The sequence below is a fragment of the Desulfatibacillum alkenivorans DSM 16219 genome, from assembly GCF_900142135.1.
GTDB classification, from domain to species: Bacteria; Desulfobacterota; Desulfobacteria; order Desulfobacterales; family Desulfatibacillaceae; genus Desulfatibacillum; species Desulfatibacillum alkenivorans.
Genome location: NZ_FQZU01000005.1, coordinates 1 through 57,671 on the forward strand (window position 1 = coordinate 1; position 57,671 = coordinate 57,671).

The 57,671-nt window shown below is 55.0% G+C and carries 43 protein-coding genes (1 of these 43 running past the window's edge); 24 read left to right on the top strand and 19 right to left on the bottom strand.

Annotated features, from left to right (window positions below; translation table 11 throughout):
• The first annotated feature begins 347 nt into the window (after window positions 1-347).
• The 4 genes from BUE18_RS05885 (at window position 348) to BUE18_RS05900 (ending at window position 4,129) form a co-directional block, all read left to right on the top strand.
• Window positions 348-1,610, top strand: coding sequence for a phosphatidylserine decarboxylase family protein (locus tag BUE18_RS05885; RefSeq protein ID WP_073473885.1), 1,263 nt, complete (start codon window positions 348-350; stop codon window positions 1,608-1,610).
• Between the two features lie 84 nt (window positions 1,611-1,694).
• Window positions 1,695-2,591, top strand: a complete 897-nt coding sequence (locus BUE18_RS05890; protein ID WP_244549289.1) for a helix-turn-helix domain-containing protein — start codon at window positions 1,695-1,697, stop codon at window positions 2,589-2,591.
• Between the two features lie 110 nt (window positions 2,592-2,701).
• Complete coding sequence (locus tag BUE18_RS05895; RefSeq protein ID WP_073473887.1) at window positions 2,702-2,896, top strand: hypothetical protein; 195 nt, start codon at window positions 2,702-2,704, stop codon at window positions 2,894-2,896.
• A gap of 342 nt (window positions 2,897-3,238) precedes the next feature.
• Window positions 3,239-4,129: a hypothetical protein gene (locus BUE18_RS05900; protein ID WP_073473889.1), complete on the top strand. Its 891-nt coding sequence runs from the start codon at window positions 3,239-3,241 to the stop codon at window positions 4,127-4,129.
• Window positions 4,130-4,302: 173 nt separating this feature from the next.
• On the opposite strand, the gene BUE18_RS05905 is transcribed toward BUE18_RS05900, so the two are convergent.
• The 8 genes from BUE18_RS05905 to trxA all read right to left on the bottom strand — a co-directional run bounded on the left by BUE18_RS05905 (window position 4,303) and on the right by trxA (window position 11,082).
• Window positions 4,303-4,932, bottom strand: coding sequence for a cytochrome b/b6 domain-containing protein (locus BUE18_RS05905; protein ID WP_073473891.1), 630 nt, complete (start codon window positions 4,930-4,932; stop codon window positions 4,303-4,305).
• A 1-nt stretch (window position 4,933) separates the two neighbouring features.
• The gene (locus BUE18_RS05910) at window positions 4,934-6,559 is read right to left on the bottom strand and encodes a tetrathionate reductase family octaheme c-type cytochrome (RefSeq protein ID WP_073473893.1); all 1,626 of its coding nucleotides are present in this window, start codon (window positions 6,557-6,559) and stop codon (window positions 4,934-4,936) included.
• Between the two features lie 21 nt (window positions 6,560-6,580).
• On the bottom strand, window positions 6,581-7,066 hold the full coding sequence (locus BUE18_RS05915; protein ID WP_073473895.1) for a FeS-binding protein: 486 nt from the start codon (window positions 7,064-7,066) through the stop codon (window positions 6,581-6,583).
• Between the two features lie 2 nt (window positions 7,067-7,068).
• Window positions 7,069-8,046: a 4Fe-4S dicluster domain-containing protein gene (locus BUE18_RS05920; protein ID WP_073473896.1), complete on the bottom strand. Its 978-nt coding sequence runs from the start codon at window positions 8,044-8,046 to the stop codon at window positions 7,069-7,071.
• Between the two features lie 21 nt (window positions 8,047-8,067).
• Complete coding sequence (locus BUE18_RS05925; RefSeq protein ID WP_073473898.1) at window positions 8,068-9,408, bottom strand: FAD-dependent oxidoreductase; 1,341 nt, start codon at window positions 9,406-9,408, stop codon at window positions 8,068-8,070.
• A 113-nt stretch (window positions 9,409-9,521) separates the two neighbouring features.
• The gene (locus BUE18_RS05930; RefSeq protein ID WP_073473900.1) at window positions 9,522-10,547 is read right to left on the bottom strand and encodes an arsenic resistance protein; all 1,026 of its coding nucleotides are present in this window, start codon (window positions 10,545-10,547) and stop codon (window positions 9,522-9,524) included.
• Between the two features lie 14 nt (window positions 10,548-10,561).
• A complete protein-coding gene (locus BUE18_RS05935; protein ID WP_073473902.1) occupies window positions 10,562-10,747 on the bottom strand; it encodes a hypothetical protein in 186 nt (61 codons plus the stop codon).
• A gap of 26 nt (window positions 10,748-10,773) precedes the next feature.
• Window positions 10,774-11,082, bottom strand: coding sequence for a thioredoxin (trxA, locus tag BUE18_RS05940; RefSeq protein WP_073473904.1), 309 nt, complete (start codon window positions 11,080-11,082; stop codon window positions 10,774-10,776).
• A 233-nt stretch (window positions 11,083-11,315) separates the two neighbouring features.
• Here trxA and BUE18_RS05945 point away from each other — a divergent pair, with 233 nt between their 5' ends.
• Both BUE18_RS05945 and BUE18_RS05950 read left to right on the top strand, forming a co-directional pair.
• Entirely contained in the window at window positions 11,316-12,713 is a 1,398-nt protein-coding gene (locus BUE18_RS05945; protein WP_083610807.1) for a sigma-54 interaction domain-containing protein, read from the top strand.
• Window positions 12,714-13,112: 399 nt separating this feature from the next.
• On the top strand, window positions 13,113-14,795 hold the full coding sequence (locus BUE18_RS05950; protein ID WP_073473906.1) for a methyl-accepting chemotaxis protein: 1,683 nt from the start codon (window positions 13,113-13,115) through the stop codon (window positions 14,793-14,795).
• A gap of 14 nt (window positions 14,796-14,809) precedes the next feature.
• Here the strand turns inward: BUE18_RS05950 and BUE18_RS27440 are convergent, their stop codons facing one another.
• Window positions 14,810-15,070, bottom strand: a complete 261-nt coding sequence (locus BUE18_RS27440) for a hypothetical protein (protein ID WP_139264627.1) — start codon at window positions 15,068-15,070, stop codon at window positions 14,810-14,812.
• 160 nt (window positions 15,071-15,230) lie between these two features.
• Between BUE18_RS27440 and BUE18_RS05955 the strand changes: the two genes are divergently transcribed.
• Window positions 15,231-16,913 carry a methyl-accepting chemotaxis protein gene (locus tag BUE18_RS05955; protein WP_073473908.1) on the top strand — a complete coding sequence of 561 codons (1,683 nt, stop codon included), beginning with the start codon at window positions 15,231-15,233 and terminating at the stop codon, window positions 16,911-16,913.
• Window positions 16,914-17,211: 298 nt separating this feature from the next.
• A complete protein-coding gene (locus tag BUE18_RS05960) occupies window positions 17,212-17,955 on the top strand; it encodes a lysophospholipid acyltransferase family protein (protein ID WP_073473910.1) in 744 nt (247 codons plus the stop codon).
• 22 nt (window positions 17,956-17,977) lie between these two features.
• On the opposite strand, the gene BUE18_RS05965 is transcribed toward BUE18_RS05960, so the two are convergent.
• Window positions 17,978-19,036, bottom strand: a complete 1,059-nt coding sequence (locus BUE18_RS05965) for a DUF6515 family protein (protein WP_073473912.1) — start codon at window positions 19,034-19,036, stop codon at window positions 17,978-17,980.
• 508 nt (window positions 19,037-19,544) lie between these two features.
• On the opposite strand from BUE18_RS05965, the gene BUE18_RS05970 reads away from it, so the two are divergent.
• The gene (locus tag BUE18_RS05970; RefSeq protein ID WP_139264628.1) at window positions 19,545-20,783 is read left to right on the top strand and encodes an NADH:flavin oxidoreductase/NADH oxidase family protein; all 1,239 of its coding nucleotides are present in this window, start codon (window positions 19,545-19,547) and stop codon (window positions 20,781-20,783) included.
• A 77-nt stretch (window positions 20,784-20,860) separates the two neighbouring features.
• Here the strand turns inward: BUE18_RS05970 and BUE18_RS05975 are convergent, their stop codons facing one another.
• From BUE18_RS05975 to BUE18_RS05985, 3 genes are read right to left on the bottom strand one after another with little or no spacing between them, the layout of a single operon-like run.
• Window positions 20,861-23,359: a response regulator gene (locus BUE18_RS05975; RefSeq protein WP_073473914.1), complete on the bottom strand. Its 2,499-nt coding sequence runs from the start codon at window positions 23,357-23,359 to the stop codon at window positions 20,861-20,863.
• Window positions 23,356-23,742, bottom strand: a complete 387-nt coding sequence (locus BUE18_RS05980) for a response regulator (RefSeq protein WP_073473916.1) — start codon at window positions 23,740-23,742, stop codon at window positions 23,356-23,358. Before BUE18_RS05980 ends, BUE18_RS05975 begins: the two co-directional genes overlap by 4 nt.
• Before the next feature lie 3 nt (window positions 23,743-23,745).
• Window positions 23,746-26,394 (bottom strand): ATP-binding protein, encoded by a 2,649-nt coding sequence (locus tag BUE18_RS05985; protein ID WP_170868282.1) that lies wholly within the window; start codon window positions 26,392-26,394, stop codon window positions 23,746-23,748.
• A 293-nt stretch (window positions 26,395-26,687) separates the two neighbouring features.
• Here BUE18_RS05985 and BUE18_RS05990 point away from each other — a divergent pair, with 293 nt between their 5' ends.
• From BUE18_RS05990 to BUE18_RS06020, 7 genes are all read left to right on the top strand, one after another.
• Window positions 26,688-27,311, top strand: a complete 624-nt coding sequence (locus tag BUE18_RS05990) for a TetR/AcrR family transcriptional regulator (RefSeq protein WP_073473920.1) — start codon at window positions 26,688-26,690, stop codon at window positions 27,309-27,311.
• Complete coding sequence (ald, locus tag BUE18_RS05995; RefSeq protein WP_073473922.1) at window positions 27,308-28,429, top strand: alanine dehydrogenase; 1,122 nt, start codon at window positions 27,308-27,310, stop codon at window positions 28,427-28,429. Before BUE18_RS05990 ends, ald begins: the two co-directional genes overlap by 4 nt.
• Window positions 28,430-28,458: 29 nt before the next feature.
• Window positions 28,459-29,223 carry a hypothetical protein gene (locus BUE18_RS06000; RefSeq protein WP_073473924.1) on the top strand — a complete coding sequence of 255 codons (765 nt, stop codon included), beginning with the start codon at window positions 28,459-28,461 and terminating at the stop codon, window positions 29,221-29,223.
• Between the two features lie 100 nt (window positions 29,224-29,323).
• Window positions 29,324-30,565 carry an aminotransferase class III-fold pyridoxal phosphate-dependent enzyme gene (locus BUE18_RS06005; RefSeq protein ID WP_073473926.1) on the top strand — a complete coding sequence of 414 codons (1,242 nt, stop codon included), beginning with the start codon at window positions 29,324-29,326 and terminating at the stop codon, window positions 30,563-30,565.
• 14 nt (window positions 30,566-30,579) lie between these two features.
• Window positions 30,580-31,422, top strand: a complete 843-nt coding sequence (locus BUE18_RS06010; protein WP_083610809.1) for a transketolase — start codon at window positions 30,580-30,582, stop codon at window positions 31,420-31,422.
• A 71-nt stretch (window positions 31,423-31,493) separates the two neighbouring features.
• Window positions 31,494-32,504 (top strand): transketolase family protein, encoded by a 1,011-nt coding sequence (locus BUE18_RS06015; RefSeq protein ID WP_073473927.1) that lies wholly within the window; start codon window positions 31,494-31,496, stop codon window positions 32,502-32,504.
• A 1-nt stretch (window position 32,505) separates the two neighbouring features.
• Window positions 32,506-33,279, top strand: a complete 774-nt coding sequence (locus BUE18_RS06020) for a hypothetical protein (protein ID WP_073473928.1) — start codon at window positions 32,506-32,508, stop codon at window positions 33,277-33,279.
• Between the two features lie 148 nt (window positions 33,280-33,427).
• Here the strand turns inward: BUE18_RS06020 and BUE18_RS06025 are convergent, their stop codons facing one another.
• The 4 genes from BUE18_RS06025 to BUE18_RS06040 form a co-directional block, all read right to left on the bottom strand.
• Window positions 33,428-34,381, bottom strand: coding sequence for an alpha/beta fold hydrolase (locus tag BUE18_RS06025; protein WP_083610810.1), 954 nt, complete (start codon window positions 34,379-34,381; stop codon window positions 33,428-33,430).
• Complete coding sequence (locus BUE18_RS06030; protein ID WP_073473931.1) at window positions 34,317-34,619, bottom strand: hypothetical protein; 303 nt, start codon at window positions 34,617-34,619, stop codon at window positions 34,317-34,319. Before BUE18_RS06030 ends, BUE18_RS06025 begins: the two co-directional genes overlap by 65 nt.
• Window positions 34,620-34,664: 45 nt before the next feature.
• Window positions 34,665-35,588: a tetratricopeptide repeat protein gene (locus tag BUE18_RS06035; protein WP_139264629.1), complete on the bottom strand. Its 924-nt coding sequence runs from the start codon at window positions 35,586-35,588 to the stop codon at window positions 34,665-34,667.
• Window positions 35,589-35,781: 193 nt separating this feature from the next.
• A complete protein-coding gene (locus tag BUE18_RS06040) occupies window positions 35,782-36,948 on the bottom strand; it encodes a TRAP transporter substrate-binding protein (protein WP_073473935.1) in 1,167 nt (388 codons plus the stop codon).
• A 626-nt stretch (window positions 36,949-37,574) separates the two neighbouring features.
• Between BUE18_RS06040 and BUE18_RS06045 the strand changes: the two genes are divergently transcribed.
• The 8 genes from BUE18_RS06045 to BUE18_RS06080 all read left to right on the top strand — a co-directional run bounded on the left by BUE18_RS06045 (window position 37,575) and on the right by BUE18_RS06080 (window position 57,099).
• A complete protein-coding gene (locus BUE18_RS06045; protein WP_073473937.1) occupies window positions 37,575-38,228 on the top strand; it encodes a TetR/AcrR family transcriptional regulator in 654 nt (217 codons plus the stop codon).
• 89 nt (window positions 38,229-38,317) lie between these two features.
• Window positions 38,318-45,292 carry a type I polyketide synthase gene (locus BUE18_RS06050; RefSeq protein WP_073473939.1) on the top strand — a complete coding sequence of 2,325 codons (6,975 nt, stop codon included), beginning with the start codon at window positions 38,318-38,320 and terminating at the stop codon, window positions 45,290-45,292.
• Between the two features lie 11 nt (window positions 45,293-45,303).
• Entirely contained in the window at window positions 45,304-52,305 is a 7,002-nt protein-coding gene (locus tag BUE18_RS06055; RefSeq protein ID WP_170868283.1) for a beta-ketoacyl synthase N-terminal-like domain-containing protein, read from the top strand.
• 21 nt (window positions 52,306-52,326) lie between these two features.
• Window positions 52,327-53,940: a PfaD family polyunsaturated fatty acid/polyketide biosynthesis protein gene (locus tag BUE18_RS06060; RefSeq protein ID WP_073473943.1), complete on the top strand. Its 1,614-nt coding sequence runs from the start codon at window positions 52,327-52,329 to the stop codon at window positions 53,938-53,940.
• Between the two features lie 30 nt (window positions 53,941-53,970).
• The gene (locus BUE18_RS06065; RefSeq protein ID WP_073473944.1) at window positions 53,971-54,735 is read left to right on the top strand and encodes a 4'-phosphopantetheinyl transferase family protein; all 765 of its coding nucleotides are present in this window, start codon (window positions 53,971-53,973) and stop codon (window positions 54,733-54,735) included.
• A 486-nt stretch (window positions 54,736-55,221) separates the two neighbouring features.
• A complete protein-coding gene (locus BUE18_RS06070) occupies window positions 55,222-55,824 on the top strand; it encodes a hypothetical protein (protein WP_073473946.1) in 603 nt (200 codons plus the stop codon).
• A gap of 50 nt (window positions 55,825-55,874) precedes the next feature.
• The gene (locus tag BUE18_RS06075; protein ID WP_139264630.1) at window positions 55,875-56,702 is read left to right on the top strand and encodes a hypothetical protein; all 828 of its coding nucleotides are present in this window, start codon (window positions 55,875-55,877) and stop codon (window positions 56,700-56,702) included.
• Complete coding sequence (locus BUE18_RS06080) at window positions 56,689-57,099, top strand: PqqD family protein (RefSeq protein WP_083610812.1); 411 nt, start codon at window positions 56,689-56,691, stop codon at window positions 57,097-57,099. The genes BUE18_RS06075 and BUE18_RS06080 overlap by 14 nt, the downstream gene beginning before the upstream one ends.
• Here BUE18_RS06080 and BUE18_RS06085 read toward each other — a convergent pair.
• Both BUE18_RS06085 and BUE18_RS06090 read right to left on the bottom strand, forming a co-directional pair.
• A complete protein-coding gene (locus BUE18_RS06085) occupies window positions 57,092-57,427 on the bottom strand; it encodes an STAS domain-containing protein (protein WP_012610190.1) in 336 nt (111 codons plus the stop codon). The genes BUE18_RS06080 and BUE18_RS06085 overlap by 8 nt on opposite strands.
• A gap of 14 nt (window positions 57,428-57,441) precedes the next feature.
• Window positions 57,442-57,671, bottom strand: the 3' portion of a protein-coding gene (locus BUE18_RS06090) for an ATP-binding protein (RefSeq protein WP_073473950.1). 226 nt of this gene lie beyond the right edge of the window; only the last 230 of its 456 coding nucleotides appear in the window; its start codon lies beyond the right edge, outside the window; it ends in the stop codon at window positions 57,442-57,444.

The window sequence follows — 57,671 nt, forward strand, 5'->3', positions numbered from 1 at the left end:
TGAGGATTCTTCCCTGGCCATCCTGGAGGGGGCGATGAGTCCGCCGGACTCCTAAAAAAAGGGCTGAAACGCCCTGAAATGTTCAAACCACCCCTCCGGCAAATCCAATCGCGGATTTTGGGTATTTATGCCGCATTGACTGCTGAGATTAATCTGTGCTACCAATGATTGTATATTGAAAAATCGTTGCGCCTTTTTTTGTCCCATGGCAGGTCAGCGTCCATTCTCAGGCCTTGGCGCTTTCTAAGAGGAATCGTCGGGGGTCATGAAGAAATGCACCTTGCCCATAGACGATCGCCGCAGCGCTTGCTGCATAAAAATCAATACAAAACAGGGAGGGCGTCAGGATGAGAAAGCATCGATTGTCAGGCTTGGTTGTTGCGGCTTGTTTGATATTTCTGGCGGGCGCGGTTTCGACGTCCTGTTCGGCCCATGGGGATAATGCCCCTCAAAGCGGATTGTCTCCGGTCGTCCAGGAATTGAAGGACCTGATTGATAACGACCCCAATTTGTATCGGCTCTTTACGGAGATGTTCGATCAGGTTCCGATGAAGCCCTACCTGAAGGACCCTACGGGTCAGCCCCAACTGACGGATTACAACCAGATGTTAAAACAGCTGGACGGCATCCTGACGCAAGCGCCGGAGTTCAATCAGTCAGGGCTTGTGGGCTTCCCTATCAACGCGATTCTGGATTGGCCCATGGGCACGCCGGCCGGCGCCGAGGCGTTTATGGACCCCAGGGTGAACAGGCAGTTGAAAAAAATTCTGGCGCAATGGTCGGTGTTCTTGGAGTCGCCCGAATCATGCTACGTGCTGAGCGACGATCCTGAGCACGGATGGTTCGGCCGGGACGCCCAAAAAGCCATGCCCGACTTTGTGGAGGATTTCAAATGCGACCCCTCCAAGCCCTATTACGGATTTACTTCCTGGGACGATTTTTTCACCCGGACATTCCGGGAGGGCAGGCGTCCCGTGGCCTCCCCCAAGGATGATTCGGTCATCGCCAACGCCTGTGAATCCGCCCCCTACAGACTGGCCCGCAATGTTCAACTGCGCGACAAGTTTTGGATCAAGGAGCAGCCGTACTCTCTGCTGCATATGATGGATGGAGATCCCCTGGCCGGGGAGTTCGTGGGGGGTACCTTGTATCAGGCCTTTTTAAGCGCCCTTAGCTACCATCGCTGGCACAGCCCGGTAAGCGGGACCATCGTCAAAACCCGGTTGATTGACGGCTCCTATTACGCCGCAGCGCCCGCCATGGGATTCGATCCCGCCAGCCCCAACGAATCCCAAGGCTACATCACCCAAACAGCGGCTCGGGCTTTGGTGTTCATCCAGGCGGACAATCCCGACATCGGGCTGATGGCGATCATGTTCGTGGGTATGGCGGAAGTCTCCTCCAACGAGGTTACGGTCAAAAAGGGGCAGCATGTAAACAAGGGCGACCCCCTTGGCATGTTCCATTTTGGAGGCTCCACACACGTCCTGTTTTTCCGACCCGGGGTGAGTTTAGCGTTTGATCTTCACGGGCAGACTCCCGGCCTGCATTCCGCCAACATCCCGGTCCGCTCCAAAATTGCTGCGGTGACGGGAGCATCCGGGCAGTAACTGTATGGGGCGACGCCCAAAAACATTGCCGTAAATATCCCGCGAATGGTATAGTTTTTGTTCAACTTCAATCCGGGGCAGGCAATGAAAATGGACGCCAGGCAGGCCGAGACCATCATCAAAGAGACGCAGCAGTACGCCAAAACCATCCTGAATTCGCTATCGGCGCACGTGGCCATCATTGACGAAAACGGAATGATCCTGGAAACCAACCGGGCATGGGAGCGGTTTGCGCAATCCAACCAGATAAGCATACGGCCTGACACCCTGAACGTGAACTACCTGGACGTTTGCGACTCCGCCCAGGGGGAGTCGGCTGAAAAATCCAAGGAGGTTGCGGACGGGATCCGCAAAGTCATAAAAGGAGAGGTCGAAGAGTTTGTCCTGGATTACCCCTGCCACTCGCCCGAAGAGAAAAGATGGTTTTATATGCGGGCCGCCAGGGCTGTGGGGTCTGACTCCTTGCGGGTTGTGGTCAGCCACGAAAACATCACCGCCCTGAAAGAAGCCGAAAGCCGGCTTCGACAGCGGGAAGAAGAGCTTAAGCAAAAAACCCTGCATTTGGAAGAAGCCAACGCGGCCCTGCGCGCCGTGCTGCGCCAGCGGGACGAAGATATTCAAGAGATGGAGCAAACCATTCTGCAGAATCTCAAGGATTCGGTCCTGCCGAACGTCCAAAGGCTGCAGGAGATTTTGGTGAGGCCCGAGGCTCGGCAGTTGGTCCAGTTGATTTCTTCCGGGCTGAATGAAATCGCCTCGCCTTTCTTACGCCGGCTTTCCAACCTGGAAGCCGTGCTCACGCCCCGGGAGATGGAAATCGCCTCCCTGGTCAAAGCGGGAAAATCCACCAAGGAAATTGCAGGCCTGCTCTATCTGTCCATAACCACGGTCAATTTTCACCGCCGCAATCTGCGCGACAAACTTGGCCTGACCAACTCCTCCACAAACCTCCGGTCTCACCTCCTGTCACTGGAAAAATGACGGGTTTTACCTATCATTAGACCGTCAGACTTCCAGCGTTGCCCTCCCGCAGTTGGGGCTGTATCATTTAGTCAGCATCATTTGATAAACCTTAAACAAGGAGGCGTCCTATGCTGTGCAGTCTTTCCAAACTCGAAGAAAAAGATCTTAAGGAAATCCAGGCCCTGGAGTCCGAACTGGGAAAAACGGTTCTGGCTTTCTCATGCCACAAAACCGCCCCGGCCGCGCTGGATGATGACAAACTCAAGAAAATTCAGGCTCTGGAGAGCCGTCTGGGACTGTCCCTGGTGGCGGTTGACGGATAGCGCCTGCATTCGAAAACAGGCTTAACTGGCTTCCAGCCCGCGGATTTGAATCCTTGCCTTAATCCGCGGGCTGTTTTTTTGCCGGATCAAAGGAGTTATACAAGCCGTCCGGTCCCAATCGTCCATTCCCGGAAAGCATCTTTGCGGATCCTGCCTGCTTTTCCAATTAGTTGACATAAAGGAAAGAATAATACATTCTTTCATTATTGTAAGAATCTAAATATTTAATGCCGGATATCTGCAATAGACGGCGGAGACGGGAATAGCGCCTCCAACGGCGCTTTGGGGTTTTCAATCGCTTGGCTCTTGTCAATAGAGAGAAGGAGTATCGGCAAAACATTTATGCAGGCTTTTTTTCATATACAAACGCTATCCATGGCAGCCGGCCTCATCAGCATCACTTGCGCGGCCATCATGGCCTATTTTTCCTTGTCCCGGCTCACGTATCCGGGTTTTAAAAGCTGGACTGCCGGGTTCGTCCTTGCCGGTCTGGGGATGATCCTTATGAGTCTTCGCCAGCAGGCGCCGGACTGGATTTCCATCATAGCCGCCAATTCCTGCATCATGGCTTTCCCAGTGTTGATTTTTTACGGGTTGGGTGAATTTAAGCAGTTCCCCAAAAGGCTCTGGGCGCCAGGCCTTATACTGGCCGCGGGTGCAGGGATTTTGACCTATTACACCTATTGGCATCCGAACGTGCTCATGCGCATTGTGGCTGTCTCTCTCATTCTCTGCCTGCTGCTTCTTTTGTGCCTGGCGTTGCTGCTGAGACGGGGCGGACTTGAGTATGAGTGCAGCAACAACCTGCTTAAGGCCGTTTTCGCCTTTCAAATAGTCTGGAACTTTTTTCGCGCAATAATCACTCCGCTTTGGGAGCCCGATATCACCTCCTTTTTTTCCGCAGGCGCCATACAAGGGATGAGCTTTATGATTTACATCCTTTATTGCGTGCTTACCATGAGCGGACTCATCGCTCTGAACGCTCAACGCATGGAATTGGATCTGGCGTCCGCGGGTGAGAATATTAAGGAATTGACTCGATTGATCCCCATCTGCGCCCGTTGCAAAAAAATCCGGGATGACCAGGGGTACTGGGAGGTGGTGGAAAGCTATATTGAAAAGATGACCAACAAGGGGCTCACCCATAGCATCTGCCCGGAATGCGCCAAGAAGCTGTACCCGGACCTAAAGATTTACGACGATGATGAAGATGAGGAGAAACCTAAGTCCTAATGGCGGAAAGCAGCATAGGCGGGCGCCTTGTTCCCTTGATTCGTTTTTCGGTTTGAGTGCTCATTGCGGCAGGTGCGGGGCAGGGGCGCTTGCGGTTGGATCCAAGGGGGCAGCAATTTGGTTGTTATAGGAAATGAAACAGCCGGAGGCTTTCGCCCCCGGCTGCTTCGGGTCTATGCTTCCTTTTCTTCCGGCGTGTCGGGAACTTCCTCCCAGCCGGAGATCATGGCCTTGATGTGGGCCATGATGGTGTGGCCCGTGGTGGTCATATACACATGGACGATGACGAAGGCCAAAAGCATCAAAGCCCCGAACATGTGCACGGCCGCCAGGGTTCCCAGCTTCATGTGGATGCCCAGGACGGCCCAGTCGTTATAGAAATAATACAGAATCCCCGTGACGATTTGCAGCGGCACCAGAACCAGGGCGATGCCCAGGTAGGTAAGGCGCTGCAGAGGATTGTGCTTGACCCGTTCCGTCTTGGGCACGGGATGGGGATCTCCCCGGAAGATGCCGATGCTGTAATACATGGCCACGGTCACCAGCTTTCTGGTGGTGGGGATGTATTGCTTCCACTCGCCGGTGGTGGCCTCCCAGAATATAATGAAGATATACAGGATCAGCCAGGTCCAGGCGGCCAGGTTGTGGAGCTCCACGGCTTCTTCGTATCCGAAGATGGCGTATACCCCGTGCACTTCCAGGCCCGTGAAAAGCAGGAACAGAATCAGCACGGCCTGAGCCCAATGCCAGAAGCGTTCAAAACGCGTATACAGATAGATTTTTTTCATAGGCGTTTGACTCATCTTATTCCTCCTTTCCATTGCCCGAGGAGGCAATGCGAATCAGTCCGTGGAACAGGACTCCGAGTAAAGAGGCGACGACGATGAGCCATCCGGCGTAATCCACGAAGCCATTGGCGTCCCTGCCCGGCAGGTAAAAGCCGGTGAGCTTGGCCAAACGCCCCTGGGGAGCGTGGCAGGCGTCGCAGGAAAGGGCTTTTTCCTTGGGCGCGACCATGTGGGTGGTCTGGTACATGTACTCCGTGCTGATAAAGTCGAACTCTCCGGAGTAGGGCAGTCCTACGTAGTCCATGCCTGTTTGAATGGCGTTGGCCCAGCTGTATCCCTTCCAGTAGGCGTTTTTATCCTTGCCGAAAAGATGAGGAACCACAAAGGTGTTGTTCACCTTGTCGAAAGGCTGTTTTCCTTTGTGCACCTTGAACGGAAAGATGCGGGCGTCCGGGTCGTCGTAAGAGCCGTGAGCCTTGTTGATCTCTATGGGCTGCTTGGCCGGATCGATTTTGTCCGTCAGGGTCAGGTAGGTCAGTTTTCCGTTATACCATTTGTATTCCGGGACCACGTTCTTCTTCCAGACAAAATCCCCCTTCATGCCATTGTAGGAATGGCGTCCGTCCTTTTCGATGACCAGCGGCTTGCCCTTGGCGTTCTTTTTGCCGGCTGTGGACCAGTCCCAGGACATTTTGGTGGAGTGCTCCCTGGCGAATTCCGGAATGTGGCAGGCCTGGCAAGACACCTTGTCTGTGTGGTCGTTCAGCTTGGCGTCGGTCTTGTGCGGTTTGTCCGAATGGCAGGAATAACAGGTAATCCGGTGGATGAGGTCGGAATCCAGCAGGCTCCTGCGGTCGGTGAGCGGGGTGGACTTGTAGCACCGTCCGGCAACGGCGTGCTGCACCGTGGTGTGGCAGCGGGTGCAGGTGAAGTTTTCCCCGTCAACGTTCATGTGAACGTCCAGGTCCCATTTTGGTTTATACAGGCTGGCGTCCAGGTCTCCGTGCTTGACCCCTTCGCCGCCGCCGCCGTAAAAATGACAGGTTCCGCAATTCTTACGGGTGGGCAGGGCCACGGATTGAGCCACCTTGGCAAAATCAGGCGGCAGCCATTCCTTTCCTCCAAACATGGTGGGCTCTTTAACCACATAGCCCGCGCCCGGGGGAAATTTTTTGTAAGTTCCGGTTTGCTCGTGGCAGACCAGACAGTCCACGTTTTCCTGCACGGAAAAGTCGAAGTTTTTGTCCTTGTAGCCGTAGCCCGCATGGCAGGACGTACAGCGCGGTTCATTGGAATTGATGTTGATGCAGAAATTGTTCACCACGTACCCTGCCTTGCCGAGCTTGGCTTCGGGCTTGGCGGCCGGGCACAGCCATTTCCAATGGATGGTTTTTTGAAACTGCTCCGCAGCTTCGTTGTGGCAGCTTAGGCAGGCCTTGGTGACTTCCGGGCCCGACTTGAAATCCTGCTGCAGTTCCTCAAATTTAGAGTGATCCGCCGTGTTGTTTGCGGAATGAGGGTTTCCGAACGGCGGTTTGGGACCCTCTCCTCCATCCCCGGTGGCCGCGCTGGCCGAAAGGGCTAGTCCAAGCCCGATCGCCAAACAGGCGGCCAGTGCGAAAAAGCCTAGTTTTCTGTACATAGAGCCTCCCCTGAATAAAGATTAGTTGTGAGTTACCTCCTTAAGCCATCCTGTCCGAAATATAAGAAAACCCAAGCATGAAAATAAAAAGAGCATGGCAAAGCCCAGGTGGGCGAAGTCGATGAACATGGTGAAGTTGGGGGAAAACACAATATCCGGCATATTCTTCAGAACACGAAAGATCCCCGTGACGGTCAGGCCCGCCAGGAAAATCACCCTGGCCCAACCCGACTTGGTCAGGGAGTAGGAATGCCTTCCGGCCAGAAAATAGCCCGTGATATGGTACGCCATCAGGAAGAACAACAGGCTGGCGCCCAGGTAGTGGATGGCGTGGGTGGCGTAAAAATTCGCGCTCCATCCCAGCCCGGGAATGTCCGCCAGGTAGTACCGTTTGAAAATGGGCATCTGGCCGAAGCCGGTGAAAGCCAAAACCGCGGTGACGGCTATATAGAGCCTGACCATGGCTTTGGACGGCGCAGCGCTGCTTCTTGCAACTGTCTTTTCCATGATTAAGACTCCTTTTTGTTCGATGGGTTGGAAGGTTTGCCGCCCCCGGTGAATTTGATGAATCCGGCCGCCAATCCGGCAATCGGGGCCAAAATCATGGCTTTCGCCAGGGTATCCGCATTGGCCATGGAATCAGGCACAGGCGCCATATGGGGCATGCCGGGGCCTTTATCCAGGGCTTCGTTCAAAACGTCAAAAGGAACGGGAGACACATAAATGGTGTTGGTTCCTCCGTTCTCTTTGTCGCCGTACACGTATCCGTTGATTTCCTTGGCCCGGGCGTAGGCCGCGGCGATGATCTCGTCCCTGGGGCCTATTGTCTGGACGTCCTCGGGGCAGGCCTCGATGCAGGCCGGCAGATTCCCCTGTTCGATCAGGTCGTAACAGCGGTCGCATTTGAACATGACGCCGTTTCCCGCAAAGTTGGGCAGCACCTGCAAATAGGGCCCAACGCCTGTCTGGCGTTCGGGGATATCCCACGGACAGACCATCTTGCATTTGGCGCCGCCCAGGCAGATGTCCGGGTGAATCCGGGTGATGCCGTTTTTCAGCTTTCTGGCGGCGCCAAAAGGGCAAAGGTCGGCGCAGGGCGGGTTGGTGCAGTGCATACATCGGCGCGGCACGGTGAGGGTGGTTTGCTCTCCGTCGATCTCCACGTCCGCGTATTGGATGAACAGCCAGTTGTAGGGGGTCAGGCGGTCGTCCACGTCCCTCTGTTCCGACCAGTCGGCGGTCTTCACCCTGGGAGGATACATTTTGGGAAAGGGTTTGTCCGGCTCGGGAAATTTGTGCTCGTTGCTATCCCGGCAGGCTTCCACGCAGGCGCCGCATCCAATGCATTTGCCGATGTCCAGCATGGTGGCCAGTTCCCCGGGGCCTATTCCTTTTGCGGAAGCGGGCAGGGGGGCGGCGGAGACGCTCAGGGCGCCGGCCGCCGCCAGGCTTCCTTTAATGAACGATCTTCGGGAAATTTTTCCCATCTCGTTTTATCTCCTTGAGAATTAGAGTTTTTTCACTAATTGGTTTGCAGCCGTCAGCAGGGGGTCCCAAACCGGGCCGAAGGGCGGGGCGTAAGCCAGGTCCATTTGGCTGAACTCCGCCGCGGTCATGCGGCTATGCAAGGCGGCAGCTCCCGTGTTGATGCGATGGGCGCAGCCGTCCCTGCCCACCATCTGTATGCCGAGAAGCCGGCCCGTTTTTTTATCGCCCACCATATGCACCCGGAGGGTGGAATTGCCCGGGTGGCCGTGGGCGCGGGACCTGGTTTTTATGGTGACGCTCACGGGCTCGAAACCGGCTTTTTCCGCCTCGCGCATGTTGAGGCCCGTGCGGGCCGCCTCAAAGTCAAAGACCTTGAACACGGCGGAGCCCGCAACGCCCGGCACTTCCACGCCTTTGCCGTTCACGTTGTCGGCCACGGCCCAGCCGCCCCGGTTGGCGTACAAGGCCAGGGGGATCCAGGTTTTTTGGCCGGAAACCACGTGGTAGGCGTCGGCGCAGTCGCCGGCGGAGTAAATGTTGTCGTCCGAGGTTTTAAGTCCCTTGTCCACGGCGATGGAATTGCCCACGCTGGTTTTCAGACCGGCCTTGGAGGCCATTTCGCTGTTGGGCGTAATCCCTATGGCGGGAATGAGCAGGTCCGCATCCAGGGTTAAATCGTTGCATACGATCTTAAGGCCTGAGCCGGTGTTTTCGACTTTTTGCAATTCATGGCCCAGATACAGTTTGGCGCCGCGGGATTCCACCTCCTGCTGGAGACGGTCTGCAAGCTCCCGGTCCATCCAGGGCAGAAACATGGGATTGGGCTTGACCATGGAGACTTCCACGCCTCTTTCGGTCAGGGCCTCGCACATTTCCAGGCCGATGTATCCCATGCCGAGAATGACGGCTTTTTTAACCTTGGAATTCGTAATGAGGGACTTGATTCTGCGGGCGTGCTCCAGGCTTTTCAAAGGCAGGACGCCGGGGCTGTCCATGCCTTCCAGCGGAGGGATGACGGCCGATCCGCCCGTGGCGATCAGAAGTTTGTCGTAATAGTACTCAAAATCCTCTCCTTGGGAAGTCCTGCCTCTCACGGCTTTGCTGCCGGGATCCAACTCCAGGGCTTCATGCCCGGTGAGCAGGTTGATTCCCTGTTTGTCTCTGAACGCCTGGGCCTTGCGGACCACCAGGTCCTCCAGGTCCCGCGATTCGTCTCCAATGTTGTAAGGCATACCGCAGGCGCTGTAGGATACGTCCTCGGTCTTTTCCAACACAATGACTTCCATGTCCGGGGAGAGCCTTTTGGCCCTGCTGGCGGCGCTCATGCCCGCCGCGTCCCCTCCAATTACCAAAAATCTCATATCACTACTTCCCTCCTGACAGCCCGGTCCCTCCGTGGGCGGTCTTTAAACGCACCGCTGCCGCTGCTCCCGTAAAGGGAGCGCGGCCTGCGGAAAAAATAAGGCATTTCTAATCAACCCGTAGAGACTCCTTTTCGGGGCTTGACCGGCGCGACGGCCGGCTTTTCAGGATTTTCCCCGCCTGAGGAAAATATGTTCTCGGAAAATTTAACGTACCAGGCGGCGGACTGCACCTGAATAATGTACGCCACAGCAATCACCAAAGCGGCTGTGGAGCCCTGGGGGCCGAAGGCGTTGATGGAAATGGCCAGGGCGATGGAAAGGTTTCGCATCACCGACCCGTAAACCATGGCTTTTGCGTCTTTTTCATGCAAGAGCCACTTCCCTAACAATGTGCTCAGTAAATAATTTATAGCATAAAGTATGCCAAGCGGCAACAAAATGTATGCTAACATTTGAGGCGAAGCGGCGATGGCTTTGGCTTTCAGCGCCATGGCCACAAAAACGATGCCCAAGACCCCGGCGGTGGACAGGCCGGGAAAACGCGGCGCCAAATGCTGCTGGAACTGCTCCTGGCCGTACTTTCTGATCAATGCCTGCTGGGTGATAAAGCCGGCGGCCATGGGTAAAAACACGATGAACAGGATTTGCTTCATCACCGCCATGATGTTCACTTCCAGTTCCGCGCCCATCAAGGCCTTGACGTAAAAAGGCGTGGCTATGGATCCCAGCGTCAGGCCGATGACCGTCATTTTCACGGCGGCCGCCACGTTGCCGTTGGCGAATCCGGTCCACGAAATGGTCATGCCGCTCGTGGGGACCAGACCCGCAAGGAGCAGTCCCAGAGCCATATAAGGCTGGTCCGGAAAGAACCATTGCCCCAGGCCGAAGGCTGCGAAGGGAATCACGCCGAAGTTGACCACCTGGGTCATGACCTGGGCCTTGACGTCTCCGCCTTCAAAGACTTTCTTGATTTTCAGGTTCACCATCATGGGGTAGACCATGAGGAAGGTCAACGGAATGATGGCGGCTTTTAAAAACGAGGCCTGGACGAATATTCCAAATACAAAGCCCAGGACCATCATGATTGGGATGGCAAAGATTAAGTTTTTATTGATTTTAGCCAGGATTTTCCACATGGCGCTCCTCCTGTTCAGGCTGCGTCCGTATCAATGTCTTTTCCGCCCTTTTTATCCATAAACCAAATGGGGCAGGACGGTCTGAATTTACAGTGGACATTGGGGCTCATGCACTTCAGGCAGTCCTCACACAGGTAGGTCCCGTTCTTCATGCACATGTAGCTTGTTTCCCGGTCAGGATGATTCGCGCATTTTCCCATAACTGTCCTCCTTCAGGTCCTGAACTTTAAAGCAACGCGCTTTCCAGGGCCGCACTCAATGTCTGCCGGTTCTGGAGGCCGATGAAGCGCTCCACTTCCTTGCCGTCCTTGAACACCACCACGGTGGGGATGCTGGAAATTCCCAGCTTGGCCGCCGTATCCCGATTCTGGTCCACGTCCATTTTGGTCACCACCGCCCTGCCGGTGAAATTCTTCTCCAGTTCCTTGATAATGGGTTCCTGGGCCTTGCACGGGCCGCACCATGTGGCGTAAAAATCCACAAGGGATACGCCTTTGCCTGTCACTTTTCCAAAGCTCGTTTCATTGATTTCCATGGATTTATTCTCCTGAAAAAAGGTTCTTTGTCTCCCGGCCTGATGATAGAGCAAGAGGGGCGCCAAGGGGGCTGGAAATACCAAGTCTTTTGTAATATTCTGAAATTTCAGTTAAATAATAATTTGTGAAGGAAATATTCCCGGATTTTGGATCCGGACTTGACGGAACGAGTAACGTTGCCTATGTTAACAGGTAACGTTACCTTGCGTTAATTTAACAGGGAGTGAACGCTTTGAACGCGGATAATCATCAGATTTGGGATCTGCGCTTTGTCAATATGATCATGGACTCCATGGCGGAGGGGGTTTTCACCATGGACTCCCAGGGGCGCGTCACCTCGTGGAACCGGGCCATGGAGAAGATTTCCGGGTACAAGGCCGCGGAGGCGCTGGGCATGACTTGTCAGATGCTTCAGTTCGACCAATGCGTGCAAAAGGGGTGCCCCACCAATTTTATGGATTGCGGGGTCAGGAAATACAAAAAGGGCGTGAGCAAGGAGTGCGCCCTCCGGCATAAAAACGGCCATGATGTGGCCGTGATCAAAAACGCCCGCCCCGTGTTCAATGAGCAGGGGGAGATGGAAGGCATTGTGGAAACCATCACGGACCTGACCGAAATCAAACGGGCCAGGGAGGAGGCGGAGGAGGCCGCCCGCCGTCTGGGCGAGATGCATGAGTTCGGCAATATTGTGGGCAAGAGCCAGGGCATGATGGAGGTTTTTACCGCCATCAAGGCGGCCGCGGCCAGCGACGTCACGGTTTTGGTCACCGGCGAGTCGGGGACGGGCAAGGAGCTTGTGGCCGGCGCCATTCATTATCACAGCAGCCGCTCCACTGGCCCCATGGTAACGGTCAACTGCTCCGCTCTTTCGGAAACCCTCTTGGAAAGCGAGTTGTTCGGGCATGTAAAAGGCGCTTTCACCGGGGCCATCCGGGACAGGGTGGGGCGGTTTGAGCAGGCCATGGATGGTACGATTTTTCTGGACGAAATTGCCGAGCTCACCCCGGCGGTGCAGGTTCGCCTCTTGAGGGTGCTTCAGGAAAGGGAGATTGAGCGCGTGGGCGAGTCCATCTCCCGCAAAATCAATATCCGGGTGATTGCAGCCACTCACAAAAACCTGCTTTCCCTGGTGGAGGAAGGCGCTTTTCGTCAGGATCTTTATTATAGGCTAAAGGTTTTCCCCATCCATATTCCTCCTCTGCGGGAGCGCAGGAGGGACATTCCTTTACTCGTGGATCATTTTCGAATGGAGGAAAACGCCAAGACGGGAAAAAACCTGGAAGGGGTTGGGGACAAGGCCATGCGAAAGCTCTTGGAATATGGCTGGCCAGGCAATGTGCGGGAATTGGAAAACGCCGTGGAGCATGCTTTTGTCCTGCGGTCTTCAGGGATGATCGACGTGGATGACCTGCCTTATGAAATCAGGCGGGAGGCCGCCCCCGAGCCCCTTCCATGTTCGGACGACGGACCCGGGTTTCGTGGGAAAATCACCCAGGAAAGGCTGCTGGAAGCCCTGGAGCAAAGCGGCTGGAACAAGGCCGAAGCGGGCCGCCGCTTGGGCAAAAGCCGCACCTCTATCTGGAAATACATGAAAAAGTGGGATATTCCTCTTAGACCGGAAGAGGGCTAATTAGGCTTTTTCCTCAATTTTGAAATAAAAAATGAATAAAAGGCGCGGAGCTTCTAATTGGAGTATATTACAAAAAAACACGTAAAAGATATATATTTAATATAGTGAACTGTTTTATTATATCAAATAAAACCATTTTAAATAATGATCATATAGATATATTTGGAGTTCGTGATCGTCCGGAATTGAAAATTTGCCTCTTGAGCTAATAGGGTTTTGGTGGTTTTATAGAACGGTGTAATACCTTGTACAGGGCGGGGGGGACCAGAGAAATGTAGTGCGTTTTGAATTTGTTCAATCTCCATTTTATGATCTCCAGGAAATTCCAAGCCTGCTTTAAACAAAGAGCCACAGGTATATTTGGGCGCCTTTTCCGGACTCCAGAGGAGTGTTTGCCGTATGCGTTTGTCCTTGAATGATTCCATTAGAAAAAAAACGGTTGTGCTGGCCTTGACCGGGGTGATGGCTTCCGTATTCATCCTGGGCGCGGGCCTGGTTGTCTTGCAGGTGATGGAGCAAATGATGGGCCTGCAGGAAGGCCTCCATCAGCATACCACCATGCATTTCGAATCCCTGGATTACTTGCAGCGTTACATGTACGAGGGGAACCCGGAGGATTACGAAAAGTTTAAGGAAATCCGCACCAGGGTCAGGGGAGTCGCCTTTCAGTTCAGCATGGCGGACGGCAGTTATTCCGTTGAGGAGATTCGGGAAAAAATTGATGGTATGGGGCGGCTGCTCGACAACATGAGTACGGAGGAAGGCAAGGAAACGGTGGAGTTGGGAATGAAGCTCCGGTCCAACCCCATGATGGCCGCCATGATACAGGCGGCCAAAGACACCGTGGCCCAGGAAGACCGGTTTATGGCGATCATGGAGGAGTATCGCACCCATCCTGATCCGGAATACCGGGCCGGCCTGAAGCCGAAAATTGACGAGTCCCTCAAGAGCCTTGTGAAGGCTAAAGAGAATTTCACCACAGCGATCAGCGATTTTAAGAAATGGGTCGTCAAGACGGTGCGCCGGGTTTTTGTGGGAACCTTTGTCCTGTTTCTGGCCTTGAGCGTGACGGCCTCCTATTTCATGGGACGTTCCATTGTAAAACCCATCGTCAAGGCCATCCGGTTTTCCCAGAGGGTGTCAAAAGGCGGGTTCGACCGGCGCCTTGAAGTGGAAACCAAGGACGAAACCCGCGACCTGGCCATTGCCATCAACGCCATTTGCGAGGCTTTGCGGGATTTGGCCGTGAAAATCATGAATGGAGCGGAAACCCTGACGGAATCCGCCCAGGATCTTTCCTCCACGGCTAATCAGTTCGCCACGACAGCCACCGAGACATCCGCGTCGGTTTCCGAGATCAACGTGACGGCTCAGGAACTCAAGCAGGCTGTTCAGACTTCTTCGGAAAACGCCGATTCCGTGGCCTCCTACGCCGAGCATTCCGCCGCCATTTATGAAATAGGCAAGAAAGCCACCGAAGAAATGGGGCACGGCATGGCTTTGATCAACCTGGAAGTGGTGGAAGTGGGGGAACGCATCGCCAGGCTCAGCGCCCAGGCTGTACGCATTGCCGAAATCATCGACATGGTGGACGAAGTGGCCCATCAGTCTGAATTGTTGTCCGTCAACGCCTCCATTGAAGCGGCCAAGGCCGGGGAGTTCGGCAAGGGCTTCCAGGTGGTTGCCGCGGAAGTCAAGACCTTGTCCGAGCAGTCCAAAGGCGCCACGCGGCAGGTGCGCTCCATTTTAAAGGAAATTCAAAAAGCCGCGGAAGCCGCCGCCAAAGCCGCCGAACAAAGCGCCTCCGCAGTCCAGCACGGCCTGAATCTCAATGAACAGGCTTCGGATTCCATGTCCAGACTGGCGGACAGCTTTGACGGCGCCGTGGCCTTTACCAAAAAAATCGCCTCCACCTCCCGCCAGGAGCTTCAAGGGGTGTCCCAGGTGACGGATGCTCTGGCCGACATCAAAGACGCCACGCAGCAGAACACGGCCGGCGCCAAACTCATGGAGTCGCGCTCCCGCGAGTTGGTGCAGCTTGCGGAAACCCTGAAAAAACTGGTGGACAACATCAAGGTGTAAATTCTTTTAAGGTTTCAGGCCAAGGCGCCTCGACTCGCCGCTTTTCGGCGGGAAGGAATGCGGCATGAAGGCCTTTCCGCCGGTTGTTGTTGTATAGATCGCCTGCTTTTTCCCTGGCCGCCTTGGAGATATGAAAAAGATCTCCAGTCAAAAAAGTCATTTTTGCTAGGGTAAAACTCGCGTTTTTTATTAAATCCCGGAGTTTTTTTCTCTGGTTGTATATTTCCCTTTTTTGTTTCCTTAAGATTTGATAATTTAACTTCCGAAGTTTTCATTATGCCTGCAATTCCAACTATCTGCAACAATCTTAATCCGCAATGACTGTGCTCCCGGCCTTTATTGCAACGGGTTTTTCAAGTGGTTTGCGGTTCGGAATAGGCTGAGCATCTATTCGATCTGGCTAATTTTTGTCAGCGGCACAGGAGCGTCTTTTTAATGCGTTTTTCCCTCACGGATTCCATCAATAAAAAAATGTTTGTCCTGTACGCCATCGGCGTCCTGGCCAGTGCGTCCGTTATGCTCATGGGCATGGCGTCCCTTTCCGTGATGGAACGGGTGGTGGCTTTGGAAAAGGGGCTGCACGATCACACGGTTATGCACTACGAATCCTTTGTAAAGTTGGAGCGCTATCTCAATTTAGGCGGCGAGGAAGATTACAAGGAATTTGTACGGTTAAGGAAAAGCTGTATGGCGGTCTCCCTGGTTTGCGCAAAAGCCGAGCAAGCGTTCGACGAGGGGACGGAAGACGACCTGGTTAGCAGCGTTGTCGGATTGACAAGCACGGTGGACCCGGATGAGGCCCGTGAACTCATGGACCTGTTTCGATATTTAAAGGGAAACAGGAGTGTGCAGGAAATGGTCAAGTGGGCTCAAAGGTCCTCGGATTTGGATGAAGAGATTATTGATCTGGCCTGGCAGTATTATTACACCGATGACTATGACATCCGCATGGAGCTTACCGGCGAAATCAGAAAGACCATTGACGAGCTTAACATCGCCAAGGAAAATTTCGGCGCCGGTTTGGCAGGGCTGGCAAAATGGGCGACTTCCCTGACAAAAAGGATCTTCATCATATCCTTTATCCTCTTTTCTTTGATGGGTGTAAGTATAGCTTACGCCATAGGACGCTCCATCGTCAATCCCATGATGAAAATCGTGGCCTTTTCGGACCGGGTTTCCCGCGGAGGCATGGACAGGCGGTTGGAGTTAAAGACCAAAGACGAAACACGGCAAATGGCGGACGCCGTCAATGCGATTTGCGACGCTTTGGCGCGGGTGGTCATTCGGGTGAGGGAAGGCGCCGACTCCCTGACGGATTCGTCCCGGGAGCTTTCCACCATGGCGACCCAGTTCTCCTCCACCGCGTCCGAGACGTCCGCCTCCGTGACCCAGATTAACGTTACCTCCACCGAACTGAGGCAGGCCGTGCAATCCTCTTCCGAGAACGCCGATCAGGTGGTCGCCTCCGCCGAATCCACGGCCCAGGCCTATGAAGAGGGAAAAAGCGCCACCAACGCCATGGGGGACGGAGTGGACGTCATAACCAAACAGGTGGTGGAAGTAGGCGAGAGCGTGGCCAATCTCAGCGCCCAGGCCGTACGCATTTCCGAAATCATCGACATGGTGGACGAGGTGGCCCATCAATCCGAGCTGCTGTCGGTCAACGCCTCCATTGAGGCGGCCAAGGCCGGAGAGTTCGGCAAGGGCTTTCAGGTGGTTGCGGCCGAAGTCAAAACCCTGTCCGAGCAATCCAAGGGCGCCACGCGGCAGGTGCGGTCTATCTTAAAGGAAATCCAGGTCGCAGCTGACAGGGCCATTAAAGCGGCGGAAAAATGCTCCCTTTCGGCTCAGGAAGGGGATAGCCTGAACAATCGCACCCTCCAGGCCATCAACAAGCTGGCCCAAAACATCGACGCCGCCGTGGGCTCCTCCCGGAAAATCGCCGCAACCAGCCGCCAGGAGCTTCAGGGCGTGGAGCAGGTTACGGACGCCCTGTCCGGCATTCAGGACGCCATGGAGTCCAATACCAAGGGGGCTCATGCCATGGAGGACCGCATCAAGGAGCTTGTCTCTTTGGCCGAAGCTCTGAAAGGCATGCTGGCCGCCATCAAGGTCTAACCATCCTTAATTAAAGATTTTTTTTGATTTAAAAATACATCGGGCGAGCTTCGGCTCGCCCGTTTTGTTATTCCCGGGGAGCCTCCAATCCCGGCCCTCGCCGTTCTGATGACGCGCCGCGCCTTGCCTGTCAATGCGGTTAGTGATATGCAAAAAAATATGCGAACGAATTTTTAATATTTCGTTTAAAAATGAGCCGTTTGTTAGTCCGTTCGATACATAAATTGGGCCGTTCCTTGCGTTCCGTTTTTCCGGCGGATGGAACCCATGACCCTTTACCGGCGACCAAGGAGGATCAATGTTTAACAGGTTAATTTCAATAGCACTTTTGATCTTTATCGCTGTAACCTCCATTTTTTTCTTCTGCGGGGCTCTCTTGCTGTGGCTCCTGACCGTTCTCTTTGATAAAAGGCTGGTCATCCTCCATCTGTACACGTGCGCCTGGGCCTATTTGTACGTCCTGGTCATGCCGGCGTGGAAAGTCCATTTTTTGGGCAAGGAAAAAATCAACCCCAAAAAAACCTATGTGGTGACCTCCAACCATCAGTCCCAACTGGACATCCTGGTTTGCTTCGGCCTGTTTTTCCACTTCAAGTGGGTGTCCAAGGCCGAAATTTTTAAAGTGCCTTTGATTGGCTGGAACATGGTTCTAAACCGGTACGTCAAGCTCATACGCGGGGACCGGGAAAGCATCCGGCAAATGATGGAGGCCTGCGAACAAAGACTTTCCGAGGGAAGTTCGGTGTTTTTCTTTCCGGAGGGAACCCGCTCGGCCACGGGCAAGGTCAAGACCTTCAAGCCGGGGGCCTTTGTCCTGGCCAAAAAGATGAAGCTGCCCATCCTGCCCATCGCCGTGCGCGGCACCACCCACGCCCTGCCTAAAAACAGCATGAATTTTCACGGCTCTCACGAAATATTCGTTACGGTCCTGGATGAAATTCCCTATGAGGAGTTCAAGGATATGGAAGACGGGGAGCTGGCGGAAATGGTCAGGCGGCGCATCATCCCCCACGTGGAAGTGGAGGAGGAAAAGGCCGCCTGACGGGAAAAACTGGAACAAAAATTTAGCCTAAGGGCTGCGTGTTTACCAATTCCACGTAGGCGGTGGACACCCAACCGAAATTTTCCCCCGAAATCCTCACATACACCCAGCCGCCGGTGGATCCGCCCATGACTTCCAACTGGCAGTATTGGGGCGCCACTTCCTTGATGGGGAAGTCGTAGCCCGGGCCGGTCCGCACGTTCAGATTGGGGGCGGTGACCTGCACCCAGTCCCCCCGGTCAAAAGCCGGCGCTGCAACGGCGACGGGCGTTATCGGCGAGTCCACCACCTGGTATCCTGAGGGAACCTTGCGGTAATACACGTCGTCATAGCAGTAGTAGTACGTGTTGCTGTAAACCACTCTGGTATAGCCCACGGGCAGGGAGTGCACAACGGCCCCGATGGGCGCGCCCACCAGGAAAAATCCGCTGGAGCCCCGTTGGTAAAACACGCCGCTGTAGTAAAAATAGGGGATCCCGCCAAAGGAGATGCTAAAGTATCCCCGGGGCATGGTCCTGTAATGCCTTGGATGCCGGGAATGGTGCACCGGATAATGCCTGTGCCTCGGCTTTCCGTAATATCGGGGCGCAGGACGATGGGTTACCGGCTTGTGATGCACCAGGGGCTTGGGCCTGTGATATTGGGGCTTGGGCTTATGGTGCACCCGGGGCGGCCGGTTATGATGATTGTTTGCGTAATGATGATTTACGCCCGGACGGGGCTTATGCGCCTGGGGCCTGTTGACATGAGGCCTGTGGGGAGCGGAATGTCCGCTGCCGGGACGGTTGTTGGCGACATGTTGGCCGCCGCCTCTGGGGCGATTGTTGGCGACGTGCTGGCTTCCGCCGCCCGGGCGATTGTGATTCGGCTTTTGAACCGCCTGAGCCCGGGGCGGCCTTCCGCCGCCGCGTCCTCCGCCGGAGCCTTTTCCCTGCCTGGCGCTTTGCTCTTTTACGGTTTGGTAGATGAAAGAGCCGGAGCCCGCCCAAGCATTCCGGCCCGCCAGAAAAATCAATCCAAAGGCCAGGATGGAGAATACCAGGCCCACTTTTTTTCCGTTTTTTTTCTTTATGTCAGTCATAATGTCTCTCCCGTCTTTTTTCTTGGGACAAGCCGTTTGCATGTTCAAGCGCTTTATACATTCCGGTTCCACGCGCATGCCCTTTAAACAAAGACTTTGACTATACTGACGAAGGGGCGGAAAAATTTGTCTACATGAATTTTGGTTTTATTGGATGACGGAACAAATGGAGAGGAAGCACGGTTAGTTTTCTTTTTGGACTGCTTTTTTGCCTTTTGGATCTACTGCCCATAAATAGCTCCTGATTCAATTCCAAATTCGGGTTTCACCCATAGACGCCGCGTGAGTTTACCGACCCGCCGGCGTCCGGAAGATCCCTTGTTTTGGTAGTATGGTCGTTTCGGAGGAGGAGGGTATACAAAAAAAATTCCAAGCCGTCATTTTTTGCACAATCCACCTCTCCGATTTTGAAAATTTGTCATTCCGCTATTAAGGATTATATTTGTTCATTAGTCCTTATGGTTTTGGATTATGAAAAGAACCTTGCATTCAAACGAAAGGACGCATTATGGAAAACACAAAAAATAATATCGATATTTCCTCTCCCATGGATTTAGGGGGCAAGGCGGCCGTTAAAAACAGGCTATACAAAAGCGCCATGAGCGAGCAGTTGGGCGACGCCTCCAACGCTCCCACCAAGGCTTTGCCCGTGTTATACGAAACCTGGGCCAGGGGAGGGACCGGTCTTTTGATCACCGGCAACGTTATGATCGACCGGCGGGCCTTGGGCGAGCCTTTTAATGTGGCTTTGGAGGACGACCGGGACATGGAGGCTTTCAAGGAATGGGCCCGGGCCGGAACCCTTAACGGGACCCAGCTTTGGATGCAGCTTAACCATCCGGGCAAGCAGATTCCCAAGTTTTTGTCCGCCCGGCCTGTGGCGCCTTCGGCCATTCCCTTGGGATACGGGCTGGAAAAATCGTTCAATCCTCCCCGGGCGCTTACCTTGGGAGAGATCCGGGACATTATTGAGCGATTCGCCGTGTCCGCGGCTTTGGCCAAGGAAGCGGGATTCACCGGGGTGCAGATTCACGGCGCCCACGGCTACCTTGTCAGCCAGTTTTTGTCCCCCCGGCACAACCAGCGCACGGACGACTGGGGCGGATCCCCGGAAAACCGCCTGCGCTTTGTGGTGGAGGTGTACCGGGCCATCCGGGCCAGGGTGGGGCAGGATTTCCCGGTGGGCATCAAGCTGAACTCCGCGGATTTTCAAAAGGACGGGTTTTCCGAGGAAGAATCCATGAACGTGGTCCGGGTGCTTGAGAAGGAAGGCATCGACATGGTGGAGATTTCCGGCGGAACCTACGAACGCCCGGCCATGATGGGCGCGGCCAGGGCCAGCACCATCGCCAGGGAGGCCTACTTTTTGGATTACGCCCAAAAGGTGCGGGAAACCGTAAACCTGCCCCTTGGCGTAACCGGCGGGTTCCGGTCCGCCCCGGCCATGAACGGCGCCCTGAAAGAGGGCCATACCGATATGATCGGCCTAGCCAGGCCTTTGGCCCTGTACCCGGACATGCCCAACAAGCTCATGGCCGACCCCGGCTTCGGCGTGGAATTGAAACGGCCGGACACGGGCGTTAAAGCCGTCAATCGCATGGCCATGCTGGACCTTACCTGGTACGAAAGCCAGTTGGCGCTCATGGGCAAAGGCAAGGCGCCCGATCCTGATTACAACCCCTGGCTGACCATTTTGCATATGGCCGGGCAGTTAGGCCGAAACGCCTTTAAAAAGCGCCGGGCCTAAAGGGCATCGATAAAAAAAGCGGAAAGCCGTGGGGCTTTCCGCTTTATTTATGAATTTGTCAACCCTCCGGCGACTTTTTACAAACCGTCCAGCACCTTGCGAACCGTGTTGGCGATTTCGCTCATGACCATGGGCTTCATGATGTATTCGGAAATTCCCATGGCTTGGGCGTTCTCCTGGGTAACGACTTCCGAGAAGCCCGTGCACAGGACAATGGGCATGTTGGGCCGGGTTTCCAATATTTTACGGGCGAAGACGTCGCCTGTCATGAGCGGCATGCTCATATCGGTGACCACAAGGTCGAAATTATCGGGCTGAGCCTTGAAAATCTCCAGGGCTGCGATGCTGGAAGTCTCCACGGTGACATGGTAACCCAGCCTTTCAAGCATTTGCTTGCCCATCAGGGCTACCGGGCCTTCGTCATCCACGAACAAGATCCTTTCATCGCCGCGGGGCAACGAGGCGTTTGTGCGGGGCGCCGCGTTTTGCACAATGGATTCAACCTGAGGCAGATAGATGATAAACGAGGTGCCTCGTCCCGGCTTGCTGTCCACCTGGATGTCCCCCTCCATGCTTTTAACGATTCCGTGAACCACGGCAAGCCCCAGGCCGGTGCCTTTTCCCTGGGCCTTGGTCGTAAAGTAGGGGTCGAAAATCTTTTCCTGCACAGCCTGGGTCATGCCGTGCCCGGTGTCTGAGATGGTCAGACGCACATATTTCCCCGGCTTGAGGTTGATTGTGGCGGGATTGCCGTCGCTTAAAACAGCGGCTTCGTCAAATTCCACGGTCAGCACGCCCCCCGACTCGCCCATGGCGTGGTAGGCGTTGGTGCACAAGTTCATGAGCAGTTGATGGATTTGAGTCGGGTCCGCCAGGACGGGGCCGCATTCTTTATTGATTTTCTTTTCAAATTGAATGGAGGCGGGAATGGATGACCTGAGAAGCTTCAAGGCCTCCCGAATGACTAACTGGGCCTGGACCGGCTTCTTTTCTATTTCCGTCTGGCGGCTGAAGGTCAAAATCTGAAAGACCAGTTCCTTGGCGCGTTCAGCCGCCTTCATGACCTCGTTGAGGTTTCGCTCCATGGTGCTGTTTTCCACAGCTTCCACCATGGCCATTTCGGTATAGCCGATGATGGGCGACAGAATATTGTTGAAGTCATGGGCGATGCCCCCGGCCAGAGTGCCGATGGCCTCCATCTTCTGGGCCTGCCTGAGTTGGATCTCCAACTTGTTGCGGTCGTTTTCCGCGCGTTTTCGGTCCGTGATGTCATTCATCACGATCAGATTGCTTTCACCGATGGGGATGATTTTGCTTTCCACGGTTCTGGCGGTTCCGTCTTTACAGATCACCTTGCGGTCCTGCAGGATGGGGTCGTCTTCAGGAACAGGAACTCCGTTAATAGTCATTTGCCAGTGTCTTTCCACGGCCGCCCTGAGTTCCGGGTCCGGGTAGGCCTTCTCCCTCCAGGCATCCATGGTGGGAACTTCCTCCATGGTATACCCGAAAAGCTCCGTGAACTTGGCGTTAAGCAGCGTGTGCTTTCTATCCGGTCCGACAATGGCGATGGGGTAAGGGGAAAGCTCCACAACTTCCCGGAATCGCTTTTCGCTTTCCCGAAGCATCATGTTGGAATTGATGTTGCGGATGGCCTCCATGCTGTGGGAGGCGATGATATCCCCCAATTCCAAATCCTGTTCCGTAAAAGGGGGCTTGAGCTTGTTGTGCAGGGTGACCACGCCCTGGATTTCCCCCTCCGAATCCTGAAGGGGCAGGGCCATCAATGATCCGTTTTTGTAACCGCTCCACCCGGAAGAGGCGAAGCGGTTGTCCGAATGGATGTCCGGAACGATGAACGCTTCCTTTTGTTCAAACAAATGGGCGGTGACGGAGCGGGGCGGAGGCGGCAGGGGGATGACCCGTTTTTGGTGCCCGGGGTCCAGGGCGTAGATCAACTCAAGCCCTTGTCCGTTGCGCAAGAACAAGGAGCCTCCCGCAACTCCAATGTTTTCCGACAGGGTTTTTAAGATAGTGGGGGCCAGGTCTCCGATGCTTTGCTTGATGGTGAACTGGCGGGTTCTGTCGGCAATGTGTTTAAGACGATTGCTGTATTCCAGGATTTTTTTTGAGCGGCTGTCCACCAGAAATTCCAGGTGCTCCTGGTATTCCCGGTTTTCCTTAATCAGCCGCGCCCGCTCCAGGGCTTTTTCTATGGAGTGGAGCAGGATGCTGAGATTTTTAATGGGTTTTAAAATATAGTCCCAGGCGCCAAGGTGCAGAGCCTCCACGGCGTCGGCTATTACGCCGGTGCCGGAGACCACAATAATGGGAGTTTCCGGCGACGCCCGGGTTACGGAGGACAGGACTTCCAAGCCGTCCACCTCGGGCATTCTTAAGTCAACAAGAATTAGATGCGGTTTTTCCTCCTTGAAGATTTCCAGCCCGACTCTTCCGTTGGGCGCACTGAGAACCTCATACCCAAAGTCTTCAAGGAAGGCTGCAAAACTCTGGCGTATAGCTTCTTCATCATCTATGGTTAAGATTTTTATTGGCTCGTCAGAGATTATTGTATTCAATCTGTTTCCCCCAATGCCCGGCGTATAGCCGTGGTCAGCGTGGCGATGTCCTGCAAAGGCTTGTGCAGCACCTGCGCGGGATCCACCCCTGCTTTCCTGACTGATGCGGGCAGGCTGTAATCCGTTGATCCGGTGTATATGATAAACTTCATGTCAGGCCGAATGGCGTGAGCTTGCAGGATAAACGCGTTGCCGTCTTCCCCGGGCAGTCTGATGTCCACCACGGCGGCGTTTATTTCCGGGTTGTTTTTTACAATGCTCAGGCCTTCTTCGGCGCTTTCCGCCTGGATGGTTATAAACCCGTCGTCCTCCAAAAAATCCGACAGACTGGATCTTATTGGGCCTTCGTCATCCACGATTAAAACAGTCCATTCCAATGCCATGCATCACCCCCCTGCGTCTTCAATGGGTAAGGCAGATTTGCCGACAAGAGGCAAACATATGGTAATGACGGTTCCTTTTCCCGGCTGGGACGCCAGGGTCAGATCTCCGCCATGGTCTTGCGTTACCACAAAATATGAAACCGACAACCCGAGCCCCGTTCCCCTTCCCGTTGGTCTGGTTGTAAAAAAAGGCTCAAAAACCCTTTTTTGCAAATCTTTGGTCATCCCAATCCCATTGTCCTCAATTTCTATGAGCGCCATGTCCGCTTCTTTGGCCTGCTTTAAGCGGATGACTCCGTTCTTGCGCGCGGTTGGGCTGTCGGCTATGGCCTGGGCCGCATTTTTTATTAAATTCAAGAAAACCAGCTGCATTCCCCCCGGATCGCACGGGACCGGTGGACAGCCTTCTGAGAAATCCCGGATAATCTTGATTTTTTTCAAGTCAATATGCGTTTTCACCCTAAAATCAGCGGCCGCAAGCTTTATGGACCTGTCCATTAGATCGTTCAGGTCGTGGGGCTTATAAATCGAGGCTTTGTCCCGCGCGAACATCAAAATATTGTCTATGATGCGCGCTGCCTGGCCTCCCGACTTCATCAGGGAGGCGAACATCCGCAGCACGCCCCGTTTATCCATGTACTGCTGAATGGCTTCCATGCTGGTCCCGCACTCTTGGGCCGCGGCGTGATTTTGCGGCAGTTTGGTCGAGAGCCTGTTGGATATGACCTGGGCGTTCTGAATCATGCCCGCCAGCGGGTTGTTTATTTCGTGAGCCATGCCGGCGGCAAGTCCTCCCAGGGAAGCCATTTTTTCGGTGTTGACCATGGATTGCTCCAGATTCACCCGGTCGGTGACTTCGTCAAGCCTAACCACGGCGCCGTATGTTTCACTGGCCGTTAAGGGAAAAACCGTGCAATCAAAATAACGGGCCTTGCTTTCCGTCAGTACGACAACCCGCTCGTTTTTCACGATTTTTCTCGTCTCCAGGGCGCTGTTTACGCTGTCGGAGAGCAGGGGAAATTCGGGCAGCGTTTCGCCAAGGCTTCTTCCTCTGGCTTTTTCCGCGCTTATCCCTGAATGGTTCTCCGCTTGGCGATTCCAGTGCGTAATCTTTTTGTATGCATCCAAACCGACGACAATGGAGGGCATGGAATCCAGAATGTTTTGCAACAGGAGCCTGAGGTTCCTCATGGTCTGCTGGGCGTCGCGAATTTCCGTGATATCCCTCCCTTCAGGGATGAGCACGGACACCTGACCATCTTTTGAAAAGATCGGTTTGATGGAAAAATCAATGTAACGTAATTCATCTAATGAGTTCAAGCTAGTAACATCAATTCGTGAAAATACCCCTTCGCCCGCCTTTAACACGCATTCCTTGATTCGCTGCGCTTCTTCGGCGTCATGCCGCCACCAGGGCGTTTCCCAAAAAAATATTCCCTGGACGTCCTCCAACCCGCATCCCACTGCATCCAGAGACGCCTGGTTGGTTTCCAATAGCCGGCCTTCGCGGTCCAGAAGGCCCATGAATTGAAAGGAATTATCAAACAATGCATGGAACTTACGTTCAGACTCCACAAGGTTTTTGTCCGCGATGCGTAAGCTCTTCACCATGTCCCCTGCTGCCTGGCCGATGACATTAAACTCTTCAATTCCGCCCTCCCGAAACTCCGGGTCCTCCCGGCCGGAAGAGATGGCGTGGAAATACTCCATCATAGCGTTGACGGGTTTGGAGATAATCCGCCGGAAAACAAACATATTCAGCAGTATCACCAACGCGCAGGCAATGACCATGACCGCCAGTTTTCCCAAAAACGCCTGGGCCAGGCGGTCCCAGATGATCCCATCATCCGAAAGGCAGACCTTCAGAGGGCGGTCTGAATCCTGTACCCTAAGCTCCTGGTAAGATGCCACAATGCCGTCAGCCACGTGCAACTCCAACGGGTCGGAAGTCCTTCCCATATTTGATAAGGTCTGGGTTACTCCGGAGTCCACCTGGCAGGAAAAGGCGACCACCTCGCCTTTGTGGAGTAAAACCACGTCCATCACCTGGGCTTTGTCTCGTATCATTTCCACAAAGCCGAAATTGTCATTAAGGACAGGGCCGCCGATGAGGGCGCCCAGAACCCTGCCGGTCTTTTTATCTTTAATTTTCACCGAACCCACGCACGCCAATAGATCTTTCCCCTGGACATGAAACGCTTTCAAAACGCTTGCATTTTGCGCCGGCGTCGAAAGATCCTTCAACCCGCCGGGGAGGTCTTCCAAGCCAAAGAGGGGCGACGTGGCGTTCAGGATAATGGATCCGTCCTCCTTCAATACGAACAGAAGATCCAATGCGCTTTCCGAGTTGTTGTGAGGAAAGGCTTCGATAAGGGCCAGCAAAGTATTCTCGTCCCGCTCCTGGAGCGCTTGCTGAAAGGCCCGGTCTCCGCCCATTGCATCCAGGTGAAGCGCTACCTCCCGCATGCTGGCATGCAGTCCGTCCCGGACTATTACATGCCGCTGCTTGAACGTGGAAAGCATCTGCTGTTCCAGGGCCACGTGGGACGTGTGGTAACTCCAGATTAACAGGCCCACACTCAACAGGCCCATAGAAAGGCCCAGGTAAAGGGTTAATAATGTAGGCAGCCTGATGGTTCGAGGGGTATTCATGTTAGACGCAATCTTTATGATAGGCCCGTCGTCCTTTTGGGGAGCGGAAAACGCCATTTTTTCACACACTATTAAAGCCTGTTCGAAAACTCCTTGCCTGCGAAAAAGGGCTCTAACAGACAAATGAACACACTGAAAACGGATAGTTAAACTATATTCAAGCATACCGCACCAAGGCTTTTTTGGCAAAAAAAAATGAAGCCGCGTTTTTTGCGAGGGAATTTTCTTGACAGGACCGGGCCCGGGTGCATATAGATTGGTCAGACGCCCGATCTATTTTACGGAGGCCGCCCATGGGAAGAATTAGCCTGGCGCAAACAAGACGAAATCAAATTATTCAAGCCTTTTATCGCTGCGTGGCTTCCCTGGGCCTTGCCAAAACCTCCATGCGCGCCATCGCCAAGGAAGCCGGGGTCCAGCCCAGCGCCCTTCATCATTACTTCAAAGATCGGGACGAAATGATTGAAGAAATGGTGGAGTTTTACACCGACCGTTTTTTTCACGTTTTTTTGGAGGAAATGGCTCGGTACGATGACGTTAAGGAGCGGTTGGACAAGGCCGCTGAATTTCTCTTTTCCACATCCATGATCAACGAAGAGGCCACCAGTTTTTTTTACGACTGCTGCGCGGAAGCCAAAAACAATCCCCGGGTGCGCCAGAGTCTCGCCAAGTTGTTCCGGCGCTTCCGGAAGACCATTCTTGAATATTTTTCTGACCTGGCCATCCAAAGCGGACTGACCCCTCAGGAGACTCAGGATATTGCCACCCTTATTATTGCAGTGCACGAAGGCATAGAGCTCCAGTGGCACATGTCCCCTGAAGACGTATCTCTGGAAAGGTCCCTTTTGCTTGCCAAACGAATAATCAAAACCTTTTTACTCGGCCAGGGCCGGGAAGGATTGCGGAGGGCGGTATGATCGTCGGTATATTGAAGGAAATCAAGGTAGAGGAAAACCGTGTATCCATGACCCCCGCAGGCGCAGAGGTCATGACTCAGCACGGTCATACGATTCTGGTGGAAAAATCGGCAGGCGCCGCCTCGGGCTTTACGGACGAGATGTACGTGGAAGCCGGCGCGGAAATCGTGGATACGCCCCAGGAGATTTTCAGCAAGTCCGAGATGGTCATGCATGTTAAGGAGCCGCAAAAGTCGGAATACGGTCTCATGCGTCCCGGACAGATTATGTTCACGTACTTGCATCTGGCAGCGGACCAGGTTCTTACCGAGGCTATGATCAAGTCCGGCTCCGTGTGCATCGCTTACGAAACCATTCAAAAAGCCGACGGCTCCCTGCCTTTGCTCACCCCCATGAGCGAGGTGGCCGGGCGCATGGCTATCCAACAGGGCGCCAAGTTCTTGGAAATGTCCAAGGGCGGCCAGGGCATTCTGCTTGGCGGCGTGCCGGGCGTCGATCCCGGGAATGTGCTGATTCTGGGAGGCGGGGTGGTGGGAACCAACGCCGCCAAGATGGCTTGCGGCCTGGGCGCCCGGGTGGTTTTGCTGGACACCAACCTGGACCGTCTGCGCTATTTGAGCGACGTCATGCCTAAAAACTGCTTCTTGCTCATGTCCAGCCCGGCGACGATCCGGGATCGCATTCAGGCCGCCGACGTTGTTGTGGGCGCCGTGCTCATTCCCGGCGCCAAGGCGCCCAGTCTGGTGACCCGGGACATGCTCGCCACTATGAAGCCCGGCGCGGTTATGGTGGACGTGGCCATTGACCAGGGAGGTTGCTTTGAAACCTCCAGGCCGACCACCCACGGCGATCCCACATACATCGAAGAAGGCGTGGTTCATTACTGCGTGGCTAATATGCCGGGCGGGGTCGCCAAGACTTCCACCCTGGCCCTGACCAACGCCACCCTGCCTTACGCCCTGGAAATCGCTTCCATGGGTTGGGAGGCCGCCGTGCGCGAAAATCCGGAAATTCGCCTGGGCGCCAACGTCGTCAGCGGAAAGATTACTTACAAGGGCGTGGCCGAAGCCTTTGACATGGAGTACACGCCCGTGAGCGAGTTGTTTCAAGCCAACTGACATAAATTGCAACAGAGGGGGGATTAATCATGAGCCGCAACCTTGTTCTGGCCAATCTGAACCTGTACGCCGTGCTTCCCAATTTGGAGGAGTTGGTGCGGCATGATCAGGAAATGGCCTTGTTGATCAAAGACTGGGACATTTGCATTCAATTCAGCGCGCTGGGGGGCCCGGCTGCTTTTGCGGAGTTTAAAAACGGAGAATGCACCGTGGGGCGGGGCAAGCACTTCAGCCCCACGGTCAAACTCTTTTTTGCGACTCCCGGACATTTGAACAAAATGTTCGACGGCAAAGCCCAGCCCATTCCCTTGAAGGGCTTCACCAAGCTGGGCTTTTTGTCCAAAGAGTTTTCCAAACTCACCGACCGCATGGAGTATTACCTCAAACCTTCGGAAGAATCCCTTTCCAACCCGGATTTCGTCTCCCTGAACACCCTCATGACCATGCACACCGCCGGAAGGGCGGTGGTGGAGCTGGCCGTCAACGATCCGGTGGCCAGCCATGTGTCCAAGGGCATGATGGACGGCTCCCTGCTCATGAAGGTGCTGCCCGACGGACCGGCCATTACCCTGAACTTTAAAAACGGCAAGGCCGGCTTTCAAAAAGGCGAAACCGCCTCTCCCATGGCCTGCATGCTTTTGAAAGACATGGATACGGCCAACAAGCTGCTTAATCAAAAGCTGGACGCCTTCAGCGCCATTGCCGGCGGGGAAGTGATCATCAAAGGCCAGACGCCCATGATGGACGCAATGGACCTGATATTGGACCGCATTCCGCACTATCTGGACGCCTAAGCGCATTTAAGGCGCAGCGGAATCCGGCTTTGAGCATGCTCAGGCTGCAAAAAAATCCGGACGGGTTTCCAAACCCGTTGAATACAAGGAGGCAGGGGGAATGAAAACTTACACTTATCCGAAAAGCCAGGAACTTTTTCAGCGGGCCGCCAAGGTCATCCCTTGCGGCATTTACGGCCATTTAAGCCCCGCCCCGCTTATCCCGGCGGACGCCTATCCCTTTTATGCGTCCAGAGCCGAAGGCTCCAAGTTCTGGGACGTGGACGGCAACGAATTCATCGATTACATGTGCGCTTACGGCCCCATGGTGTTGGGGTACAACTACAAGCCCGTGGACGATGCGGCGGCCAGGCAGTACGCCCAAGCCAACTGCGTCACCTCGCCCGGGCCCGTCATGGTTGAACTGGCCGAAAAATTGACGGACGTGGTTTCCATGGCCGATTGGGCTTTTTTCGCCAAAAACGGCAACGACGTCACCACCTATGCAACCATGATCGCCCGAAAAGCCACGGGCCGCAAAAAAATCGTGCTGATCAAAGGCGGATACCACGGCGTGGCGCCCTGGACCCAGACCTACGGCCACCATGGCGTCATGGAGGAAGACGGCCAACATACCATCCGCATACGCTGGAACGACTTTGAAGCCTTCAAAAAGGTGGTGGACGAAAATCCCGGCGACGTTGCGGGCTTCATGGCTACCCCGTACCATCACCCGACTTTTGTGGATAACGAAATGCCCCTGCCGGGTTACTGGGACAAGGTCCAGGCCCTGTGCAACGCCAAGGGCATCGTGTTGATCGTGGACGACATCCGGTGCGGGTTCCGGCTGGACATCCGGGGATCTCACGAGTATTTCGGGTTTAAGCCAGACTTGGTTTGCTTTTGTAAGGCCATCGGCAACGGGTATCCCATATCCGCCCTGGTGGGGACCGAAGCCCTGAAAAACGACGCCGCCAAGGTGTTTTATACAGGCAGCTACTGGTTTTCCGGCGCACCCATGGCCGCGGCCCTGAAAACCATCAACGAAATGGAAGCCATGGACGCGGTCAAGATGATGACCGATTTCGGCGAGAACCTGAAAAAAGGCCTGATAGAGGTTGCCGCCAACCACGGCTACGACCTGAAAGTCACGGGCCATCCCGCCATGCCGTATTTGAGGATCACGGACGATCCCACGCTCATGCTGCATCAGGATTGGTGCGCGGAATGCACCAAGCGCGGAGCGTTTTTTTCGTCCCATCATAACTGGTTCGTATCCACTGCGCATACTCAGGAGGACCAGGAAAGGACCCTGGAAATAGCTGACGACGCCTTTGAGGCCATCAAGAAAAACAAGGAATAGGGGAGGGAATTCGCGTGGCGCTTTCTACCAATGAGATCAAAGATCTGGAGCAGCATGCCTGGCAGGCCCGCCAGGACATCATCGACATCACGGGGTGGTCAGGAGGGGCGCACATCGGCGGCGGCCTGTCCGTTGCCGACATCCTGGTGATTCTGTATTTTAAATACCTCAATGTGGACCCGAAAAATCCCCAATGGGAAGACCGGGACCGCTTCATCATGAGCAAGGGCCATGCCGGCGTGGCTTACGCCCCGGTGCTGGCCCGCAAAGGCTATTTTAATTTCGACGATTTGCAGACCTTCAACAAGTTCAAGTCTCCTTTCGGCATGCACCTGGACTGCCTCAAGGTCAAGGGCGTGGACGTGTCCACCGGCTCTTTGGGCCACGGTCTGTCCATCGCCGTGGGCCTGGCCCTGGGCGCGCGCTTGCAGAAAAAGGACTGGTACACCTATTGCGTCCTGGGCGACGGAGAATGCAACGAAGGCTCGGTCTGGGAAGCCGCCATGTCCGCCAGCCACTTTAAATTGAACAATCTCATCACCTTTGTGGACCGCAACAGGCTGATGATCGACGGGGAGACCGAGGACGTCATGGGCCTGGAGCCCTTCGCCGACAAATGGAAGGCCTTCGGCTTCATCGTCAAGGAAGTGGACGGGCATGACTTCAACCAGCTTAGCGAAGCCATTGACTTTGCCAAGGCGGAAAAATCCGGGCCGGTGGTCATCATCGCCAACACCGCCAAGGGCAAGGGCGTGGACTTCATGGAAAACGAGGTCAAGTGGCATTACGGCGGTTTGGATACGGACCTTCGGGCCCAGGCCAAGGCGTCCGTGGACAAGCTCTACGGCAAGGCCTGATTCACAAGCATTCATCCAATCCGGGCGAATCAGTCCCGGACCTTAAATAAAAAGGATTACAGGAGAGAACCATGAGTGAAGGTTTAACCTGGACGGTATATGACGCGGATTCCATGACCCAGGCCGAGATTTACGGGCAGGTGCTGTGCGACCTGGGCGATCAGCATCCGGAAATCGTAGGGCTTTCTGCAGACCTTGCCAACTCCACCAAGATCGGCAAGTTCGGCCAGAAGTTCCCGGAAAGATTCTTCAACGTAGGCATCGCCGAGCAAAACCTCTTTGGCGTGGCAGCAGGGCTTGCCAAGTCGGGCCTTACGCCCTTTGTATCCACCATGGCCACGTTCGTGTCCATGCGGGCTTGCGAGCAGGTGCGCACGGACATCTGCTATCAGAACCTGGATTGCAAGATCATCGCCACCCACGGCGGCGCCTCCTTTGGGCAGGCGGGCTCCACCCACCATTGCACCGAGGATTTATCCATCATGCGGTCTTTCGCCAACATGACCGTGATCGTGCCCGCCGACGGCATCGAATGCGCCAACGCGGTCAAAGCCTGCATCGACTGGCCCGGCCCGGTATACATCCGCATCGGCCGCGGGTTCGAGCCCAAGTTTTACGACGACGAAGAATATGGCTTTCAAATCGGCAAGGCGGTAACGTTGATGGAAGGCACGGACATCACCCTTATCTGCTGCGGGGTGACCGTGCTTCAGGCCATGGAAGCCGCCAAGTTTTTGAAGGAAAACGACGGTCTGAGCGTGCGGGTGTTGAACATCCACACCATCAAGCCCATAGACGAAGAGGCCATCCTCAAAGCGGTCATGGACACCCGGCGCCTTGCCGTTTTCGAAGAGCACAACGTCATGGGCGGCCTGGGCTCCGCCGTGGCCGACGTCATCGCCGCCAGCGGCAAGGGATGCGCGTTCACCAAGGTGGGCATCCCGGACTGCTACTGTGAGGTGGGATACCCCGAGGATCTGTACACCCATTACAAACTGGACGCAGACGGCGTTATCGAGACGGTTCGTCAGGTTATGCAGATGGACTTTGAAGAGGACGACGACTGGGAAGACGAGGTGTAATATGGCTACAGATAGAGAATTGCTTGCAGCAAGAATATATTTGAGAGCCGTGTTCCCCGTCATGAAGGTCATTCTGAACGAAGACCCGGCCTTGAAAAAGAAGTTCGCCAACGTCACGGCAAAGGTTCAGTTCGTCGCCAAGGACCCGGCCGGAGACGTGGGCGCCTGCCTGTGCTTTGACAAAGGCGAGTTCAAGGTGGAGCAGGGCGTGGACCCCAGCCCGGACATTACCTTTTCGTTCCGCACCGTGGAGCGCATGCTGGCCATGCTCTCGGGCAAGCCGGCCATTCCCATGATCAAGGGATTCTGGAAGATCGGCCTGCTGATCAAGGTGTTGTCTTTGCTCATGTCCTTGAAGATCCTCATGCCCGACGCCCGGCCCACGGACCCGGAGAAAAAGCGCCTTAAGGTCAAGCTGACCTTCTACATGATCACCACGGCCCTCAGCCAGTACAACAAGGGCGGAGATCCGGAAATGGTCAAGTGGACCAAGATGCAGCCCGAGCGGATTTATCAGATTACCGTGGACGACGACATCGCCGCGTATTTGCGCGTCAAGGCCGGAAAAACCAAGGCGGGCAGGGGCGTTTACAAGCGCCGCCGTCCCTTTGTGCACATGAAGTTCAACGGCGTGGACGGGGCCTTTCCCATTGTCATGAACGACATCGGCATGGTGGACGCGGTCAAAAAGGGATTTTTGACCATCGAGGGATCGCCCGAATACGGCGGAAACATCGGCGATTTCATGGTGCGCATTCAGGACCTGATCACCTGAGGTTTTTTCAGATCAACATGAGACGGCAAAGGCCTGGATTCGGGAGATTATCCCGCTTCCAGGCCTTTTGGTTTTGGGTTGCGTCGGCGCTTTCGATTTTACTAACTCAGTTTGCCGGAGGCCCCGGAATCCGCCTGATCAATCAACTTTATCGCCCGCAAAAAGCGAGGATCGCCCTTGAGACGTCCTTGGGCCTTTCCCAGGGAAGCATGTGGCCGGCCTTGTCAAATTCCATATAGGTTGAATCAGGAAGGAGGCTGTTATACTCCCTTCCCATGGCCGGGGGAACGATGAGATCATCGGTTGCGGAAATGACCAGAGTTTTTGTTTTCATTTCAGCGCATCGTTCATTCAGGAAATCCTTGAACAGGCCTTCTACGGTGACTTTATACACGGCTTTCTTGGCGTTTTTTCCCGTCAGGTTGGCCAATACGACGTCCTTGACAAACTCTTCGGGCATGGCGTTTTCGCCGTAGAACATAAGTTCCTGGGTGAATTGCCTAATGGCCGGTTCCGAAAAAAATAGCGCTATAATAGGTTCCAGATGCATGGCCCGCGCTATACGGATGAAAGAAGGGAGGCTTTGGGGGTTGTCCTTCATTCCGGCTGCGCAGATAAGCACCGCCGCGTTGACTCTGTCCGGGGCCATGATGGCCGTCTTTGCAGCAATTTCTCCTCCCATGGAGTGTCCCACTATCACCGCATTGGTGATGGCCTTTTTTTTCATGAATTCAACCACCCGTCTTGCTTGGGCCTCGGTGGAGTAACTGAAGTTGTCATCCACGGGCTTGTCGGACAGTCCATGTCCTATCAGGTCCAAGGCATAGACATGGAAGTTTTCTGACAGGGAGGGAGTGACTTTTTTCCAGAAGGCGCCCCAGCAGAGCCATCCGTGTATCAGGATAATCGGATCCCCCTCTCCTGATTCAATGAAATGCATGTTTAAATTATCGATTTCAATAAAGCTGGATTTGCCTATCCCGGCGGTTTCAATTTCATTTTGTATTGTTGAAGCGTTGTAATCCGCAGGATTGTATTTAAACGAGCATCCGGACATGGAGAACAATAAAGCGAAGACAAGTATTAATCTGAAAAATTTCATGGCCCCCCCATAAAATCAAACGTAATTGATACAGCGTTAAATGCGTTGTGATGGAAATTTTTGTCCGCAGTTTTTTTAATATCTTTTTGGCGCCATGGGCGATATTTGTCAATCCCCCTGAATTTTCCAAATCCACCGCCTGAATTTGAATGAACGGATTTTCCGGGCTGCCAAGGTTGTTTTTGACGGAAAGAATCATGACATGGGCAAGGTCAAGATAAACAGGCAAACCTGCCATGCCGGGACAAACTCCCTGCGCCCCCCGGCCCATTCGTCTAAAGAGCTATACGTCCTTCACCTTGTAATCCGCTTCGTCATGGGCGGACGAGGGGGCGGACGCCAGGCGGGCCAGCCTCTCTTTTATGAATTGTTGATAAGGGTGATCCGGGGGCATGGAATTTTCTGCGACGGCCAAGGCCTGTTTGTACAGCAGGGCGGCTTTTACCGCATCTCCTTTTTTTTCGTCGGCAAATGCCAGATTGGCGTAGGAAACCGCCAACCGTGGATCTTCATTGTTCAGGATGGTTTTATTCATCCGCAGCGCTTGCTCCAATAATGCAATGGCCTGGGAAGATTTCCCCTGCGCGTGCATTCCCAGCGCCAGATTATTCAGCGCCGCCACGGTATTTGGATGGAAGGCCCCGTAGTTTTGTTCGGTTTTTTGCAAAAACTGAATGCAAAGGCTCCTTGCCGTATTAAAATCCCCGGTATGAAAGGCGCGTCTGGCTTTCGAATCCAGCTTTTCCAGGTAGGCTGTTGCGCCGAGGATGCTGTTAATACGACCGTCCAGGCTAAGGGTTTGTATGGAGCCCCCGAAGGTGAGCAAGCCTGACTCCGCGGTTCGCAGCCTTCCTGAAGCGTCATCCGTTCCAAACCGGATGAACAAAACATTGGGGTGGGCCGAGTACGCATCATCAACCGCTGCTTCTATGCGAAGCCCCTTGAAAGTGAGGGGATAGCCGTCCGCTCCGGCGATCACTCCGCCGTCTCCGCTCATGTTGATGTCCCAGTCCCATCCGTCCCCGTCGTCATGATAACCCGCCATGACACGAGTCAGGTTGAACTCCGGGATGGAAATCTCTTCATCCACCTTGATGCCGAATGCGTCGTAACTCGCATATCCGTCCGGGTTCCATGGCCAAAAGGCGTCAAATGGGACTAAAACCCTCGCCGTTAGGCGGATGGATTTGTCCTTTGGTTTATTCAAAACCCATAAGAGGCTTATGGATTACCGTTTAGGGAGTTATGCGATTTTCAACATAGGATGCCATTTTGTATGGGTGAGCAAATACGGCAACAAGTCTTTGCAGGGAGAAATGCGTTGCGAGTTCGGGATTTTGTCCGGTAAAATGCGTGAATCGTTTGAGATCCAATTATCAGTCCCTTGTATCTTGCGGCGCCTAATTGCCGTCCGAAAGGTCTACCAACTTGTTTTCTCCGGCATTGAACTCCTTAAGGCTTTTTGTAAGGGTGGTTTTCATGTGCTGCAAAAACTCAGGACTCAGCGGGACATCGTCATTCATGCTCGCCATGCCTTTCAGGTCTTCCAGGTTCAGCCGTTTTCCCGCCCTGTAGTCATTCAAATGCCCCATGGTTTCTTCCAGAATATCGTCGGAAAACAACTTCCCTTCCACCGTAGTGTAAATTTGCTTGGTTTTGTCCTCCAGGGCTTTCAGGGCTTCCGGGTCCATCTTAATTTCTTCCACTCCGTAAGAAACCATGGCCTCGAGAAACTTTTTGTTATCCTTGCGCACCAGATTGCAGTATTTCCAGCCCAACTCCAGCCGCTTTTGGTAGAATTCCCGGCTGTACTCCTCGGGCAACTGGCTCCAGGCTTCCTGTGTAAGGATGATTATTGCCGGAGAATACCTGATTTTTACAGGATTAACATATTTGACCTTGGAATACAGCTGCGCCCCAACCACCCAAACCGCAGGCCCGATGGAGTAGTCGGCAATGCCTTGGCGTATGGTGGTTGCCAGTTCCGGAACATTAACAGGGATCACGTCGGCGTCCAGGCGCTTCAGCATTATTTCTTCCATGGGACCATACCATGTGACAAAACGGGACCCTTTAAAATCCTCCACGGTTCGTATTGGCTTGTCCGTGGAGTAAATCTGGTCAAAATCCTGGTCAATCCAGCCAATAAGAAAAAGTCCTTTCTCTTCCATGATATTGATAAAGGTCCGGTCCATCTTGACCCTTAAATAATCCACCTCGTAATAATTCCGGAACAAAAAAGGCAATTCCATAACTGCCAGGTCCGGACAGGCCATGACCGCTCCCTGGGCGGACAATCCCGCTCCCTGCAACTGGCCTATGCGCATCTTGGCAAGGTAATCCTCTTCGTCCCCCATCACACCGCCCCAATACACTTTGACCTTCAAATCTCCCTTGGTGGATTTTTCCATTTCGGGGAAGATAATGTCCTTCATGTGTTTGGCCCATCCAATGCCGTCAGGAGCCAGAGTGGCTGTTTTCCAACTGAATTGTTCCCCGTTGGCGCGGCCGGGACCTGACAGGACGCAAGCCAGAACCAATATAAGGGTAACGGCGCCTGATCTCATGGGATGTCCTCCAAAGTGCTGGGGGATGGTGTATTATTGAGTGGGCAAATACTCCGTGGGGTTAGGCGCTTTTTCCATAAGACGCCCCTGAATATCGATTGCATGCGTCATTGGGACGGGGCTTGAATATAAAGTACGGGAGCAGAACAAACTCCCCCTTGGTTCGTCTGGCGCCCTGCACAAATATGAACTGACGCGTCAGTCTAAAATACAATTCGCATTTTTTAGCGGCCGGGTCAAATATTTTTTTTCAGAGGATTCAAATTCCCTTTGAAATTTTGGAGATATTGCAAAGGGCCAATATCCGCCAAATGAAAGGAATACCAGGTTCGGCAACCCCTCAGGGCAGGCGATAGCGAGGCTTGCCTTTGCCTGCAAATAACTATTTTTTGGGCGCCATGGAGCATTCAACCACGAAATATCACATCAAAAAAAAATCTTGACACCCGTACCCATTCAATATACTAACCATTTAGTTTAACCAAACGGTTAGTTAAAAGTCGCCTTTACAACCAAATCCGCTTCAAAACGGCCCCTCGGCCTTTGCAAATCCTTTTCCGACATAATTGAACGCTGTTTTCACCCTGCATTTCAGTTTTACGATTTTTTTACATAGGAGTCTTTATATGCGAGGCAACACCTCTAAAGGACAGAGCGAAACGGTCCGACGAATAATTGAAGGCGCCACCCAGGCGTTCGCCCAAGGGGGATTCGCCGGCGCCAGCGTGGACGAAATCGCCAAAACCGCAGGCGTAAACAAGGCAAGCATTTACTACCACGTGGGGGACAAAGAGTCCCTGTACGGACTGGTGCTGCACGAAGTCATTCAGGACGCGCTGTCCCGGATTAACGAACGGCTCCAGCCGGACCAAAGCCCTGAAGAAAAGCTGAAATCCTACATTTTGGGCATTGCAGAAACCGTGCAGAAGCATCCTCCCTTGCCCGCCGTTATGATGTCGGCGGTGTCGGCAAATGGGCGGGGATTGCCCGAAATGGTGGTGAGCGACCTGGTCCAGATTTACGGATTACTAGTCGCAATTCTTCATGAAGGGGAGGGAATGGGGATTTTTGAACGAGTGGATGGAATTGTCCTCTATCTGATGATTATGTGCTCCCTTTCAATCCACAAAAATGTAGAAGCCGCTTGGACGGAAAGCCAGGAATTTGCTGGCTTGTTTCAAAAGCTGGACGGATCCCTATTTAATTTGGTAGGGCAGAGTCTGGAGGGGGGAGTGGCGGCGGATGTGATTAAAATCGTACTCAAGGCCGTGCGAAAATAATCAAATTTTTTCGTGGCCGTAATCGGTTTTTAATAAGAGCATGTTGTAGCTAGTGATTTGACGTTTAGCCCGGCAGCGAGGTTGATATTATGCCAGGGGAAAACCCCGAAACAAGAGAGATTCAGTCCCTTCTCCGGAAAAATCCCATTGCGGTCATTGGAATGGCCTCCATCTTTCCCGGAGCCTCCAATCTGTCCCAGTATTGGGAGAACATACTCCATGAAATAGACTCCATAACCCCGGTCCCGGAAGATCGCTGGAAGATTTCGGACTATTACGATCCCGACCCCGCTGTCCCGGACAAAACCTACAGCCGGGTAGGGGGCTTTCTTCCTGAAATCGATTTCGACCCCATGGAGTTCGGATTGCCGCCCAATATATTGGAGGTGACGGACGTTTCCCAGTTGCTGGCTTTGATTGTGGCCCGGGAGGTCATGGAGGACGCCGGGTATAACAAGGGCCAGGACCGGTCCCGGGTGGGCGTCACCCTGGGCGTGGGCGGAGGGCAAAAACTCTACCTGCCGCTCACCAGCAGGCTCCAGTATCCGGTCTGGAAAGAGGTTTTGACCAAAAGCGGGCTTTCCGAGGAGGAAGCGGCCGCCATCGCGGACAAAATCAAAAAGGCCTACATCCCCTGGGAGGAGAATTCCTTTCCCGGAATGCTGGGCAACGTCATCGCCGGCCGGGTGGCCAATCGTCTGGATCTTGGCGGGATGAACTGCGTGCTGGACGCCGCCTGCGGCGGGTCTTTGGCCGCCATGAAAATGGCCGTAAGCGAGTTGGCGGAAGGCCGCAGCGAAATGATGATCACAGGCGGGGTGGATACGGACAACTCGCCGTTCATGTACTTGTGCTTCGCCAAGACGCCCGCCTTGAGCAAAAAGGAATACTGCTCGCCTTTTGACGAGGATTCCGACGGCATCCTTATAGGCGAAGGCGTAGGCATGGTTTTGTTGAAGCGCCTGGAAGACGCCCGGCGGGACAACGATCGCATTTACGCCGTGATCAAAGGCGTGGGCGCCTCCAGCGACGGACGCTTTAAAAGCATCTACGCCCCCAGGCCCGAAGGGCAGGCCCGGGCCCTCAAACGCGCCTATCGGGACGCCGGATTCTCCCCCGCGGACATCGGTTTGGTGGAAGCGCACGCCACGGGAACGGTGGCCGGAGATTTGGCAGAGTTCACCGCCCTGAAAAGCGTGTTTGGAGAGGAGACCCAGGAAACAGGGGGCATCGCCATCGGCAGCGTCAAGTCACAGATCGGGCATACCAAAACCGCCGCCGGGACCGCGGGCTTCATCAAGGCGGCCTTGGCCCTGCATCATAAAATTCTGCCTCCGACCATCAACGTCACAAAGCCCAATCCCAAGCTGGGCATGGAGGATTCTCCCTTTTACATCAACACGACGGCGCGGCCCTGGGCCTTGTCCAACGGAACGCCCCGGCGGGCCTCGGTGAGCGCCTTCGGCTTCGGAGGCTCCAACTTCCATTTTGTTTTGGAGGAAGCTCCCCAGGCGGAAGAAAAGGAATACCGCATTCACCGCATGCCCCGTTCGGTCGTCCTGCATGCTTCGTCCGGAAAAGAGTTGCAGGCCGCCTGCAAAAACGCATTGACGAACCTGGAAGCCCCGGAGGATTTAGACGCCCTGGCCGCAGCTTGCGCCGGAGAAATTCCGTCCAGCCATCCCCGGGTGGGATTTGCCGCCCGAACCGTGGAAGAGGCGCAGGAGCTTTTAAGGCAATCCCTTTCCGCTTTGGAGGAAAACGGAGCAGCCAAGGCCTGGACCTTGTCCCAGGGCGTATATTTCGGACCCAGGGCCTTGTCTCCCGACGCCAAGGTCGCCGCACTGTTTTCCGGCCAGGGCTCCCAATACGTGAACATGGGCCGGGAGGCGTCTTTGGGATATCCCCAGGCGCTGGCCGCCTTTGAAGGCGTGGACAAGGTTTTTCATGCAGCAGGCGAGGCGCCCCTGACCCAGGCTGTTTTCCCCAAACCGTCCTTTGACCCGAAAGAGGATAAAAAGAAGATAGAGGTCCTAAACAATACCCGGTTCGCGCAACCCGCCATCGGAGCCTATTCCGCCGGCTTGTTCAACATAATGAGACGCGCCGGGTTTCAGCCGGATTTTAGCGCCGGACACAGCTTTGGCGAGATTACGGCCCTCTGGGCTTCGGGCGTTTTGGACGATCAGGTTTTCTACACCCTGGCCCACGCCCGGGGCAAGGCCATGGCCAAGCCGGATGCGGATGGCTTCGACCCGGGCGCCATGCTGGCCGTCATGGGGGATGTGGAAAAGATCCAGGAGCATGTGGACGATTTGGATGGAGTTCAAATCGCCAATTTTAACTCTCCCAAACAGGTGGTTTGCGCCGGTTCGACCCCGGCAATCAAGGAAGCCGCTCAATCCCTGAAAAAGGCCGGATTCCGCACCGTACAGTTAACGGTCTCCGCAGCCTTTCATACGCCCCTGGTCGGCCATGCCGCCGAGCCCTTCGCCAAGGCTATTGCTTCGGTCTCAGTCATGCCGCCTAAAATCCCGGTTTACTCAAACACAACCGCCGAGCCTTTTCCCCAGGATTCCCAAGCCATCGCCCGTATGATGGGCGAGCACATCCTCAACCCTGTGCGCTTTTCCAGGCAAATAGAAAACATGTACGCCGCCGGCGCCAGGGTGTTTGTGGAATTCGGGCCGAAAAACGTGCTCACCAGTTTGGTGGACGCCATTTTAAGGGACAGGCCCCACATGGCCATTGCTCTGGACAAGGGAGATCCCCAAGGCGGAGGCGATTTGGCCAAGGCCGCAGCCCAGCTTCGCGTGGCGGGCCTGCTTGCCCGGGACATTGACCCGTTCCAGCGCCCCATGCCTAAAAAGGCGAAAAAACAAAGCCCCCTGAACATCAAACTCAACGGAAGCAACTACGTGAGCGAAAAAACCAGAAAAGCCTATCAGGATTCCCTGTCGGACGGCTTTGCCATTGAAAGAACCATTATGAAAAACGAGCAACCCAGTCAGCCTGCAGCGCAGGCGCCGGCCCCAACTCCCAAAGCGCCCGCGGAGCCTTCCGAGCCCAAAGCGGCTTCCCCTGCGCCTGCGGCGAATCCGGCTTCGGGCAACGGCATGGATCAGGTCATACAAAAACTTTTCGACCTGCAGGGGCAAACCCTTTCCGCTCACGAACGCTATCTGGAAAATCATGCAGGATACACCCAGGCCTTCGCACGGCTCATGGAAAGTCAGGCGGGCCTGATGTCCAGCCAAGGCATGCAGGATATGCCCGAGAACATGCAGCGCAACATGGATTATTTCCATTCCCTCCATGGCGATACCTTGCGCATGCACCAGAAATACCTGGACGCCCAGACCAAAGAGACTGAACAGGCCCTAAGCCTGCTTAACGGTCGTATGAGCGGGGATAGCGCTTTAAACGCCCTGGATCTTCCCGTCCAACCGAAAATCCCGGCGCCCGCTCCAACCCCTGCTGCGCCCAAGCCTGCTGCGCCGGTTATGGCGGAGACTCCGCCTCCCAGGCAAATCAAGAAGGCGGAGCCCATCGAAGATTATCGGATGTCCAAACCCGAACTGGTAGCTCCGCCCAGGCGGGAAGCGCCGGGTCCACAAACGACCGCCGCCAACGGCCCGGACATAGAGCAGCTTTCCACCTTCATGCTTTCCGTGGTGAGCGAAAAGACGGGCTATCCCGCATCCATGCTGGAGCTGTCCATGGACATGGAGGCGGATCTCGGCATTGACTCCATCAAGCGGGTGGAGATCCTTGGCGCGATGATGGACGCCTACCCCAATTTACCGGAGATCAACCCGGACGAACTGGCCGACCTGCGCACCCTGCAGCAGGTGGTGGATCGCCTGGAGCAAAGCATAGGCCAGGGGCCGGCAGAGGCAGCAGCCCAACCCATGACTCCCGAGCCCCCTGCTTCTCCGGCGTCCGCCTCCGACTTGCCGGACATAGAGCAGCTTGCCACGTTTATGCTGTCCGTTGTCAGCGAAAAGACGGGCTATCCCGCGTCCATGCTGGAGCTGTCCATGGACATGGAAGCGGATCTCGGCATTGACTCCATCAAGCGGGTGGAGATCCTTGGCGCGATGATGGACGCCTATCCCAACTTGCCCGAAATCAACCCGGATGAACTGGCCGAACTCCGCACATTGCAGCAGGTGGTGGACCGGCTCGAAAAAAGCGCGGCAAGCCAGGCGCCGCCCGTGCAGTCGGCAGCGGTCGCTTCGGCGCCCGCTTCTTCGGCCCCAGCGGTAAAGCCCGCCGCTATAAGGGGTCTGCCCGGTTTGGAGGAGTTGGCAAATTTCATGCTGCAAACCGTGAGCGAAAAGACCGGCTATCCCGCATCCATGCTGGAGTTATCCATGGACATGGAGGCGGATCTCGGCATCGACTCCATTAAAAGGGTGGAGATCCTGGGCGCCATGATGGACGCCTATCCCAATCTGCCCGAGATCAACCCGGACGAATTGGCCGAACTCCGCACATTGCAGCAGGTTGTGGATCGTCTGGGCGCGGCCATGAAGCCTGCCGAATCCAAACCCGTTCAGGCGCAACTGGAATTCGGAACCGGCGGCGCATCCGTTCCTGTGGAAGCCGAAGCGCCCAAACCCGCCGCTCAGCCTGAAGTGGGAAACATTCCGGTGCAGCGAAGCGGCGTGAAGATCAAGCCCCTGCCTCCTGCCGATCATTTGCATTTTGACTTTCCCCCGAATCATGTGTGCGTTGTCGTCAGTGAAGGAACCGGCCTGACTGGGGAGTTGCTTAAACGCCTGAAGCATGAAGGTTTGCCGGCGGTGGTGATACTCCCCCCCTGGGCCTCCAAGACAGGCCTCGGCGAAGTCCCGAGCATTTTGCTTCAGGATACGCGGGACGTTTCCATCCGGTACGCCCTGGAAAGGGCTGCCAAGGATCACGGCTCCATCGGCGGATTTGTTCATTTATCGCCGGAAGCCGAGGACCTGGCCCGGGAAAGCCTGGAACTGGCCTTTTCCTGCGCAAGGCACGCCAAAGGCTCTTTGACGGCCGAAGAAGACGGCGATTTTCGCCCGTTTTTCCTGGCCGTCGCCAGAATGGACGGCGCCCTGGGTATGGCCGGAGACGATTATTCTCCCATCCACGGCGGTCTTTTCGGGCTGGTCAAGACTTTGGACCTGGAATGGCCCAGGGTTTTCTGCCGGGCTGTGGACATCGAACCCACCCTGGCGCCGGAAAGGGCGGCCAAACGCATTATATCAGAAATTTTCGACCCGGACGTCCGCATCAAGGAAACCGGCTATACCGCAGAAGGCCGCATGACTTTGGTCCCGGAACCGATTTCGGAAGCCTTGCCGGCCTTGGATTCCTCGCCCAGAGAGAAAAATCAGGTCTTCTTGGTGAGCGGAGGCGGCCGGGGCGTGACTGCTGAGTGCGTCATGAACCTGGCTAACGAGCTTTCCGCCGTGTTTGTGCTCACCGGCAGGTCGGCCATGATGGAAAAAGATCCGGATTGGGCCGAAGGCTGTCAGGATCTTATGCAACTCAAAGCCAAGGCCATGGAGCATTTAACCGCCCTGGGCGAGAAGCCCACCCCTAAAAAGGTGGAGGCCATGGCCCGGGAGGTTGCCTCTTCCCGGGAAATCCGCCAGACTCTTAAATCCATTCGCGGCGCAGGAAGCAAAGCCCGGTACGTGAGCGCCGACGTTACCCAGGCCTCGGACCTGAAAGAAAAACTGGCGCCGGTCGTCAAGGAGACAGGTCCCTTTACGGGAATCATTCACGGGGCGGGCGTGCTCAAGGATAAATTCATCGAAGACAAAACGCCCGAGGACTTTAACGCCGTGTTTTCCACCAAGGTGGACGGCCTGCTGGCCATGCTGGCTTGCGTGAATCCCTCGGAACTCAAATACCTGGCCTTGTTCTCTTCCGCCGCAGGATTTTACGGCAATCCCGGCCAGGCGGACTATGCGGCGGCCAATGAGGTCTTGAACAAGTTCGCTTACGCCTTTGCATCCATTCATCCCTCTTGCAAGGTGGTTACGATCAATTGGGGCCCCTGGGACGGCGGCATGGTTTCCCCGGAACTGAAAAGGATGTTCCAGCAGAAAAAGGTGGAGGTCATACCCCTGGAGGAAGGCGCCGGCATTTTCACCGCCTCTATGCTTGGCGGAAAATCCATCCAATTGCTTGTGGGAAGCTCCATGCAAACGCCTCTGGAAATGACGGACGCCCCGCTTGTGAACCATAGGGTCTCGCGGAAGTTGTCCCTGGAATGCAATCCCTTTTTGCCGGATCACGTGATCGGCGATTGGGCGGTGCTGCCCACGGTCTGCGTTATGTCGTGGATGGCGGACGCATGCGAGCAATTTGTCCCCGGATACCGGTTTTTCCGCTGCCAGGACTATAAGCTGTTCAAGGGCATTGTTTTCGACAAGACCCTGGCCGGAGAATACATTCTGGACGCCAGGGAAATCGCAAAGGACGCAGAAAAGGCAGACCTGGACGTGCAAATATACAGCGTCAAGGAAGGTAAGCGGATTCCCCATTACAAAGCCATGGTCAGGCTTATGGCCCGGGCGCCGGACGCGCCGGTTTATGACAATTTGGATCTGATCGAGACAACGCCCGAAGACGGCTCCGTTTTCTATAAGGATGGAACTCTGTTCCACGGCCCCAATTTTCGGATGATTCAAAAGGTCCTGAACTGCACCAAGGAAAAACTCACCCTAAAGGCCTGCGTTCCCATTATTCCGCCGGAAAGTCAGGGGCAGTTTCCGGTTGGCGCCATGGACCCCTTTACGGCGGACGTGCACTTTCAAAGCCAGTTGATCTGGGTGCGTAAGCACTGTGAAGCCGGCAGCCTGCCCGCCAGGGCCAATACGGTGGAACAGTACCGGCCCATCGCCCACGGGCAGGAATTTTTCGTCACCCTGGACGTGCTGGAAAGCTCCGATACTTCCATGAAAGCGGATATCTGCGCCCATGATGACCAAGGGAACGTCTATTCCCGGGTTTTTGGCGCCGAGGTTACGGTCAGCAAAGGCCTGACCAAATTATTCGCCCTGGCCGTCTAATGGAAAAATCCATGAAAAAAATCGCCATTGTAGGCATGTCATGCCTGTTCCCCGGGGCCTCGACCCCCGGGGAATATTGGGACAACCTCATCACTCTAAAAGACTGCCGCACCCTTGCAACCGAAAAACGCATGGGCGTGGATCCCATGGATTACTATTCCCCGGAAAAAGGGACGGCGGACCGCTTTTATTGCGCCAGGGGCGGATACATAAAGGATTTTTCGCCCGACTTGCATGCGCTTGAGATCCCGGGCGTCGATCTCAAAACCCTGGACCCTCTGCACCAGTGGTCCTTGTACGTGACCATGGAAGCTTTGCAAGACGCAGGCTGCTTTCCCGGCAGCGTCCCCGGCCGGACCGGCTTGATTTTGGGGAACCTGTCTTTTCCCACCCAGGCTTCCAACGCCTTGTTCATCCCCATGATGGAGCGGGCCGTGGAATCCGCCCTGAAAAAAGCGGGCGCAGGCGAGAATTTTTCTTTCTCCCCATGGCCGGGAAAAAATGATCCGGCCTGGGAAAACGGGGCCATATCCGGCTGGCCCGCTTATTTGACCGCCAAGGCGCTCAACCTGAACGGCCCGCGTCTGGCATTGGACGCCGCCTGCTCGTCCTCCCTGTACAGCGTGAGGCTGGCTTGCGACTATCTGAACTCCGGCCGGGCCGACATGATGCTGGCCGGCGCGGTGAGCGCGGCGGATCCGTTTTTTGTGAACATGGGTTTTTCCATTTTTCAGGCGTACCCCCACAACAAGGAAAGCCTGCCTTTGGACAAAAAATCCGGCGGCCTGACGGCGGGAGAGGGCGCCGGGATGTTCGTGCTCAAGCGCCTGAACGACGCGATCAAGGACGGAGACCGCATACACGGCGTGATTTGCGGAGCAGGGCTTTCCAACGACGGCAGGGGGGCCTCGGTCCTGAGCCCCAACCCGAAAGGCCAGGCCATGGCCTTTGAACGGGCATATAATGACGCAGGCGTCAGTCCCTCGCAAATAGGCTTTGTGGAATGCCATGCCACGGGCACGCCCCTGGGCGACGGCATCGAGTTGGACTCCATGGAGGCCTTTTTCAGCCAATATAAAGCCAAACCTTATATTGGCTCAGTCAAAGCGGGTCTGGGCCATTTGCTCACCGCCGCAGGCATGGCCGGGATGATCAAGGTTATTTTGTCTCTGCAAAACGGGTCCATTCCCGGAACCGTAGGCCTGGAAGCCCCGGCGGATTCCAAGAACAAGTATTTTTCCGGGAAGGTTCCCAACTCTACCACTCCTTGGCCGGAGCCTGAGAGTAAAAAGCTGGGCGCCGTGAGCGCCTTTGGATTCGGCGGGGCCAACGCCCACATGATTTTCGAGCTTGCGCCGGAAAAAATTGATCTGATGAAAGATGATGCCAGCGCGGAATCCACCTTCCCGGAACTGGCGATAGTGGGCATGGACGCCCACTTTGGCGCCTGTTCCAGCCTGGACGACTTTTTGCGGGCCAATTACGAGGGCGAGCAGCAGTTCATCCCCTTGCCGCCCAATCGCTGGAAAGGCCTGGAGAATAATTCCGATCTTTTAAGGCAATACGGATTTGAGGACGGCAAAGCGCCTAAAGGGGCCTACATCCGGGATTTTGACCTGGATTTTTTACGATTCAAAATCCCGCCCAACCCGGACGACCAGTTAATCCCCCAACAAATGCTGGCCATGAAAGTTGCAGACAAAGCCATCCAACGGGCCGGGCTTAAGCAGGGCCAAAACACGGCCGTCCTGGTAGCCATGGGAACCGAACTGGAACTGCATCGCTACCGGGGGCGAGTAAACCAGGACACGCGACTGCCCCGGGCCTTTGGAAGAGATGCCTCGACCCAAGACGGCGTGTTGACGAATCTTTGTAAGAACGCGGTATGCAACGCCGCCAAGGTCAACCAGTACACCAGCTTCATCGGCAACATCATGGCCGCCCGCATCGCCTCGTTGTGGGATTTTAACGGCCCGGCCTTCACGATTTCCAGCGAGGAGAATTCCGTGTTTAAGGCCGTGGAAATCGCGGCCATGTTTTTGGAGAAAGGCGAGGTGGACGCCGTGGTCGTTGGCGCCGTGGACCTTTCGGGAAGCGCTGAAAACGTCCTATGGAGAAATTTAAGGCATCCGGCTCAAAAAGGCCGGGCGACCCTTTCATTCGACAAAGGAAACACCGGCTGGCTGGTAGGGGAGGGCGCGGGCGCCATTGTTCTAAAAAAAACCGATGACGCCCGGAAAAACGGCGACCCGATCCACTGCGTAATCCGCTCCCTGGCTTTGGAGCAGGGGACGAACTCCCAGGCCGTGGAAGCCGCCGCCAAAAGAGCGGTCCGGGAAGCGGGAATTTTCTTTGAAGACATTGGATGTTTGGAAGCCTGCGCCAGCGGCATGCCGGAATATGACGAAGCGGAGACGGCGGGCCTGCTCGCGGCTTACGGCGGCGGAGAAACGCCTTCCTGCGCTTTGGGCGCCGCCAAGGCTTTGTTCGGCCATTCCTTCGCCGCCTCCCAAATGGCGTCCATCATCCGGGCCGCTTTATGCGCGGAGCACGGTTTTTTACCCCGGACTCCGGGATGGTCCATGCCAAAAAATCCCGAATCCTGGGAAAAGGGCCGGTTTTTCATCCCGGAAAGATCCCAGCCTTGGTTCGCAAAACCGGAAAAAAAGCAACGGATAGCCGCTGTCAGCGGCCTGGGCATGGACGGGTGCGCAGGACACATGATTCTGGCCGGAGAGGGTCAAAAGAAATCATCCGATTTTTGGAATTTGGGCGGCCCCTTTATCCTTCCGGTTTCCGGGGACGATCGGCGCTCTTTGGAAAGCCGGTTGGACGAGTTAATGCAGGACCTGGAATCCGGGAAGAGCCCGGCCGCATGCTCCCGCAAGTATTTTGACAGGCTGAAACCCGGCAAATACTCCCTGGCCCTGATCGGCTCCGATATCAGGGAATTGCAAAACGAAATTGACGCCGCAAGGCAAGGCATGGCCAAGGCCTTTCAGACCGGCAAGGACTGGTTTTCCGTCCGGGGCAGCGCATTCTCCCCCAATCCCATGGGCGGCAAAGGCAAGGTCGCCTTTGTGTATCCCGGCGGTTTCAGTTCCTATCCTCAAATGGGCCGGGATTTTTTTCAGCTTTTTCCGGCCTGCGCCAAGACCTGCATGGCGCCGGGGAACGACCTGGGCGACCTCTGGCGGGATAATCTTTTGTATCCCCGGGGCATGACTTTCACCCCGCCGGGCAAGCAGATTTGGGCTTTGGAAAAAAGCGCCATCGCCATGTTTGAAAGCGGAATCCTGTTCGCCATCGCCCGCACCGACGCCGTGCGCAAATGCCTGGGCGTTACGCCGCATATGGCTTTCGGATACAGCATGGGCGAGATTTCCATGTTGTACAGCCTGGACGTGTGGGGAAGAACCGACGCCATGAGCCGCCAGCTTAGGAAGTCGGCCGTCTTCCAAACGCGCCTGGCCGGTCCTATGGATACAGTGCGCAAAGCCTGGGGCATGCCTCCGCAAAAGGAGGGCGAGGAGAAAATCTGGCATTGTTTTGCTTTGAAAACCAACCCCAAAACCTTGCGCAAGGTTTTGGCCTCGGAGAAAACCGGCGGCCGCAAACAGAGAGTCTTCCACACCTTTACCAACACCCCCGGCGAGGTGGTGATCGCCGGAGAGGAAGCCGCCTGCATACGGGTCATCCAAAACGCAGGCTGTGAATATTTTGAAGTCCCCATGGGCGACGCCATCCATTGCGACATTGTGCGTGCGGACTATAACGAAATGGTTTCCCTTCACAGCCTGAAAACCGCCCCGGTCAGGGACGTGGAATTCCTGACCACCGTGGGATGCGGCCCTCTTGAGTTGGACCAGGACGCCATTGCCCGCAATATTGCCGAGATGTACTGCTCTCAGGTGGATTTCGCCTCCCTGGTCAACAAGGCCTATGACCAGGGCGCGCGAGTGTTCATCGAACTGGGGCCAAGGGAGAATTGCACTCAATACATTGCAGAAACCCTGGGCGAACGCGAGCACCTGGCCGTGGCCACGGATCGGAAAGGCGCCGGATGCCGGACCTCCATTCTTCGGGCCTTAGCCCGTTTATTCTCCCACCGGATTCCCATGGATCTGGGATGCGTCATTCCCAGGCCGGAAAAGCCGCCAGACGGCCCAAAGTTGCTTAAGACCGTTACTTTGGGCGGGGAGAGCATCGAAGATGCCATCATTTCTGGAGCCAAAAAGATATTGAATCCAGTAAAAGAGCCAACGCCCGAGGTTAAGCCTGAAAAGCCGGTTATTCCCAAGGTGGAAAAAATTGCATACGCTGAGCCCGTCCGGGAGATCAGGCCGGAAGCCGCTCCCGCGCCGGAGCCTCCGGCGACTCATACCGTCGCCGCGCCCTCCCATCCTTTGATGATGCAGGCGTATAGGGAAAACCAGACGCTCGTCACGGAAGGGCATAAGTCCTTTTTACGCAACAGGGCCAGGGCGTTAAGGCGGATGGAGCAGCTTATCGCCATGCAGGCCGGGCTCATGGAAAAGGAAGTGAATTATGAGACGTTGGCGGAGCCATTGCCGGAATCAGCTCCCGCTCCAAAAATTCCTGCAATTCCTGTCCCGCTTCCGGCGGCTCCGGCTGCTTCCGTCAAACCAGCCATCTGGGATCGGCAAGACCTGGAAACTTTTGCTAAAGGGGATATCGCTGCGGTTTTCGGGCCGGAATACGCCATTATCGATTCCTACAAACGCCGGGTGCGGCTGCCCATGGACCCGTATTTGCTGGTCTCCCGCGTCACCAAGCTGCAAGGAAACCGGGGCGAGTTCAAGCCGAGCGCCATGACCACGGAGTTTGACATTGAAAAGGGCGCCTGGTTTTTAATCGACGGGCAGATTCCCTGGGCGGTTTCCGTGGAGTCCGGCCAGTGCGACCTCTTGCTCATCAGCTACCTGGGGATTGACTTTGAATGCAAAGGCGAGCGGGTTTACCGCCTTTTGGACTGCACCCTCACCTTCATGGAAGACCTGGCCAAGGAAGGGGAAACCCTCCGGTACGACATCTCCATCAATTCCTTCGCCCGGAACGGCGGCAACCTGCTTTTCTTTTTCAGCTACGAGTGCTTTGTGGACGACCGCCTGGTCCTGACCATGGACGGCGGCTGCGCCGGTTTTTTTTCCGACGAGGAGCTGGCTGCGGGCAAGGGGATCATCCGCACCCAGGCCGAACAGGAAGAAAGAAGCAATATTATCCCTTCCAGGTTTAACCCCTTGCTTGATTGCGGCCGCCGCTCCTTTTCCAAGGAGGACTTGCTGCATATCATCGAAGGCCGTCCTGCCGCGTGCTTCGGTCCGGATTACGACCAGCAGGGCGCCAATCCGTCCCTGAAGTTCGCGGCCCAGCAAATGCTCATGGTGGACCGCGTGGAATCCGTGGATCCCCAAGGCGGCCCCTGGGGCCTGGGCAAGGTCATCGCCCATAAGGACTTGCGGCCGGAGCATTGGTACTTTCCGTGCCATTTTAAGGACGACGAGGTCATGGCCGGGTCTCTCATGGCCGAGGGCTGCGTGCAGTTGCTGCAGTTTTTCACCCTGTTCCTGGGCCTGCAGACCAAAACCCGGGACGCCCGGTTTCAGCCCATCATCGGCCTGCCTCAAAAGGTGCGATGCCGGGGGCAGGTGACGCCCGTGGACGCTTTGCTCACCTACCGCATGGAGGTTAAGGAGATTGGCCTGACGCCCGAGCCTTACGCCGTGGCGGACGTGGACATTCTTTTGGGCGACAAGGTGGTGGTGGACTTCAAGGATTTGGGCGTCCGCCTGTCCGAAAAAGATCCCACGGCTGTGATTGAAGAAAAGCAGGAAACCCCGGCGCCAAAACCTTTGTTTGATAGCAACGACCTTCAGGAATTCGCCGTCGGCGACATAGCCAAATGCTTTGGGCCGGCCTTTGACATCTATCAAGATCGCCAGCCGCCCCGGACGCCCAACGGCGACTTGCAGTTGATTTCCCGGGTTCTGGAGGTGGAAGGAACGCCGGGGGACTTCCGCAATCCGGCCAGCGTGATTTCCGAGTACGACGTTCCCCGGGACGCCTGGTTTTGCGCGCAGAACAATTGGCCCGCCATCATGCCGTACTCCATGTTCATGGAGATCGCCCTGCAGCCCTGCGGGTTTATTTCCACCTACATGCAGACGACCTTGCTCATCCCGGAAAAGGATCTTTTTTTCCGCAACCTGGACGGGGAAGGAACGCTCAGCAGCCTGCCGGACCTCCGGGGCCGGACCATCACGAATCGATCCCGGTTGACAACCACGGCCAAGGCGGGCGGCTCCATCATTCAGAAGTTCGAGTTTGAACTTCTTACGGAAGGGGAGTTGTTCTATCAGGGAACCGCAGCCTTCGGCTACTTTACCAAAGAAGCCCTGGCCGACCAGATCGGGCTGGACGGCGGCGTGAACAACCATCCCCTGCACGCCCGGGAATGGCTGACGGACGACGCCGTAACCATTAAAGTTGATTTACAAAACGGTGCTCCGGCCGATTACGCCGTTTCCCCACTCAAGCCGCACCACGGCCTGTCGGGAAAACAATTGCAGTTTTTGGACAGAGTCCTTATGGTGGAGCACTCGGGCCGATTCGGCAAGGGGTATATCTACGCGGACAAACAGGTGAATCCCGCGGATTGGTTTTACCCTTGCCACTTTCATAACGATCCGGTTATGCCGGGATCGTTGGGCGTGGAAGCCATGCTGCAGGCTTTGCAGGTTTTCGCCATTCAGCAAGGCCTGGGCCGGGATTTCGCGTGTCCGTATTTCACCCAGATGACGGACGCCATCGTCTGGAAGTATCGCGGCCAGATTATTCCGTCCAATGAGCGCATGACCCTGGATCTGCACGTGAAGAGCGTGGAGCAAGGGCGGGACGGCATTGTGATCAAGGCGGACGGCAATTTGTGGAAGGATAACATTCGGATTTACGAAGTCTCGGACGCGGGTTTCTGCATTCGGGACGCAGGATAAAAAAACAATTGGAGAGTTTTTATGAACCAGGACGCCGTAGGATTTTCGCCCAAAGGACGGGTTTTTGATTTTGGCTGGAGCGCACCCGAAGATCAGGTTGTATACGACGAGGCGGGAGTCAAAGCGCTGCTTGAGGATTTATCCCAAAACCTGTTGGTGGTGGACAATAACGGCCGCATAGGCCTGACCGGTGCGGAGCCCATCCGCCAGACCGGCGCGGGTCCCAAAGTCATTGCCATGACTCCGGCTCTGCCCGTCCAAAGCCTGGGCAATCCTGAGTTCGGCAAGACCTACGGCACGGCCTATCCGTATTATGCAGGCGCCATGGCCAATGGAATCGCTTCCGTGGAAATGGTGACGGCTTTGGGCAAGGCGGGCTTTTTGGGCTCTTTCGGCGCCGGAGGGCTGGTTCCCTCTGCGGTGGAGGAGGCCATTCTGGCCATTCAAAAAAACCTTCCCAGCGGCCCGTATCTCTTTAATTTCATCCACAGCCCCCACGAGCCGGCCGTGGAGCAGGCCGTGGCCGAGCTTTACATCAAGCACGGCGTGAAAGCCGTGGAAGCGGCGGCGTTCATGGCCCTGACGCCCAGCATCGTGCAATACCGGATTGCGGGCTTAAGCCGGGACGCCCAAGGCAATATTGTCATCGGAAACCGGATTATCGCCAAAGTCTCCCGCAAGGAAGTCGCCAGCCGTTTTATGGAGCCTGCGCCGGAAAGGGTTTTGAAAAAGCTGATTTCCGGGGGAGTGATTACCGAGGATCAGGCGGACCTGGCCCGTCAGGTTCCCATGGCTGATGACATCACCGTGGAGGCGGACTCCGGCGGACATACGGACAACCGGGCTCTGGTGACCATCCTGCCGTCCATTTTGAGCCTGCGGGACGAAATTCAGGCCAAACGCAATTATCCGGTTGCAGTGCGCGTGGGGGCCGGAGGAGGGATGGGATCGCCTCAGGCGGTTTTGGCGGCTTTTATCATGGGCGCGGAATATATCGTGACCGGCTCCGTGAACCAGGCGTGCGTGGAATCCGGGGCTTCGGATCATGTAAAAGGGCTTTTGGCCAAGGCTGATATGGCGGATACCGTGATGGCGCCTTCGGCTGATATGTTTGAGTTAGGAGTTAAGGTGCAGGTGTTAAAACGCGGTTCCCTTTTTGCAGTGAGGGCTGCGAAACTGCACGACATTTACAGCAGGTGCGAATCCATAGAGAGCATACCGTCTGATGAGCGGGAAAAGCTGGAAAATCAGATTTTTAAAAAAAATCTGGACGAAATATGGGCTGATACCATAGACTTTTTTTCCCAGAGGGATCCCGGTTTGGTCGCCAAGGCCGGGGCGGATCCCAAAAAGAAGATGGCGCTGATATTTCGCTGGTATCTGGGCTTGTCCTCCCGTTGGGCTAATAAGGGGGAACCTGGACGGGAAATGGACTACCAGATATGGTGCGGTTCGTGCATAGGAGCATTTAACGCCTGGGTGAAGGGGACCGGCATGGAAGCTCCGGAGAACCGTAAGGCGGCCCATGTCGCCCGGCATCTAATGAACGGCGCTGCATATCTGCACCGGGTCGATCAGCTTAAGCTGCAGGGGGTGCTTATTTCTCCCCAATTAGCCGCATACAAGCCTGATTGACGTTTTGTTTGTAGGAGGAGAAAAGTTTTTGTGGAAAACCTGCCCCAATTAAATTTGGAGCCCGGGCAGGTCCATGTATGGTTTACCTGTCCCGAAGACATACAGGATCCGGATCTCCTGGCTTCGTATCATTCTTTTCTCACGGAAGAAGAGAAAGAAAAACAAGCCCGCTATATCATGCCCTGGCACAGGCATACCAGCCTGGTGTCCAGAGCCTTGGTTCGTTGCGTGCTTTCCCGTTACGCCGCAGTAAAACCCCATGAGTGGCGGTTTGACAAGAACAACTACGGCAAACCTGGGTTGGCGGAGGAATGCCTGCTTCTTCCTTTACAGTTCAACCTGGCCCATACTCATGGCATGGCCGCCTGCGCCGTCACCCTAAACGGGTCAGTGGGCGTGGATGTGGAACGATGGGACAGGCAGCGGGATTTTGATCGCCTTGCCGCCCGTTATTTTTCTTCGTATGAGGCAAATCTGCTGAAAGAAGTTCCGGAATACGCCAAACGCCGCCTTTTTTTCAATATCTGGACATTAAAAGAGTCGTACATCAAAGCCCGGGGCGTGGGCTTGTCCATGGGCCTGGACCTCTTTTCCTTTGAAGTCGCCGAAAACGGCCACCCCCGCATCGTCCTGGATCCTCTCCTGGAGGACAATCCCGAAGCCTGGGCGTTCCGGCTGCTCACTCCCACAGAGCATCATGTGGCGGCCTTGGCGGTCGAGCGGCAGCCGGATTTTTCATGCGAAGTGCAATCCCGGTATACCATCCCTTTGATCCATGAAGAAATCATGGAGTGAAAGCAGATTCCGCCCTGGGCGAGGCGGAATGAATCGCCACGGGCGTCGTCAGCTTTTATAATGCTTAGGCTTCGGGGATGACGGCCGATTTTTGGGAAGAATAGGCAATTGCCTTGACTTCCAACCCCCTGTCCCGGACCGGTTCTTCTGGGGAATCCAACTGGACGCCAATCATTTTTGCAATAATTCCAAAATTGCGGAACATGCTCAAAGCCTGGGCGTTCAACTCTTCACTGGTTGCGGCCGCAAATCGAGCCTTCCTTTTTGAACGATCCGCCCATGTGTTAATCCCAACTGCGACAGACTGTTGATATTACGCCGCTATGGAAGGGGGATGAGCAGGAAAAGAACAGGCGCTCATGCCTCTCAAGCCCCTTGTGAAATAAATTGGAACAGGTTTTGCTTCAGGAAATCTTGATTGGCGGCAACATGTTTGATATATCATTAAGCAACCTTCAACCAGTAAGTGAGTCAGGACGGAAAATCATGAAAAAATATCCTTTGTTGGTTTTGATCAGCTTGTTTTTCTTGTTGGCTCCTGCAAGCCATGCCAAGGCCCCCCACGAATTGGGCGGTTTGGTTTTAGGGGAGAATATCTCCGCCCATCAGGATTTGGTCATCCCTGGAACGGCCATGGCGGTTTATGAAAAAGGGCTTTGTGAAGAGGTGCAGATTAAACCGCCCAAAGGTTTCAAAAACGGCAGCGTTCAGTACGGCGTGTGCGCCGACCACGGCCGCATTGTGCGTATAGAGTTCAAATATGCGGACGGCTCCAAGAAGTTTTTCGACTCCCTGCTAAACAACTGCAAGAAAAAATTCGGCGCCCCCAATGAATACAAAGGGGATTCCTTTCAGGTTTTCATAGCCTGGAAATGGATCTTTTTTGACGAAAACAACAACCGCATTACCTTGAAAATCCAGCATAACACCAGGGACGAAGAACAGAGGCTCGGAAACGTTATCAAGATGACCATGACCAATCTGGTGGATGAGGAAAGGGCCTGTTGGCGCAAGAAATATAAGCCCGAGTCCAAGGGGCCGGGCTCTTCAAAGGAAGCCCCTGACTGGTCCACGTTGCTGCCCCGTTGACGGCCGTGGAGGACGTTCCGAAAAATTGGTCCCGGATCTCCTGGAACCGCGTGAGTTTTATTTGCCCCCAGTCCTGGCAGCCTTTGGAAGTGGGGCAAAGGTATTTGGTGTTGGAGGATAAGGACGGTCCGGTCATGGAAGTGAAATGGGGGCCTGTCAAAGGGCGTTTTTCCCACAAGACCCAGTTGAAAAAACTGGCTTCCATGCACCAGAGAAAACTTGCCAAAACCCTGGAGCCCTGCGAGCTTCCGCCCAAATGGGCCAAAAGCGTAAAGAGGTTCGACGCCAGCGCCTTTTCCTGGCATGGGGATGATACAGGCGCCAAGGGCCTGCTTCTTTATTGCCCGGATTGCCGCAATGCCTCCATCCTGCAGTTTTTTAAGGAAGGGGCTGCTCCATCCCGGGTTCTGGAGAGCTTCAGGGATCATTCGGAAAGCGGTTTTGCCGCATGGTCCCTGTTTGACATTTACGCGGAGACGCCCGATCAATTCCAATTGACTTCCCATTCCTTCCTGCCAGGCAAGTTCAGCCTGTCGTTTTCCTCAGATTCCGCAAAACTGCATTTATACCGATACAGCCCGGCTTCCGTTTTGCTGGCCAATGGCGGCTTGGAAGGTTTTTCCCGGTCTGTTTTTCCCAACCTGCCTGGAGAGCCTAAATTCAGCAGGCATATGGGGCGGGAAGCGGTGGAGTTTGAAAAGCTCCCGGGGGAGGGGGTGAAGGGCGTGTTGGACAAGCTGAAGATAAAGGGCGCTTGGGCCCGATACAGGCTATGGCATTTGGAAAAGGAAAACCGCATCCTGGCGGTGGTTATGGAAGGGCGGAAAGCGGAATCAGACCTATTTGACCAGATTAGCGCACATTATGAAATCACTTAAAAAAAAAGGTCGGGCCGGCGCCTCGGACAATAAGCAGGAAAACGCACCCATTTTAAGGGAAGAGGCCTTGGCGGTGATTCCCATGAAAAATCGCGACGTGGTGGAAACGCGTTTGGAGTCGGGGGATGTGGTTTTGGAGTATCCGGTTACTGTCAGGCCGCTTATCGCCGGAATCATGAAAAGAATAGGGCGCAAAGCCCCGCCGGTCCAAATAAAGAGGATTCAACTGGACGCCCTGGGTACGGCGGCCTGGGACATGATCGACGGCAAAAAAAGCGTCGGCCGCCTGATTAAGGCCTTTGCCGAGCAATACCGTCTTCACCCCAAAGAGGCTGAAACCTCCGTAACCCAGTTCATCCGGGAATTGGGCAGGCGGGGCCTCATAGGCCTTAGTTGAATTTCGCCGTTGCGTCTTCCATGGTGGCGACAATGGGCAAAAACTGGTCAAATCCGGCAATCTCAAAAACTTCCCTAACATAGTCCTGGAGGCAGCAAAGGACCAGGTTCCCATTGGACGGTTTGAGCTTGACCGACGCCAGGTTCAGCACCCGCAGGCCAGCGCTGGAAATATAATCCAGGCCCGAAAAATCCACAATGATCTTGCTGGTTCCGCCTTCAATAATCGCCACCACTTTTTCCTCAAAAGCGGGGGATGTGTTGGAGTCCAGGCTGCCATTGAGTTTGAAAACAGCTATGTCGTTGCTTTTTTCTTCAATGATATCCATGTTATCCTCGTTTCTTACGCGGTATTTGCACCCGTATTGGATTCCTTGTCGTTATCAACAAGAGTCTTTTTGATTGTCAGGATGTTCTTGCCGTTTTCACGGCGATAATTCAGGTCGCAGCACCACTTGGTCAGAAAAACGCCCAATCCTCCGGGCGCCCGGCAGGACAGGGGCTTTGACAAGTCCGGCTCTTCCGCATTGATGGGATCGAAGGCCTTCCCGTCATCCTCCACCTTAATGGTGA

Bases quoted from the DNA above. Each gene is read 5' to 3' on its own strand.
- BUE18_RS05885 (WP_073473885.1), top strand. From the start codon at position 348: ATGAGAAAGCATCGATTGTCAGGCTTGGTTGTTGCGGCTTGTTTGATA.
- BUE18_RS05890 (WP_244549289.1), top strand. From the start codon at position 1,695: ATGAAAATGGACGCCAGGCAGGCCGAGACCATCATCAAAGAGACGCAG.
- BUE18_RS05895 (WP_073473887.1), top strand. From the start codon at position 2,702: ATGCTGTGCAGTCTTTCCAAACTCGAAGAAAAAGATCTTAAGGAAATC.
- BUE18_RS05900 (WP_073473889.1), top strand. From the start codon at position 3,239: ATGCAGGCTTTTTTTCATATACAAACGCTATCCATGGCAGCCGGCCTC.
- BUE18_RS05905 (WP_073473891.1), bottom strand. From the start codon at position 4,932: ATGAGTCAAACGCCTATGAAAAAAATCTATCTGTATACGCGTTTTGAA.
- BUE18_RS05910 (WP_073473893.1), bottom strand. From the start codon at position 6,559: ATGTACAGAAAACTAGGCTTTTTCGCACTGGCCGCCTGTTTGGCGATC.
- BUE18_RS05915 (WP_073473895.1), bottom strand. From the start codon at position 7,066: ATGGAAAAGACAGTTGCAAGAAGCAGCGCTGCGCCGTCCAAAGCCATG.
- BUE18_RS05920 (WP_073473896.1), bottom strand. From the start codon at position 8,046: ATGGGAAAAATTTCCCGAAGATCGTTCATTAAAGGAAGCCTGGCGGCG.
- BUE18_RS05925 (WP_073473898.1), bottom strand. From the start codon at position 9,408: ATGAGATTTTTGGTAATTGGAGGGGACGCGGCGGGCATGAGCGCCGCC.
- BUE18_RS05930 (WP_073473900.1), bottom strand. From the start codon at position 10,547: ATGTGGAAAATCCTGGCTAAAATCAATAAAAACTTAATCTTTGCCATC.
- BUE18_RS05935 (WP_073473902.1), bottom strand. From the start codon at position 10,747: ATGGGAAAATGCGCGAATCATCCTGACCGGGAAACAAGCTACATGTGC.
- trxA (WP_073473904.1), bottom strand. From the start codon at position 11,082: ATGGAAATCAATGAAACGAGCTTTGGAAAAGTGACAGGCAAAGGCGTA.
- BUE18_RS05950 (WP_073473906.1), top strand. From the start codon at position 13,113: ATGCGTTTGTCCTTGAATGATTCCATTAGAAAAAAAACGGTTGTGCTG.
- BUE18_RS27440 (WP_139264627.1), bottom strand. From the start codon at position 15,070: ATGAAAACTTCGGAAGTTAAATTATCAAATCTTAAGGAAACAAAAAAG.
- BUE18_RS05955 (WP_073473908.1), top strand. From the start codon at position 15,231: ATGCGTTTTTCCCTCACGGATTCCATCAATAAAAAAATGTTTGTCCTG.
- BUE18_RS05960 (WP_073473910.1), top strand. From the start codon at position 17,212: ATGTTTAACAGGTTAATTTCAATAGCACTTTTGATCTTTATCGCTGTA.
- BUE18_RS05965 (WP_073473912.1), bottom strand. From the start codon at position 19,036: ATGACTGACATAAAGAAAAAAAACGGAAAAAAAGTGGGCCTGGTATTC.
- BUE18_RS05970 (WP_139264628.1), top strand. From the start codon at position 19,545: ATGGAAAACACAAAAAATAATATCGATATTTCCTCTCCCATGGATTTA.
- BUE18_RS05980 (WP_073473916.1), bottom strand. From the start codon at position 23,742: ATGGCATTGGAATGGACTGTTTTAATCGTGGATGACGAAGGCCCAATA.
- BUE18_RS05985 (WP_170868282.1), bottom strand. From the start codon at position 26,394: ATGAATACCCCTCGAACCATCAGGCTGCCTACATTATTAACCCTTTAC.
- BUE18_RS05990 (WP_073473920.1), top strand. From the start codon at position 26,688: ATGGGAAGAATTAGCCTGGCGCAAACAAGACGAAATCAAATTATTCAA.
- ald (WP_073473922.1), top strand. From the start codon at position 27,308: ATGATCGTCGGTATATTGAAGGAAATCAAGGTAGAGGAAAACCGTGTA.
- BUE18_RS06000 (WP_073473924.1), top strand. From the start codon at position 28,459: ATGAGCCGCAACCTTGTTCTGGCCAATCTGAACCTGTACGCCGTGCTT.
- BUE18_RS06005 (WP_073473926.1), top strand. From the start codon at position 29,324: ATGAAAACTTACACTTATCCGAAAAGCCAGGAACTTTTTCAGCGGGCC.
- BUE18_RS06015 (WP_073473927.1), top strand. From the start codon at position 31,494: ATGAGTGAAGGTTTAACCTGGACGGTATATGACGCGGATTCCATGACC.
- BUE18_RS06020 (WP_073473928.1), top strand. From the start codon at position 32,506: ATGGCTACAGATAGAGAATTGCTTGCAGCAAGAATATATTTGAGAGCC.
- BUE18_RS06025 (WP_083610810.1), bottom strand. From the start codon at position 34,381: ATGAAATTTTTCAGATTAATACTTGTCTTCGCTTTATTGTTCTCCATG.
- BUE18_RS06030 (WP_073473931.1), bottom strand. From the start codon at position 34,619: ATGGCAGGTTTGCCTGTTTATCTTGACCTTGCCCATGTCATGATTCTT.
- BUE18_RS06040 (WP_073473935.1), bottom strand. From the start codon at position 36,948: ATGAGATCAGGCGCCGTTACCCTTATATTGGTTCTGGCTTGCGTCCTG.
- BUE18_RS06045 (WP_073473937.1), top strand. From the start codon at position 37,575: ATGCGAGGCAACACCTCTAAAGGACAGAGCGAAACGGTCCGACGAATA.
- BUE18_RS06050 (WP_073473939.1), top strand. From the start codon at position 38,318: ATGCCAGGGGAAAACCCCGAAACAAGAGAGATTCAGTCCCTTCTCCGG.
- BUE18_RS06055 (WP_170868283.1), top strand. From the start codon at position 45,304: ATGAAAAAAATCGCCATTGTAGGCATGTCATGCCTGTTCCCCGGGGCC.
- BUE18_RS06060 (WP_073473943.1), top strand. From the start codon at position 52,327: ATGAACCAGGACGCCGTAGGATTTTCGCCCAAAGGACGGGTTTTTGAT.
- BUE18_RS06070 (WP_073473946.1), top strand. From the start codon at position 55,222: ATGAAAAAATATCCTTTGTTGGTTTTGATCAGCTTGTTTTTCTTGTTG.
- BUE18_RS06080 (WP_083610812.1), top strand. From the start codon at position 56,689: ATGAAATCACTTAAAAAAAAAGGTCGGGCCGGCGCCTCGGACAATAAG.
- BUE18_RS06085 (WP_012610190.1), bottom strand. From the start codon at position 57,427: ATGGATATCATTGAAGAAAAAAGCAACGACATAGCTGTTTTCAAACTC.